Origin of the sequence: Photorhabdus sp. HUG-39 (assembly GCF_963878365.1) — a bacterium.
Lineage (GTDB): Bacteria > Pseudomonadota > Gammaproteobacteria > Enterobacterales > Enterobacteriaceae > Photorhabdus > Photorhabdus kayaii.
On record NZ_CAWNWY010000012.1, the window covers coordinates 57,672 to 115,342 of the forward strand.

46 protein-coding genes, 4 tRNA genes, 1 pseudogene and 1 CRISPR repeat array (2 of these 52 cut by a window edge) are annotated in these 57,671 nt (G+C 42.4%); of the genes and pseudogenes, 25 read left to right on the forward strand and 26 right to left on the reverse strand.

The features are described from left to right. The 4 genes in view from AAC155_RS10125 to AAC155_RS10140 are tightly spaced (at most 51 nt apart) and all read left to right on the forward strand, a layout consistent with a single transcriptional unit that may run on beyond the window. Positions 1–6,399, forward strand: the 3' portion of a protein-coding gene (locus AAC155_RS10125; protein WP_229015616.1) for a hybrid non-ribosomal peptide synthetase/type I polyketide synthase. 6,093 nt of this gene lie to the left of the window's left edge; the window shows 6,399 of its 12,492 coding nt (coding positions 6,094–12,492); the start codon falls outside the window, past its left edge; it ends in the stop codon at positions 6,397–6,399. Beyond that, on the forward strand, positions 6,396–7,661 hold the full coding sequence (locus AAC155_RS10130) for an MFS transporter (protein WP_113042031.1): 1,266 nt from the start codon (positions 6,396–6,398) through the stop codon (positions 7,659–7,661). The genes AAC155_RS10125 and AAC155_RS10130 overlap by 4 nt, the downstream gene beginning before the upstream one ends. A gap of 28 nt (positions 7,662–7,689) precedes the next feature. After that, positions 7,690–10,887: a non-ribosomal peptide synthetase gene (locus tag AAC155_RS10135; protein WP_113042032.1), complete on the forward strand. Its 3,198-nt coding sequence runs from the start codon at positions 7,690–7,692 to the stop codon at positions 10,885–10,887. Positions 10,888–10,938: 51 nt separating this feature from the next. Beyond that, entirely contained in the window at positions 10,939–11,298 is a 360-nt protein-coding gene (locus tag AAC155_RS10140) for a nuclear transport factor 2 family protein (protein ID WP_113042033.1), read from the forward strand. Between the two features lie 87 nt (positions 11,299–11,385). Here the strand turns inward: AAC155_RS10140 and AAC155_RS10145 are convergent. The 17 genes and pseudogenes from AAC155_RS10145 to cspE all read right to left on the reverse strand — a co-directional run. Then, positions 11,386–11,523 (reverse strand): annotated as a pseudogene (locus AAC155_RS10145) (IS630 family transposase); the annotation flags it as partial. 236 nt (positions 11,524–11,759) lie between these two features. Next, on the reverse strand, positions 11,760–12,545 hold the full coding sequence (locus tag AAC155_RS10150) for a class I SAM-dependent methyltransferase (protein WP_113042034.1): 786 nt from the start codon (positions 12,543–12,545) through the stop codon (positions 11,760–11,762). Positions 12,546–12,700: 155 nt separating this feature from the next. Further along, positions 12,701–13,351 carry a protein phosphatase CheZ gene (gene cheZ / locus AAC155_RS10155; RefSeq protein WP_113042035.1) on the reverse strand — a complete coding sequence of 217 codons (651 nt, stop codon included), beginning with the start codon at positions 13,349–13,351 and terminating at the stop codon, positions 12,701–12,703. 9 nt (positions 13,352–13,360) lie between these two features. Then, positions 13,361–13,750, reverse strand: coding sequence for a chemotaxis response regulator CheY (gene cheY / locus AAC155_RS10160; RefSeq protein WP_011146127.1), 390 nt, complete (start codon positions 13,748–13,750; stop codon positions 13,361–13,363). Positions 13,751–13,946: 196 nt separating this feature from the next. Next, the gene (locus AAC155_RS10165; RefSeq protein WP_113042036.1) at positions 13,947–14,999 is read right to left on the reverse strand and encodes a protein-glutamate methylesterase/protein-glutamine glutaminase; all 1,053 of its coding nucleotides are present in this window, start codon (positions 14,997–14,999) and stop codon (positions 13,947–13,949) included. Further along, entirely contained in the window at positions 14,992–15,879 is an 888-nt protein-coding gene (gene cheR / locus AAC155_RS10170) for a protein-glutamate O-methyltransferase CheR (protein ID WP_113042037.1), read from the reverse strand. Before cheR ends, AAC155_RS10165 begins: the two co-directional genes overlap by 8 nt. A 6-nt stretch (positions 15,880–15,885) precedes the next feature. Continuing rightward, on the reverse strand, positions 15,886–17,520 hold the full coding sequence (locus tag AAC155_RS10175; RefSeq protein ID WP_113042038.1) for a methyl-accepting chemotaxis protein: 1,635 nt from the start codon (positions 17,518–17,520) through the stop codon (positions 15,886–15,888). A 53-nt stretch (positions 17,521–17,573) separates the two neighbouring features. Next, positions 17,574–19,268, reverse strand: a complete 1,695-nt coding sequence (locus tag AAC155_RS10180; RefSeq protein ID WP_113042039.1) for a methyl-accepting chemotaxis protein — start codon at positions 19,266–19,268, stop codon at positions 17,574–17,576. Between the two features lie 170 nt (positions 19,269–19,438). Further along, positions 19,439–19,936, reverse strand: coding sequence for a chemotaxis protein CheW (gene cheW, locus AAC155_RS10185; protein ID WP_113042040.1), 498 nt, complete (start codon positions 19,934–19,936; stop codon positions 19,439–19,441). A gap of 57 nt (positions 19,937–19,993) precedes the next feature. Beyond that, positions 19,994–22,033 (reverse strand): chemotaxis protein CheA, encoded by a 2,040-nt coding sequence (gene cheA, locus AAC155_RS10190; protein ID WP_113042041.1) that lies wholly within the window; start codon positions 22,031–22,033, stop codon positions 19,994–19,996. A 2-nt stretch (positions 22,034–22,035) separates the two neighbouring features. Further along, positions 22,036–23,037 (reverse strand): flagellar motor protein MotB, encoded by a 1,002-nt coding sequence (gene motB / locus AAC155_RS10195; RefSeq protein WP_113042042.1) that lies wholly within the window; start codon positions 23,035–23,037, stop codon positions 22,036–22,038. Then, the gene (gene motA / locus AAC155_RS10200; protein ID WP_113042043.1) at positions 23,034–23,921 is read right to left on the reverse strand and encodes a flagellar motor stator protein MotA; all 888 of its coding nucleotides are present in this window, start codon (positions 23,919–23,921) and stop codon (positions 23,034–23,036) included. The genes motB and motA overlap by 4 nt, the downstream gene beginning before the upstream one ends. 136 nt (positions 23,922–24,057) lie before the next feature. Next, complete coding sequence (gene flhC / locus AAC155_RS10205) at positions 24,058–24,639, reverse strand: flagellar transcriptional regulator FlhC (protein ID WP_112895065.1); 582 nt, start codon at positions 24,637–24,639, stop codon at positions 24,058–24,060. 3 nt (positions 24,640–24,642) lie between these two features. After that, positions 24,643–24,993, reverse strand: a complete 351-nt coding sequence (gene flhD, locus AAC155_RS10210; RefSeq protein ID WP_112895064.1) for a flagellar transcriptional regulator FlhD — start codon at positions 24,991–24,993, stop codon at positions 24,643–24,645. 2,250 nt (positions 24,994–27,243) lie between these two features. Next, positions 27,244–27,477 carry a hypothetical protein gene (locus AAC155_RS10215; protein ID WP_113042044.1) on the reverse strand — a complete coding sequence of 78 codons (234 nt, stop codon included), beginning with the start codon at positions 27,475–27,477 and terminating at the stop codon, positions 27,244–27,246. Between the two features lie 901 nt (positions 27,478–28,378). Then, positions 28,379–29,077 carry an MgtC family protein gene (locus AAC155_RS10220; protein ID WP_191214824.1) on the reverse strand — a complete coding sequence of 233 codons (699 nt, stop codon included), beginning with the start codon at positions 29,075–29,077 and terminating at the stop codon, positions 28,379–28,381. A 454-nt stretch (positions 29,078–29,531) separates the two neighbouring features. Further along, positions 29,532–29,744, reverse strand: a complete 213-nt coding sequence (gene cspE / locus AAC155_RS10225; protein WP_011146114.1) for a transcription antiterminator/RNA stability regulator CspE — start codon at positions 29,742–29,744, stop codon at positions 29,532–29,534. A gap of 484 nt (positions 29,745–30,228) precedes the next feature. Between cspE and AAC155_RS10230 the strand changes: the two genes are divergently transcribed. Both AAC155_RS10230 and AAC155_RS10235 read left to right on the forward strand, forming a co-directional pair. Further along, positions 30,229–30,735: a YlaC family protein gene (locus tag AAC155_RS10230; protein ID WP_113042047.1), complete on the forward strand. Its 507-nt coding sequence runs from the start codon at positions 30,229–30,231 to the stop codon at positions 30,733–30,735. 144 nt (positions 30,736–30,879) lie between these two features. Next, a tRNA-Asn gene (locus AAC155_RS10235) sits at positions 30,880–30,955 on the forward strand. 146 nt (positions 30,956–31,101) lie between these two features. On the opposite strand, the gene AAC155_RS10240 is transcribed toward AAC155_RS10235, so the two are convergent. Continuing rightward, positions 31,102–32,178: a hypothetical protein gene (locus AAC155_RS10240; protein WP_113042048.1), complete on the reverse strand. Its 1,077-nt coding sequence runs from the start codon at positions 32,176–32,178 to the stop codon at positions 31,102–31,104. Positions 32,179–32,895: 717 nt separating this feature from the next. Between AAC155_RS10240 and AAC155_RS10245 the strand changes: the two genes are divergently transcribed. The 7 genes from AAC155_RS10245 (at position 32,896) to AAC155_RS10275 (ending at position 36,200) form a co-directional block, all read left to right on the forward strand. Continuing rightward, positions 32,896–32,971, forward strand: a tRNA-Asn gene (locus AAC155_RS10245). 137 nt (positions 32,972–33,108) lie between these two features. Further along, entirely contained in the window at positions 33,109–33,237 is a 129-nt protein-coding gene (locus AAC155_RS10250; protein ID WP_262405135.1) for a hypothetical protein, read from the forward strand. 23 nt (positions 33,238–33,260) lie between these two features. Continuing rightward, positions 33,261–33,336, forward strand: a tRNA-Asn gene (locus AAC155_RS10255). A gap of 258 nt (positions 33,337–33,594) precedes the next feature. Beyond that, a tRNA-Asn gene (locus AAC155_RS10260) sits at positions 33,595–33,670 on the forward strand. Positions 33,671–33,886: 216 nt separating this feature from the next. After that, positions 33,887–34,939: a dihydroorotase gene (gene pyrC, locus AAC155_RS10265; protein WP_113042050.1), complete on the forward strand. Its 1,053-nt coding sequence runs from the start codon at positions 33,887–33,889 to the stop codon at positions 34,937–34,939. A gap of 200 nt (positions 34,940–35,139) precedes the next feature. After that, the gene (gene bssS, locus AAC155_RS10270) at positions 35,140–35,394 is read left to right on the forward strand and encodes a biofilm formation regulator BssS (RefSeq protein WP_011146095.1); all 255 of its coding nucleotides are present in this window, start codon (positions 35,140–35,142) and stop codon (positions 35,392–35,394) included. A 203-nt stretch (positions 35,395–35,597) separates the two neighbouring features. After that, positions 35,598–36,200 carry a response regulator transcription factor gene (locus AAC155_RS10275; protein ID WP_113042051.1) on the forward strand — a complete coding sequence of 201 codons (603 nt, stop codon included), beginning with the start codon at positions 35,598–35,600 and terminating at the stop codon, positions 36,198–36,200. Between the two features lie 50 nt (positions 36,201–36,250). Here the strand turns inward: AAC155_RS10275 and trhO are convergent, their stop codons facing one another. Beyond that, positions 36,251–37,309 (reverse strand): oxygen-dependent tRNA uridine(34) hydroxylase TrhO, encoded by a 1,059-nt coding sequence (trhO, locus tag AAC155_RS10280; protein WP_113042052.1) that lies wholly within the window; start codon positions 37,307–37,309, stop codon positions 36,251–36,253. A 36-nt stretch (positions 37,310–37,345) separates the two neighbouring features. Here trhO and AAC155_RS10285 point away from each other — a divergent pair, with 36 nt between their 5' ends. After that, complete coding sequence (locus AAC155_RS10285; protein WP_158536539.1) at positions 37,346–37,504, forward strand: hypothetical protein; 159 nt, start codon at positions 37,346–37,348, stop codon at positions 37,502–37,504. 48 nt (positions 37,505–37,552) lie between these two features. On the opposite strand, the gene AAC155_RS10290 is transcribed toward AAC155_RS10285, so the two are convergent. Next, positions 37,553–37,789, reverse strand: a complete 237-nt coding sequence (locus tag AAC155_RS10290; RefSeq protein ID WP_011146092.1) for a DinI family protein — start codon at positions 37,787–37,789, stop codon at positions 37,553–37,555. Positions 37,790–38,051: 262 nt separating this feature from the next. Here AAC155_RS10290 and AAC155_RS10295 point away from each other — a divergent pair, with 262 nt between their 5' ends. Both AAC155_RS10295 and AAC155_RS10300 read left to right on the forward strand, forming a co-directional pair. Then, on the forward strand, positions 38,052–38,993 hold the full coding sequence (locus tag AAC155_RS10295) for a Kdo(2)-lipid IV(A) acyltransferase (RefSeq protein WP_113042053.1): 942 nt from the start codon (positions 38,052–38,054) through the stop codon (positions 38,991–38,993). 608 nt (positions 38,994–39,601) lie between these two features. Continuing rightward, the gene (locus tag AAC155_RS10300) at positions 39,602–41,140 is read left to right on the forward strand and encodes a peptide MFS transporter (protein ID WP_113042054.1); all 1,539 of its coding nucleotides are present in this window, start codon (positions 39,602–39,604) and stop codon (positions 41,138–41,140) included. Positions 41,141–41,293: 153 nt separating this feature from the next. On the opposite strand, the gene AAC155_RS10305 is transcribed toward AAC155_RS10300, so the two are convergent. The 4 genes from AAC155_RS10305 to AAC155_RS10320 form a co-directional block, all read right to left on the reverse strand. Continuing rightward, positions 41,294–41,506, reverse strand: coding sequence for a helix-turn-helix domain-containing protein (locus tag AAC155_RS10305; RefSeq protein WP_228902184.1), 213 nt, complete (start codon positions 41,504–41,506; stop codon positions 41,294–41,296). Between the two features lie 23 nt (positions 41,507–41,529). Further along, positions 41,530–41,679: a hypothetical protein gene (locus AAC155_RS10310; protein WP_229015651.1), complete on the reverse strand. Its 150-nt coding sequence runs from the start codon at positions 41,677–41,679 to the stop codon at positions 41,530–41,532. Further along, positions 41,666–42,022 carry a hypothetical protein gene (locus tag AAC155_RS10315; protein ID WP_229015649.1) on the reverse strand — a complete coding sequence of 119 codons (357 nt, stop codon included), beginning with the start codon at positions 42,020–42,022 and terminating at the stop codon, positions 41,666–41,668. The genes AAC155_RS10310 and AAC155_RS10315 overlap by 14 nt, the downstream gene beginning before the upstream one ends. Positions 42,023–42,234: 212 nt before the next feature. After that, positions 42,235–43,068: a MurR/RpiR family transcriptional regulator gene (locus AAC155_RS10320; protein WP_112877881.1), complete on the reverse strand. Its 834-nt coding sequence runs from the start codon at positions 43,066–43,068 to the stop codon at positions 42,235–42,237. Positions 43,069–43,371: 303 nt separating this feature from the next. On the opposite strand from AAC155_RS10320, the gene AAC155_RS10325 reads away from it, so the two are divergent. The 9 genes from AAC155_RS10325 (at position 43,372) to iolB (ending at position 55,442) form a co-directional block, all read left to right on the forward strand. Next, positions 43,372–44,883 (forward strand): CoA-acylating methylmalonate-semialdehyde dehydrogenase, encoded by a 1,512-nt coding sequence (locus AAC155_RS10325; RefSeq protein WP_113042056.1) that lies wholly within the window; start codon positions 43,372–43,374, stop codon positions 44,881–44,883. A 16-nt stretch (positions 44,884–44,899) separates the two neighbouring features. Then, the gene (gene iolD, locus AAC155_RS10330) at positions 44,900–46,834 is read left to right on the forward strand and encodes a 3D-(3,5/4)-trihydroxycyclohexane-1,2-dione acylhydrolase (decyclizing) (protein ID WP_205068545.1); all 1,935 of its coding nucleotides are present in this window, start codon (positions 44,900–44,902) and stop codon (positions 46,832–46,834) included. A gap of 365 nt (positions 46,835–47,199) precedes the next feature. Beyond that, positions 47,200–48,186: an inositol 2-dehydrogenase gene (gene iolG, locus AAC155_RS10335; RefSeq protein ID WP_113042058.1), complete on the forward strand. Its 987-nt coding sequence runs from the start codon at positions 47,200–47,202 to the stop codon at positions 48,184–48,186. A gap of 116 nt (positions 48,187–48,302) precedes the next feature. Beyond that, the gene (locus AAC155_RS10340) at positions 48,303–50,012 is read left to right on the forward strand and encodes a solute:sodium symporter family transporter (RefSeq protein ID WP_113042059.1); all 1,710 of its coding nucleotides are present in this window, start codon (positions 48,303–48,305) and stop codon (positions 50,010–50,012) included. A 130-nt stretch (positions 50,013–50,142) separates the two neighbouring features. Continuing rightward, positions 50,143–50,334, forward strand: coding sequence for a hypothetical protein (locus tag AAC155_RS10345; protein WP_146748082.1), 192 nt, complete (start codon positions 50,143–50,145; stop codon positions 50,332–50,334). A 199-nt stretch (positions 50,335–50,533) separates the two neighbouring features. After that, a complete protein-coding gene (locus AAC155_RS10350; protein WP_113042060.1) occupies positions 50,534–51,667 on the forward strand; it encodes a Gfo/Idh/MocA family protein in 1,134 nt (377 codons plus the stop codon). Positions 51,668–51,742: 75 nt separating this feature from the next. Beyond that, a complete protein-coding gene (locus AAC155_RS10355; protein ID WP_113042061.1) occupies positions 51,743–53,647 on the forward strand; it encodes a bifunctional 5-dehydro-2-deoxygluconokinase/5-dehydro-2-deoxyphosphogluconate aldolase in 1,905 nt (634 codons plus the stop codon). A 29-nt stretch (positions 53,648–53,676) separates the two neighbouring features. Then, positions 53,677–54,567, forward strand: a complete 891-nt coding sequence (gene iolE, locus AAC155_RS10360; protein WP_113042062.1) for a myo-inosose-2 dehydratase — start codon at positions 53,677–53,679, stop codon at positions 54,565–54,567. Positions 54,568–54,614: 47 nt separating this feature from the next. Next, a complete protein-coding gene (gene iolB / locus AAC155_RS10365; protein ID WP_113042063.1) occupies positions 54,615–55,442 on the forward strand; it encodes a 5-deoxy-glucuronate isomerase in 828 nt (275 codons plus the stop codon). Positions 55,443–55,489: 47 nt separating this feature from the next. Further along, positions 55,490–56,415: direct repeats of the CRISPR family, unit length 28 nt; unit sequence TTTCTAAGCTGCCTGTACGGCAGTGAAC. 129 nt (positions 56,416–56,544) lie between these two features. Here the strand turns inward: iolB and cas6f are convergent. Both cas6f and csy3 read right to left on the reverse strand, forming a co-directional pair. Beyond that, positions 56,545–57,099, reverse strand: coding sequence for a type I-F CRISPR-associated endoribonuclease Cas6/Csy4 (cas6f, locus tag AAC155_RS10370; RefSeq protein ID WP_113042064.1), 555 nt, complete (start codon positions 57,097–57,099; stop codon positions 56,545–56,547). A gap of 9 nt (positions 57,100–57,108) precedes the next feature. Beyond that, positions 57,109–57,671 carry the 3' portion of a type I-F CRISPR-associated protein Csy3 gene (gene csy3 / locus AAC155_RS10375; protein ID WP_113042065.1) on the reverse strand. It continues 451 nt past the right edge of the window, so 563 of the gene's 1,014 nt are visible here — the last part of the coding sequence; its start codon lies off the right edge, out of view; it ends in the stop codon at positions 57,109–57,111.

Sequence of the window (57,671 nt, forward strand, 5' to 3'; positions counted from 1 at the left end):
CTGACACGTGCCGGTCAGCATCAATCTTCTCCTTTGCCAGCCAAAGTTGTGTCATCACTCAGTCGCGTTGAAGCTATCTGGCGTGAACTGCTGGAGAGGGATGAGATCGGTTATGACGAAAACTTTTTCGATGCTGGCGGCCACTCACTACGGGTTATGGCGCTATTCCAGCAATTGAATGAGGCGTTTGGTGGAGGCTTGTCTGTGACCGATATTTTCGCTCATCCCACCATTCGACAACAGGCTCAACTACTGGATGCGCTGTCGCAGCAAAAAACACCTGTTGCAGCCACACCGCTGATAGTCACTGAAAAGAGAGCAAGACCAACGTTGGATGTTTCGACTCTGGATAGCAATGCTATTGCAATTATTGGTATGACGGGCCGCTTCCCACAAGCGCCAGATCTCGACACTTTTTGGCAGAGGTTGTTGGCGGGTTACGATGCTAGTGTGGAGTTGTCTGACGAGGAATTGTTACAACGTGGCGTCGATCCAGCGCTGTTAAGTCACCCACAGTTTGTCAGACGCGCACGTTTGCTGGAGAGGTGTGCGGAGTTTGATGCACGTTTCTTTGGTTATTCATCACGTGAAGCGCAGGTGATGGACCCGCAACAGCGGTTGTTTCTTGAAATGGCATGGGAAACGCTGGAACTATCTGGCTATGGCAATGATAGTACACCGCGTTCAGTGGGAGTCTTTGGTAGCAGTGGCTTCAATTATTACCTGCTGGAAAACGTCATGCCAAATAAAGACCGGATGCACCTCGACCCCGGTCAGTGGCAAATAGGTAATGACAAGGATTTTATCGCTACACGTACTGCTTACAAGCTGAACCTTAGCGGACCGGCTGTCAGTATTGGCACCGCCTGTTCGTCATCACTCACCGCTATTCACTTTGCCTGCGAAAGCCTACGGCGTGGTGAATGTGGTATGGCATTGGCAGGTGCTGTAGCGCTGGACCCGCAACAGGTTGGCTTTGTCCATGTCAGTGGTGGAATTATGTCTCCAGATGGCCTTTGCCGACCATTTGATGCGGCGGCCAACGGTACAGCCAGCGGCAGCGGCGGTGGGATGATATTACTAAAACGTCTGTCCGCTGCTTTGGAGGATGGCGATACCATCCATGCGGTAATTAAAGGTTCTGCTGTCAATAATGATGGTGCACAGAAGGTGAGTTACACGGCACCAAGTATTGACGGTCAATCTTCAGTGATCAAAGACGCGCTGCGTAATGCCGGGGTATCGCCTGCCAGCATCAGTTATATCGAAGCACATGGTACGGCGACCTCTTTAGGCGATCCAGTAGAAATACGTGCGCTGACTCAGGCTTTCCTGGAGCAATCTGATGGTGAAGTATTACCTGTAGGGAGTTGTGCAATAGGTTCTGTGAAAGGAAATATAGGACATATTGATGCGGCTGCCGGTATAGCCGGTGTAATCAAAACCGTGTTGGCGCTACGTCACCAGACTTTGCCGCCAAGTATTCACTATCATCAAACCAATCCTGCAATCCACTTCGAACAGACCCCGTTTTCTGTAATCAATACAGCATGCCCGTGGCCGCAAACAAGTAAGCCACGTCGTGCCGGTGTAAGTTCTTTCGGCATTGGTGGCACTAACGCGCACCTTATTCTGGAAGAAGCTCCGCGCCAGCAAGATGTCCGTATATTAGATGACGAGCTCTGGCATCTGCTGCCGATTTCAGCGAAAACGCCACAAGCGTTAATTCAGCAAGTGGAACGCTTGGCAGTCGCACTGACTACCGGTAATGAGCCATTGGCGGATATTGCCGGGACTTTGCAACAAGGACGCAGCGCTTTCAGTGAGCGTGCTTTTGTTGTGGGAAGAGATCGGGAGCAATTAATTAATCAACTACGCCGACTATCACCACAGACTAAGACTATGAGTCGCAAACAACAGCCTCGATCGGTGATTTTTATGTTTCCGGGACAAGGCAGTCAGTCTATTGAAATGGGTCAATCGCTCTATCTGCGTGATGGTGTATTCCGCCAGCAATTTGATCGCTGTGCCGAACTGCTACAGCCACACATCAAACTGGATATCAGGCAGTTAATTTATCCGCAATCGGAACGCGACAATGCTGTCAGCCGGTTAAATGCTACACGTTATACTCAGCCTGCGCTGTTCACTGTTGAGTATGCACTGGCCTGCCAGCTACAAGCTTGGGGTATTACCCCCCAAGCAATGATTGGTCATAGCCTCGGTGAACTGGTTGCGGCCTGTGTAGGGGGTATGCTTGAACTGGAAGATACACTGGCATTGGTAGCAAATCGAGCTGCAATCATGCAGCGCCAGCCCACAGGGGCAATGCTGGCGGTACAGGCATCATCTGAACGTATGGTTTCGCTGGCACCAGAGTGTGAATTTGCAGCGCTCAACGGGCCTGAACAGTGCGTGATAACTGGCAGCCATGACAATATTGCGATACTGGAAGAGCAATGCAACAAGGCAGGTATTTCTTGCCGGCGACTAACGACATCACATGCATTTCATAGTTCATTGATGGATGCTGCCGCACAACAGATGCGGGAATTCAGCGCAGGCTTCACGCTACAATCCAGTACCATTCCGATAATATCCAATATCAGTGGTAGTTGGTTCAGTGAACAAGATCGCGATAATTCTGGTTATTGGGGAGATCATCTGCGTCGGCCAGTACGCTTTTATGATGGTATTCTTACGTTGCTGAACCATTATGACAATCCAATCCTGCTTGAAGTCGGTCCAGGGCGTGCACTGAGCAGCATGCTGAAAGATCTACAGCAGAAAGGCCAGGCTCAGATACTAACCACGATGCGCCATACTCACCAGCAGAAACTGGATGAAGAGGTATTGTTCAATGCTGTCGGGCAGTTATGGCAGCAAGGTGTCGCTATCGATTGGGCTGCATTTAGTCATTCACACAAATTACATCGGGTTATGCTGCCAGTGCATCCCCTCCAACGCCAACATCTCTGGTTGGAACATCCTGTCACTACATCAGCCACGGTTATAAGTACACAACAGAGAAAACTACCGATTTTCACACAGTTATCGGATAGAGAGGGGGTCACACAATTTACTTGTAAGCTAGATGATAATGTCTGGTTTATTGATGAACATCGCATTTTCGCAGGGCAAGGTGTATTACCGGGCACAGGTTGTCTGGAATTAGTGCGTCGTACTTTTAACGAATTGCAACCCGGTGGCACAGCTACTTTCAGTGAAGTTTACTTCCCCTCACCATTGGTACTATCGTCAGGTGTTGAGCGTCAGATACGCATCAGCTTGACCGCCATTGATCGCAGCTTTGCCTTTACGCTGGAGTCTCGCGACGATGGTAATGACATGTGGCAACTCCATGCAAACGGCAATATTACTGCCATATGCTCTCCACCAGCAGAGATTGTTTCACCTTATGAGCTACGTCGGAATTTGCAGCTTGAAGAAGTTGCAGAGGCGCCGGAGCGTTTCAATCAGGCATTTGCTGACTATGGACCGCGTTGGCAATGCATTGCAGGTGTGTGGATGGGTGATCGCTGTGCGTTGGCGCAGTTGCGACTCAACCAGGCATTTATCGATGATTTGCCTGATATTGCATTACATCCGGCTTTACTCGACTTGGGCACGGTGTTCCTACATGCCTGTCTGTTGCCGGGTGATGCTTCAATACCATTCCATTACGGTTCGCTGACGCTGCACCAGCCATTATGTGCCGAATTTTACAGTCTGGCGGTTGAAACGGCTCCACGGACTTATGACATAACGCTATTTAGTTGGGACGAGAGCCAGAATTGCAAGCAGGTGCTGGTTGAAATCCACGGTTACAATTTACGCCAGTTCAATTCCTTACCATTCCAGCCAGCAAGTGAGTCGAATGTAGTACGGTGGTGTCGTTACCCTCGATGGTTACCGAAGCCTCTAGGTGAAGCAAAACAGAATCGTGCGCCGTGGTTGATTTTTGGTGCCCAAGCCGCTGAACTGAGTGATTTATGGCAAGCAGCAGCGCCCGGCAGTATCGTTGTTGAAGATGCTGATGAATTTCTGCAACAGAGTACCTACCGCTTTCGTTTGCGTAAGGATCAGCCCGAAGATTATCAACGGCTGATAGATTGCCTGATACAGCAACAAATGCTACCAGAACGTATCATCTGGTGCTGGACTGCGGCAGGGATTTCTCAACCAGAGGCCGCGTTTGAACAACTGGCGGCTGCAATTAAAGCGCTTACCGGTCATCACAGGGTTTTTAATATTACCCTAATTTCCCGTGGGTTACAGGCAGCCAGAGTGTTGGAAGCCTGTAATGCCGCACCCGCGCTTGGTTTGCTCGGAATATTGGCGGCCGAGTATCCGGGGTGTTCTGCACGTCATATCGATCTGGATGATGACACTTTTGCTACATATCAATCGCTGATTGCGGAACTGTATACGGATATGCAACCGGAAGAAGCAGCAGAAGGAATACCGGTTACCAGCATTACGCTTAAGCAAGGTGAGCGTGAATTGCAGACATTGACTGAACTTGATGAGATCCCGCACCAGCAAATTCTGCGTGATGGCGGTGTTTATCTAATTACTGGTGGGCTGGGAGGTATCGGTCAGTCACTGGCGCGTCACATCAGCAATAAATGCAGTAAGGTTAAACTCGGTATTTTGAGCCGCCGGGGAACTAATGCGGCAAGTGAAGCTTTACTCGATGTGTTACAGAAATCTGGTGCTGAAGTCATGATGTTGTGCGCTGATGTTGCTGACGGTGTGGCATTAAATGAAGCACTGGCACAGATGCGAGCAAGATTTGGTGCTATCAACGGTGTGATTCATTCAGCAGGTATTGAAGCCAGTGGATTGCTGGAGCATGGCACGTCGCAGGACTGGCGGCATGTGATGGCGGCAAAAGTCAGTGGTACACAGCAACTGATGACGGCGATGAGTCAGGACTCTGTCGACTTTGTTCTGTTGTGCTCTTCACTTGCCTCATTGGTAGGTGGAATGGGTCAGGCAGACTATGCGGCGGCGAACCGTTATCTTGATGCCGTGGCACACTACTGGCGACAGCAGGCTATACCGGTAACGTCAGTTAATTGGGATACCTGGGCAGAAGTGGGAATGGCCGTGGATTATGCTGCACGCCGTCAAGAAAGTGTGATTGGTCTCAGTAATCAAGAGGGCTGCGCTATTTTCGATCTGGCTATCGCCGGAATGGAAGCACAGATCGTTGTCAGTAAATTTACTCCTGTTCGGCGCACACAATTACAGGATTTATCAGTGATATCTGATTCCGCCAGCCCAGAGGAAGCAGTTCGTCAATTGTGGTATGAGTTACTAGGTGAAGAGACGATTAACCTGGAAGATGATTTCTTCGAACTGGGCGGTCATTCACTGTTGGCAACACAGATGATCTCCCGTTTGCGTGACCATTTCCAGTACTGTCTGACGCTGGCGGAGTTTCTCGAACAGCCGACAATGGCACGTGTTGTCCGTTCACTATCTGACGATAAAAAGAGCCTGGCTCCTGAGAATGCCCACATCCGCTACTGCCTGGTGCCAATTAATCACGGCGGTAATGGTAATTATTCACCCTTCTTTTGTGTGCCGGGTATGGGTGGCAATGTTACCCAATTTATGCCCCTGGCCGCGGCATTACCACGAGAACTGCCATTTATCGGTATGCAATATTTGGGACTTGATGGAAAAACTGCGCCGCACCAATCGGTGGCAGAGATAGCAACACATTATATTGCCTGTTTGCGATCGGTTCAGCAGCAGGGACCATATCATATCGGCGGTCATTCATTAGGTGGAAAAGTAGCTTATGAAATGGCACGGCAGCTTCATGCTGAAGGAGAAAGCATCGGTTCTCTAGTGCTACTCGACTCTGCCGCGCCACCCTATGCACCAGTTCCGTATCAGGAAGATGCTGATATTGCCAAAGTTATTCTTGGTATTTTTGCCTACTACACTGACCGACTGGAAATGATCGACAGCTTGGATGACGATGAAATGCGTGCATTACCCCGCGAGGCGTTACTAAGCTATATCAAAGAGCAGCTAAAACGTTTCTCGTTGATTCAGGCGCAGAATGATATGGGCTCAATTAACGGATTGTTCAATGTCTATCGGGCTGCGTCGGATATGTCACCGAAATATCGTCCAATACCCGTACAGTTGCCAATTCCTATGCTGTTAGTAAAAGCGGTAGAACCCTTACCGAAAGGGGTTGTTGTGCCGGAGATCCGGGAGACCAATGCCTGGGGTTGGGAGAAGTTCTCCAGCCTTCCCATTCGTATCGCAGAAGTGCCGGGGAATCATTATAGCTGTCTGATGGAAGAGCACGTAGCACATGTATCGCAGGCGATAATCCATCACTTTCCGTCAATAATAAAAGGAGGACAGGTATGAGTGATTCTTCCCCAACGGTTCACCTTCCTGAAAACCGCCAGCATAAACGCCGATTGGCCGTGATCCTAATGACATTGGCTGTGGATGCTTTGGGTATCGGGATTGTACTCCCGGTTTTACCCGATCTGTTGCGGGAGATTGCCCCTCAACCACCGGAAGCGGGTGTGCCGTTAATCGGGTTATTTGTCTCACTATATGCTTTTGCACAGTTCCTTTTCGCCCCGTTGTTAGGGGCGCTTAGCGACGCTTGGGGAAGGCGGCCGGTATTACTTTCAACACTGTTTGGCACAGCGCTGAGCTATACGCTGGTGGCGACAGCACCGTCATTAGGATGGCTGGTGGCCGGTATATTTCTTTCAGGCTCCACTGCCGCCAGTACTTCCGCTGCATCAGCTTACGTAGCAGATGTGACACCAGAAGCACAGCGGGCAGCGCGTTTCGGTCTGGTCAGCGGTGTTCTTGGCTTCGGCATGGTTGCCGGGCCAGCCTTCGGAGGGCTATTGGGCATGATTGCACCGCGCCTTCCGTTTGTGATTGCTGGCTCACTGGCAGCCGTGAACGCTATTGCCGCTATGTTCGTTCTGAACGAAAGTCTGACCAAGGAGAACCGGCGTTCGTTCGACTGGCGCCGTGCCAACCCTTTGGGCAGCCTGAAACTACTGGCGACGGATGGGGTACTGAGACGACTGGTTTATGCTTCGGCTCTTGGCATGGTGGCTTATGGCATTTTTCTGGCCTGTTTTGTCTTACTCAATGAAATGCGTTTGGGCTGGGGACCACGTGAAAACGGTCTGGCTCTCACCGGGCTCGGCGTCGGGATCATCATAACGCAAACTTGGTTGCTAAAAATGTTCGTGGCGCACTGTAACGAATACCGCACAGCGATCATCGGTTACGGACTCTATATGTTGGCGTTTATCGCTTATAGCCTGGCGGTATCACCACTTATTGTTGCTGGTGCAATTGCTTTACATGCACTGGCGTTGATCAGCGATTCAACGCTTCGTGCTTTGATTTCATTGCGTGCAGGCAATGAGCGACAAGGGGAATATCTGGGAGCACAGAACTGTATGTTGGGTCTGGCTATCACTGCTTCACCGCTGTTGGGGGCGTTATTGCTGCATTTTTCATCTCGCCAGGGACAATCTCTCTATTTTCAAGGGCTTCCCTTTGTTATTGCTGTCGTTGTTTGCTTCTGCGCCATATTGATTTTGCTGCGTGGTTCTCAGGCAGACATCACATTACGCAATTTATATAAATAAAAATATCACCAGCCTGTGAGGATTAATTATGAAACAACATCAAGGGAGCTATTACCCCCTGACCGCAGCACAGCAGGAAATTTGGCTGGCTGAACAATTAAATGTAAGCGCAGGAATTTATAACACTGGTTGTTATATTGATATTTCAGGCGCTATCGATATTGAGACACTTAACTCGGCATTGTCCCAATTGATAGATGAAGCTGAATGTTTACGAGTGGTGGTTGTACCGCACCCACAAGAACTACAACAACAGATTGTTACCAACCTGCAATGGAAATGTCCGCTTATTGATTTATCTAACCATGTGGATGCGGTAACAGAAGCTGAAATCTGGATGAAGGCTGAATTGGTGCAGCCGATGGAGTTAACACAGGGGCCGTTGTTTGGTTTTGCGCTGCTAAAAATCAGTGATGACCACTATTTTTTGTTTATCCGTGTCCATCATCTGGCTAGTGATGCTTTTGGCACTACACTGCTGATTCAGCGGCTTGCTGAACTGTATACCCAGAAATTGACTGGCGCTGCTGAGCTGGAAAATCCTTTCGGGCCTCTTAGTGATCTGTTGGCTTTTGATGAAGAGTACCGCCGCTCGGAAAATTTTCAACATGACCGTCAGTGGTGGTCACAGTATATGGCAGGCCGAAGTGAGCCACAGAGCCTTGCCGTAGGGGCGAAACCCGGTCAGTTTGCCGACTTGGGTTCGTTCAGTTGCACTCAGTGTGAAATCCCGGCAAAGGTCAATGATATTCTGCGTACTCTGAGTGAAGAGAGTGGAAGTAGTATGGCTCAAATTATTATTGCAATCGTTGCTTCCTGGATTTCTCGTATGACCGATAAGCAGGATATTACTTTGGGTATGCCAGTAACTGCGCGTTCAGGGCGTATGTTACGTAGTATTCCAGGTATGGTATCCAATGTATTACCTCTGCGTCTGACAATAGATCCTGCTCATTCCATAGGTGACATTAGTAAGCAGGTCAGCCAAGAAATCCGCCAGTTACTCAAACATCAGCAGTATCGTTCTGAAGATATCTATCGTGATTTACAGCGAAATGGTTCTGCCCCCCGCTTGTTTGCCCAGAATATCAATGTGATGCTGTTTAACAGCAATGTGAGCTTTGCGGGTAATTTTGGGCGTACCAAAAATTTGTCCAGTGGACCGGTAGAGGACCTCACTGTAACCATTTATTATCATGGCGAAGGCGACAGTTTGCAGTTTACGCTCGATACCAATGATAACCTCTACACTCCCCACGATATTAACCTTCAAAAATCTCTTTTTCAGCATTTCATCACTGAATTGCTGGCGGATATATCACGTCCCATTGGTGAACTAACATTGCCAGGTTGGCACATAGGAGGCAGCCTATTACCTGCACGGCGCACAGTATTAAATGAGGAAACTCTGACCTCGCGCTTTGAACAACAAACAATTGCAAAGCCAGATAGTGTGGCGCTGACTTATCGGCAGGAGAATATTAGTTATACGGTATTGAACCAACGTGCTAACCAACTGGCGCGCTATCTGGTATCACGGCAAATAGGCCCGGAACAACGTGTTATGGTCTGCTTACCTCGTTCTATTGAGATGATGGTGACACTGCTGGCTATCATCAAGGCTGGTGCTGCTTACGTGCCAGTGGAGGCGGATTATCCGCAAAGTCGTCTTGATTTTATGATTGACGATGCAGAACCTGCTTGTGTGATCACCACCAGTGAAATTGCGCAACGCCTGACAACCAATACCCCCATGGTATTGCTAGATGATCCCAAATTGATCACCCATCTGGAAATGCAAAGTGTTGCTGATCTGTCTGACAAAGAGCGCTTGCAACCGCTGATTTCAGCACATCCTGCCTATATCATTTACACTTCTGGCTCCACCGGTGTGCCCAAAGGCGTAGTAGTGACTCATCATAATGTGATGCGTTTGCTACAAAGTACTCAGCGCTGGTTTAATTTCTCTGAAACTGATTGTTGGACAATGTTTCACTCTTATGCTTTTGATTTTGCTGTCTGGGAGTGTTGGGGAGCATTGTTGAATGGCGGAAGATTGGTGATCGTTCCCTGGGAAGTCAGCCGTTCACCTACAGATTTTTTGCAGCTTTTGGTTAGCGAAAAAGTGACGGTGTTAAATCAGACACCTTCAGCGTTTCAGGCGCTGATCCATGCTGATCGCGAAGCCCCTGAGCTTGGGCAGAGTTTGGTGCTACGCACGGTGATTTTTGGCGGAGAAGCGCTGAATGCGCATATTCTGGAGGAGTGGTATCAAAGGCACGATGACAACGCACCTCAGTTGATCAACATGTATGGTATTACTGAAACCACTGTACATGTGACCTATTTCCCTCTTTCACGTGAAGTCGTTGCTCAGCCTGCTTCAAGTCTTATTGGTGAACCTATTGATGATCTCGGTATTTATATTCTTGATGAGGCTCAGTGCCCGGTTCCGGTAGGTTTTGTGGGTGAGATATATGTGGGCGGTGCAGGGGTAACGTGTGGTTATCTGAATCGTCCTGAACTCATTGCTGAACGCTTTATTGCTGATCCTTTTATCGGCACAGATGCGCGTATGTATCGCACGGGTGACCTGGCAAGATTGCGTCGGGATGGGGTATTGGACTTCCTTGGCCGTACTGATGATCAGGTTAAAATCCGCGGTTTCCGTATTGAATTGGGCGAGGTGGCGGCAGCGTTAAATGCGCACCCTGATATCGTGCAGTCTGAGGTCATTGTGCGTGAAGATGAAGGTCAACAGAAGCGGTTGGTGGGTTATGTCATTGCTCATAAAGGTATTACGCTTGAACCACAGTTAATACGGTCCAGTCTGACCACATGCTTGCCGGAAGCGATGATTCCAGCGGCAATAGTGCAGCTTGATCACTTCCCGTTGACCATTAACGGAAAGTTAGATCGTAAAGCGTTACCGAAACCCACGTGGAACAGTGTAGTAGTCAATGAAAGTGGTGCCTCCAGCCCACAAGAACTCTCGCTTTGTCGTCTGTTTGCCGAGTTATTGGGATTAGAAAATATCTCTCCAGAGGATAATTTCTTTGAGCTCGGCGGCGAATCTTTAGTTGCAATGCGGGTAATAGCAAGAGTGCGTAGTGACTTCGGCGTTGAAATAACGTTACGCGATCTATTTAACGCACCGAGGGTCCGTCAACTGGCGCAACGATTAAACGTTTTGCAGCAGGAAAATGAAGTCATCAGCCAGACCTAAATTTTTAACGCGATTATGCTGGCAAGTAAATAAAACAGAGGACAAAACATAATGAACCGAATAGATGAGTTAACCGCAGAACTTCTTAGCTCAATGAATCAGTATGACCTTAAACGACTGGATAATATTTTTTCTGAAGATATTTCACTTTATTATCCGGGCCTTCCACCAATGGTAGGTAAAAAGATGTCGATTATTTTTCTCAAGAAACTTTTCTCAAATTTTGAATATTTACATTTTAGGCAAACTGGTTTCATTGCTAGTAATAGCCAGGCTTGCGTTATTTGGGAAAATGAAGGGCGTCGTAAAAATAGTGATATTTATAGCAATATGGGCGTAACATTAATAGAAATTATGGACGACAAAATAGTTCTCCTCAGCGATTACTTTAAATTTGAAGTGCCTCATTAAGTAGGATATCGCTGTAATAAAAATTTGGAGCACTCTGGATATTGTATTTGGTTTAGATATTATCGCTACTCTCTTGTTTTATTAGTATTAGTCTGGCTTGCAAGGAGAAGGTGAAACAGCGGCTATAAGCTGTTTCACCTTTAGTAACAGTTGCCACATGTAATAACATGGATGATTGAGTGTAACCGTTTCATGCAAAGATAACCACAACCATTCTATTTTATTCCGTCAGAGAGAATAAGATTAATATCGATCAATACCGCTGCATCTTTGTATAATTATCATAAACATGTACATTTTCCCACTGATGTGTATCTTCAAGTTGATACTCATTAAGTTTTCGGCTTTGTGCATGAGTTAATAAATTCAATAACCAGGGGTGTTCCTGAAAAGCCTGCAAAATAATACTCCCTTGATATCTTCCTCAGTTGGTATAGAGAAGCTGATCGCTATTTCTGACATTATTCGTTTCCAGAATTAACCTGCTTAACAACCATAAACAGTTGGCTTTCATATAAAATTGCCAATTTCCCCTCAAATTGATATTTATCCACCAGCATTTTTAATCTTTCGATAAATAACTCACCGTGAACAGCTAAAGCACGTTGCACTTGAGTCGATGAACGACTCATCCCGATAAAAGCTTCGCTAGGAATAGGCATACTCCAATGGGTATTGAGTGTAATACGGAGGGCATTTTCATGCAGGAATACCGTATTCAATTCCTGCGCATAGTCAAAATCCCGATAGTGACGGCTATAGTTAGGGCTTAATTCTTCCAGCAGATTTTCATACTCATTCAGAAATTCACTATGCCGGTAATCTCGGTTATTTTGCAGGATCGCTATGATGCCATTATCCGCCAAACTGTTTCTGACCAGATTTAATACCGTTACCCGATCCATCCATTGAAAAGATTGTGCTGCCATGATCAGGTCAAGATTACCTACATTGGCGAGATGCTGTTCAGCACTGCCATGTAACCAACTGACCCATGGCAGTTTCTGTTTACCGGTGTCGATCATATCCTGCGAAATATCAATGGCAGTGTAGTGGTGTTGCTGACCAAGCAGATTTGCCAGCCCCCCGAGAGCAATGCCGGTTCCAGCACCAATATCGACAACAGACAGTGCCCTGTCTTTAGGCAGCCAGTGGCAAATTTCACGGAAAAGTGCCTGCGGGTAACGAGGGCGGTAGCGATCATAACCTTTAGCCAAACCATCAAATTTTTCTTTATGCTGTGTCATATTATCCTCTGCTCCTTCTCTTTGAGTGATGGAGTTTCGGGCAATTGATTAAAAATGTAATTGAGACAAACTCAGTAAACCGGTTTTCAAACAGATGAAGAGCCAGTTGAGCTGGCTCAGTGTACATGTATTCAGCGGCCTCTTGCCACGTTTATTCAGAAACCTAAGCTATCCAGTAGATCATCAACCTGAGCCTGATTAGCAATAACGCCCACGCCGTTTTGGTTCACCTGCGGACCATTTAGTAAGCTGTCAGCCTCTTTCTTAGTTTTCGCCATCTGGTCAGCCGGTATGTTTTCCATTAATACCATCACCAACTGTTTTTCTATTTCCTGAATAACATCCATCATCCGCTTGATAACTTGACCGGTAAGATCCTGAAAGTCTTGTGCCATCATGATCTCCAGCAGTTGAGCATTAGTGAAAGCAGTATGTTCAGGTACCGAATTGAGGTAATTCCGGGTATCCATAACCAACGAGCGTGCCACAGGCATCTCAACTGGGTTTTCAAACCACTCATCCCAACGTTTTTTCAGTAATATTGCCGATGACTCTAACTCATTCTGACGAGGTTGCGCCGCTTCAACGCAATTAAGCGCCCTTTCCGCCGCCTGCGCTGTCATCTGCACAACATAGTCCAGGCGTTCTCTCGCATCGGGTATTGCCTCAGCAGCTTGGGCAATGGTTTGATCCAATCCCAATTCACGTAAACTATCACGCAACATACGCGTAAGCTGGCCGATACGGCTGATAATTTCACTGGCACTAATGGTCTCATCCCTTGGCATGACTGGATTTACACTCATTATGTCTCCTTAGAGGCCCAGTTTTTCAAATATTTTGTTGAGCTTTTCTTCCAGAGTAGCTGCGGTAAAAGGTTTAACAACATAGCCACTGGCCCCGGCTTGTGCGGCTGCAATGATATTTTCTTTCTTCGCTTCTGCGGTCACCATCAAAACCGGTATCTTAGCCAATTGGGCATCTTCACGAATGATTTTTAGCAACTCTAAACCATCCATATTGGGCATATTCCAATCAGAGATGATAAAGTCAAATTGCGATGCACGAATCTTAGCCAGAGCTTCTGCCCCATCTTGAGCTTCTTCTACATTATTAAAGCCCAATTCTTTTAAAAGGTTACGAACGATGCGACGCATGGTTGAAAAATCATCAACCACCAAAAATCTCAGATCCTTATTCGCCATAAAAACTCCTTGAAATTATTTACCAGTCAGCACAGAGCCGCTTAAAAAATATTAAATTTATACCCGTTATCTTTCAAGTTGCCTCTTTGTTGGCTGCACTCGCTCACCCCAGTCACATAGTTTGCTATGCTCCCGGGGATTCACTCCCTTGCCGTCGCGATGCATCTTGAAATCTTTAGTGTATATCCGATAGCCGTTAAATACGGACAGCTTGCCCCGAGCTTATTTTTGCCAGCATTCTCTTGCTCATTTTGAGTATATCCATCACCTCATCTACCGCCCCCATTTGTATTGCCGCTCTTGGCATACCAAATACCACACAACTTGCTTCATCCTGCGCCAATGTGTACGCTCCCGCTTGCTTCATCTCTAGTAAACCCGCTGCGCCATCACTGCCCATGCCGGTCAGTAACACTCCGACAGCATTCTTCCCGGCAAATTTAGCAATTGATCGAAACAACACATCTACAGACGGACGATGACGATTAACAGCTGGTGCATCGGAGATCAGAACCTGGTAATCAGCACCATTACGACATAGTTCCATATGGCGATCACCCGGAGCAATGTAAGCATGCCCCGGCAAAATCCGTTCACCATTTTCAGCCTCTTTTACGGTAATTTGGCTAAGTTTATTCAGTCGTTCAGCAAAAGAACGGGTAAAACCAGGTGGCATATGTTGAGTAATAAGTAGTGCCGGGCTAGTGACAGGTAACGGTTGCAACAAATTCTTTATTGCTTCCGTTCCTCCAGTAGAAGCGCCTACTGCTATCAGTTTTTCACTGGATAACAAAGGTTTAAAACTTAAAGGAGCAGAACTTACGGGTGTGATTACTGGTACAGATAATTTAGCCTGTGCTGCTGTCCGTATTTTCTCCGCGATAAGTTCACTGTAAGCCAGCATGCCTTCACGAATACCCAATTGAGGTTTGGTTACAAAATCAACAGCACCAAGTTCCAATGCCCTTAATGTGATTTCAGAACCTTTGGCTGTTAGGGAAGAGATCATAACCACCGGCATTGGCCGTAAGCGCATTAATTTTTCCAGAAAATCAATACCATCCATGCGTGGCATTTCAACATCCAGTGTGAGTACTTGTGGATTATGCTTTTTAATTAGATCACGTGCTACCAGTGGATCTGGCGCACAAGCCACTACCTCCATATCCGGGTGACTATTGATGATCTCTCGCATGATTTGACGCATAAGCGCTGAATCATCGACACAAAGAACAGTTATTTTATTCATGACCTCTCCTTGCCCGGCCTACACCGTAAACGGTCTGTCCTTGCAAGTAGAATTCCCGGCTTATTTGAGTGACATTTTCAGAATGCCCTGCAAAGAGCAATCCATCGGGTTTTAACAAAGCAACAAAATGGCGCAGTATCCGTTCCTGCGTCTTTTTATCAAAATAAATCATAACATTACGGCAAAAGATGGCATCAAACTTCTCTTCAAATGGCCAATTGGGATCTAACAGGTTTAGATGCTGGAATGTCACCATGTCAGCAAGTTGGGGCCGGACACGAGCATAACCCTCATAAGATCCAATACCTTTAAAAAAGTAACGTTTTCTCTGTTGATCGGTCAGTTGACGCAACTCATCCAGTCGATAAACCCCTTTGCGTGCTTTTTCCAATACATGGGTATCAATATCACTGGCAATAATTTTTGCCCGGTGAAAGCGCTCCCCTAAGGCATCACTTAGCGTCATTGCAATCGAATATGGCTCTTCTCCTGTCGATGCCGCTGCACTCCATACCCGGTACGATCCATTTTTTTTACTTGCATGTTTAGCTAACAGAGGAAAATGATGAGCTTCCCTGAAAAACGCCGTCAGGTTAGTTGTCAATGCATTGATAAATTCCTGCCACTCCTCACTATTCATGTCATTTTCAAGAACGAACAGGTATTGCCCAAAATCACGTATTTCAAGGGTACGCAAACGCCGAATTAAACGGTTGTAAACCATCTCCCGTTTATGTGCAGCCAGCACAATACCCACACGTTGATATATGAGCTGGCAGATGCGCTCAAAATGCGCATCTGACATGGTGTAACGCTGAATCATGTGATGCAGTGGCGAAGATGGCAAACTTGTCACTGAAGCAATTAAATTTGATTTCATCTGGCCTCAGCGAGTCTGATTGACTGCCCCTTCACTATCCGCAGACTTCAGCGTCAGTGAAAGTTCATTTTCAAGCTTATTTTCTGAATTATTGGGTAACTCAAATTGTGCCACTATTTGCACCAAAATATCGGCCTGATCTTCAAGTGCCGCCGCCGCCGCCGCAGACTGTTCAACCAATGCCGCGTTCTGCTGAGTAACCTGATCCATCTGTGTAACAGCTTGTGCTACTTGATGAATTCCCCGGCTTTGTTCATCAGATGCCGCAGCAATTTCAGCCATCAGATCCGTGACCTGATTTACAGAAACGACCAATTCATTCATGGTCTTCCCTGCATGACTAACCAACTCGGAACCTTGGCTTACCCGCTGAACGGATTCACTAATTAATGTCTTAATCTCTTTCGCTGCTTCAGCACTTCGCTGAGCGAGATCCCTCACTTCACCAGCAACAACAGAGAAACCTCGGCCTTGTTCACCTGCCCGTGCGGCTTCTACTGCCGCATTCAATGCCAAGATGTTGGTCTGAAATGCAATACCATCAATGACGCTGATAATGGCACTGATTTTCTGTGAGCTATTGGCAATTGCATCCATTGTTTCCACAACATCCACTGTCAGTTCGCCCCCTTTAGAGGCTGTTTTCGATGCAGATACCGCCAATTCACTGGCCTGGCGAGCATTTTCCGCATTCTGACGCACAGTTGCAGTCAGTTGTTCCATACTGGCTGCCGTTTCTTCCAGTGATGCAGCTTGCTCTTCAGTGCGGGAAGAGAGATCGGTATTACCCTGAGTAATTTCCTGAATACCGTTATACATCAAGTTAGTATTCTCTTTTACCAAAGTAATGGAATTAACCAGTGAACGTTGCATTTCACGTAATTTTAGGAACACTTCACCAATTTCATCTTGAGTGAAAACAGAAACTTCTTTATTGAGTTTTCCTTCCGCAACATTCTGGAAGTGGCTACGCATATTGGCAAAAGGTCTGAGCAGATTCTTTTTCAACCACCAATGAGCCGCCCAGGCAACAACCAGTACCATTAATATCGCACCTGCAAACATGGCAACTGAAATTTGGTAATAAAGACGACCATCTTGAACGGCGGTTGTAATCTCCTCACCGATATATTGCATATAATGATTGAAATCAGATTCAAGTTGCTGCTGATACTTTTCTGTCGGCTGGTCTAAGAATGCATCATAATTACCACTTTCTAAAAAAACCGAGAGTTCTCTAAGGGCTTTGATATATTCCTTATAACTGGTTTCTACCGAGGCCAGCAATACACTACTACCATCCTCGTCATTCAATTTAGGCAGCGCAATAAACTCAGCAAAATGCATCTCAGCCCTATCTAAGGTCTCCTTAACATTAGCAACCATACTGCCAATATGATCCTCAGATTGTTGCAGCGTTTTCCCCACAGCGATTCGATTAAGTGTATTACGCGATTGCAGCAAAGCTGCCCAGCTCAACCCTAAGGTATCCCTCTTCTGTGTTCCCAGATCAATCCGTTCAATATAAGACTGATCTGCGCGAATGATTCCAAGTGATAAACCACTTGAGATTATCTGCATTACACAAAACATCATCAGTAACAGATATAAACTGGTTGATATACGAAGCCTGCCTAACATGTAATCACCTCTGTTAACGGCTGCATGTGCAGCCGTAGTTATCGCTTAGTGTTTTAAAATGTTTCCCAATTAGCTTGTTCTTCCACATTGTTGGCTTTCTTCAACACCAGTGGATTCGATTTAGCAGGAGAAGTCTTAGCCACAGGCAAATGCTCAATTTTCATTTCGGGTTGAGATTTATTGTCAAGATTCGGCAATTGGAACAGAGAAACTAGTTTCTTCAATCCAGCAGCTTGATCTTCCAGTGCAGCAGCAGCAGCCGCGGATTGCTCAACTAAAGCAGCATTTTGCTGTGTTACACGATCCATTTCGGAGATAGCCAGACCAACCTGAGTTATCCCTCTGCTTTGTTCATCGGATGCAGATGCAATTTCACCCATAATGTCAGTTACACGGGTGACCGAACTGACAATGTTATTCATTGTTTCACCGGCGCTTTCAACCAAGACAGAACCGGTATCTGCGCGGCTTACTGAATCTTCTATTAATGTTTTGATCTCTTTTGCTGCCTCGGCACTACGCTGTGCAAGGTTACGCACTTCTCCTGCCACAACAGCAAAACCTCGCCCATGTTCACCGGCACGTGCTGCTTCCACTGCGGCATTCAGCGCCAAAATGTTAGTCTGGAACGCAATAGCATCAATAACACTGGTAATATCGGAAATCTTCTGAGAACTACCGGCAATTTCACGCATTGTCTGTACAACATTCGCCACGACTTTTCCACCCTGGCGTGCAACTTCAGAAGCACTATCAGCTAAGTTACTTGCCTGACGAGCATTTTCCGCATTTTGGCGTACAGTTGCTGTCAATTGCTCCATACTGGCGGCGGTTTCTTCCAAAGAAGCAACCTGTTCCTCAGTGCGAGAAGAAAGATCATTATTTCCAGCAGCAATTTCGCTGGTTCCGTTATAAATACTTTCACTGCTTTGACGAACACTACTGACAGTAGTGATAAATTCTTTTTGCATATGCTTCAAGCCAACAGCCAGCGTACTCATCTCATTTCTGCCTGAAACAGTCACATTTTGTGTCAAATCACCGGTAGAAAGTGCCTTAATGTTCTCCAATAATTTGTTTAACGGATTCAGCAAACTATGTTTAATGCTAACCCAACTAAAAATCATGGCTGAAACCAGAATCAGCATGATAATACCCAACATAATCACCGCATTTCTGTAAGAGATACTTGCATCAAATACCACATCAGAATAGAGATGATCGTTTTGGGTCAAATAGAAGTTATATTCTTCCTCAAAAGCACTCTGATATTTGCCCGTTGGCTGGTTGAAAAATTCTACCGCCCGATCATGCTCAAGCAGAACAATAAGTTCATGAAGCGCTGAAATATAAACATCATAGGCTTTTTTAAGGCGATTAAGACTTTCTGATTCATGAATAGGCAATTTAGCGGTCTGTTCGTATTGTTCAAAACGCTGCTCTGCGATAGAGAGGTTACTTCTGGCATCTGTCAGTAACTGCTCCAATGTGTAGTAATTATCGACTCCCTCATCTTTTTTCATCATGTAACGAATGCCAGCACGGTTCAAGTTGTTACGGGCCTGTAACAAATTAACCCAAGTGTCATTCAAAAATGTCTGCTGTTCCCGCATTTTATCCAGTATTTCTAGATTTTCCTTGTTACTTTTCAACTCATGGAAGAAAAGCCCTCCAGATATAAATTGCAGAGCACCAAATAATATGATGACCGCCATCAGTCCGGTCACTATTTTCATTCGGTTAAACATGTTTTCCCTTTTTACAATAGATCAGCATGGCTCTGTTATCGGCATCATCAAAGGAAACTTTACTGGTCGTATAAAAGAAATTTGAATATTTTTTCTGATGAAATTAACGAGGGATAGACAAAAAGTAGCTGCCATCTGTCGATGTCGATGATGGCAGTGATATTTAATGATTAACTTTTAGCTACTGAATCTACCAGAGCCATCTCTTCACTGTTAAGCAGCTTCTCAATATCCACCAAAATCAGCATGCGATCATCAAGTGAACCCAATCCTGTTAGATATTCGGTAGATAATGTTACTGCAAATTCAGGTGCCGGACAGATTTGCTCAACTTTGAGCGATAAAACATCCGAAACACCATCAACTACAATACCCACCACCCGGTTTAACAGATTCAAAACAATAACAACGGTATTATCATTATAGGTTACCGTTTCCTGAGCAAATTTAATTCTCAGGTCAATAATAGGCACAATAACGCCACGCAGATTGGTTATCCCTTTAATGAATGCCGGCGTATTTGCAATACGGGTAACCTGATCATAGCCCCGTATCTCCTGTACTTTCAGTATTTCGATACCATACTCTTCATCACCTAGGGTAAAAACTAAATATCCTTCCCCGGCAGTTTCTCCTGACAATTTATTAAACGCTTCTATGGCCGACATGATCTTACCTTTTACTGTGAGATTGACGATTTTTCATGGGGCTCCCCCATTCAGTGCTTATTTTTTTGCTAATAACTCAGCTTTGTTGAATGCCAATTGGTCATGATTGAGTTGCTGCAAGGCAGAAACATCAATAATCAACGCCACACTGCCATCACCCATAATTGTGGCAGCGGAGATCCCGGGTACCTTGCGATAGTTACTTTCGATATTTTTCACAACCACCTGATGCTGCCCAACTAATTGATCAACCAGCAAGGCATAACGACGGCCAGCACTTTGTACAATCACAATAATCCCTTTCGTCGGATCTGTTTTTGCATCAGGAATATCAAAAACTCGATATAACTTAATGAGTGGCAAGTATTCTCCTCTGACATGCAATAATTTTTCATCTCCCGCCAAGGGATAAATATCTTCTTCCTGCGGTTGAAGAGAACTTACTACCACACTTAACGGCAAAATAAACACTTCGTCATTCACTTTCACTGACATACCATCAAGGATTGCCAGTGTCAGAGGTAACAAAATCCGCGTTACTGTCCCTTTACCTGCTTGGAAGTTAATCTGGATTTGCCCTCCCATTTCCTGAATATTTCGCTTAACTACGTCCATTCCTACACCGCGGCCAGATACATCTGTTACAACTTCAGCCGTGGAAAAACCAGGCGCGAAAATCAACATCGCAACCTCTTCGTTACTCATGTTTTCACTGACTGATAGCCCTTGTGATGTCGCTTTGGCCAGAATCTTTTCACGGTTCAACCCGGCGCCATCATCCACAACTTCAATACAAATATTCCCGCCCTGATGTTCAGCAGAAAGTGTCAAGTTGCCCGTTTCAGATTTGCCCACAGCAAGCCGAGCTTCTGGTTCTTCAATACCATGATCTAGACTGTTACGGACTAGATGAGTCAGCGGATCAATAATGCGCTCGATTAAACTCTTATCCAATTCAGTGGAATTGCCAACCAAAGTTAGATCCACTTTTTTATTCAGCTTGCTAGCAAGATCCCTGACTAAACGCGGGTAACGGCTGAACACATATTCCATCGGCATCATACGGATAGACATCACAGATTCTTGCAAATCTCTGGAATTTCTCTGTAACTGAACCATGCAATTTAGCAAATCGCCATGCAAAGTCGGTTCAAGAACGTTACAGTGCTGAGCCAACATAGATTGGGTAATAACCAATTCACCAACCAGGTTTATCAGTTGATCAACCTTCTCAACCGCAACCCGAATACTGGAAGATTCTGCCCGTTGACGTGGCGATCCAGCCGGTGGTATCGGCGCAGGACGCCCGGCAGGCGATGTGGAACCTTTCTCCGGCGTAGTTGTTTTAACGACTTTAGCTGTATCTTTATTTTTAACTTTGCCTTTGGGTTCAGCTACCGGCAAGAAAGTGATCTGTTCCGGTTCAATAACAAAACAGAGAACTGCCGTGATATCATCCTCTGTGGCTGATGTTACCAATGATGCTTCAACACTATCCCTAGTCTGTTCAGCATCATAAACCTCCCCCAGATTACTCAGCTCATCAAGCATCAGAGAAACTTCACGCTCTTTCAGACCAGAAAGATGAACCCGAACTCTACCTTGCTGATTTTCAGTCGCAACAGGCTCCGATTTTAATTCTGGTTCAGATTCAGTCACCTCTGGCATCACCGCATCTATGACAGACTCAACCTCGCCTTCATTCTCTCTCTGTACTTCCAATGCAAGCTGGCGCAAAGTCTCACAGATGTAGGTAAACGCACTTTCATCCGGCTCCTGAGAACTTTTATAGGCATCCAACTGTTGCTGCATAATATCTTTCGCTTCTAAAAACAGGTTGATAATATCAGTCGTCAGACTCATTTCATCTCGTCTGGCGCTGTCCAGCAAATTTTCCAGAACATGCGTAGTTTGCTGTAGTTTGATAAAACCAAAAGTCGCAGCGCCACCTTTTATTGAGTGAGCACTACGAAAAATAGCATTCAATTGCTCCTGATCTGGCGCATCAGGATCGAGCTGCAATAGATGCTGCTCCATATCCTCCAGCAATTCGTCTGCTTCATCAAAAAAAGTCTGATAAAACGCGGTAATATCCATCGTTACTTTGTCACCTTGGTCGGTACACGATTAGGCTCAGCACCCAGCGATGCTGGTGTTGGCTGGGCCAATACTGTGATTTCATTGGACTGTTGTGTTGGCCTACTTTCAGCCGAATCCTTTCCAATCACCTCGTGAATTTCCTTACTATCATTAATAATCAAGGAATCGCTGCCGGTGTTTTGCTGTTCAATCCGCTCTTCCGCTTGTTTATTGAGCACTAAAATACTGATGCGACGGTTAACCGGTGCACTGGCATCTTCCTGTTTCAGACGAACCGTTGAAGCCATACCAACCACCCGCAATATCTTTACTTCATCCAGCCCACCTATCAACAGCTCTCTCCTTGATGCATTCGCCCGATCTGCGGAGAGTTCCCAGTTACTGTAACCACGCTCACCATTAGCATATTTCAAGTCATCGGTATGACCTGATAGGCTGATTTTATTGGGAATATCGTTCAAGATTGGTGCAATAGCCCGCAAAATGTCACTCATGTAGCTTTCAACTTTTGCACTGCCAACCATAAACATTGGCCGGTTTTCCCGGTCAATAATCTGGATACATAACCCTTCATCCATCATGTCAATCAACAGATGTGGACGTAATGCTTTAAGGCGAGGATCCGTAATGATCAATTGATCAAGTTGCTCACGCAGCCTATTTAATTTGCGAGCCTCATCATTAGCTTCAACAACTTCAACCTGACGCAGAATATCGCCTTCCTGATGAAGCACATCTTCCCCTCCTCCTGGAATAGGATTCGAGCTATCACTGCTACGCTCCCCTTTATTAATTGCAACTTGTAACGGGGTACGGAAATATTCTGCAATTCGAGTCAATTCTTGTGGACTGGAAATTGCCAACAGCCACATAACCAGAAAAAATGCCATCATGGCGGTCATAAAATCAGCATAAGCAATTTTCCATGAACCACCATGATGTTTGATGCCATTCCTTTTACGTCTTTTTACCCTAATGACAGAGACGTTACGCGCCTTCATACCTGTTCTTCAGTTTCTTGTTGAACAGGTGATTTTACCCGGCGAACATGTTCTTCCAACTCAGTGAAAGAAGGGCGATCTGTGAGGTACAGTGTCTTACGGCCAAATTCAACCGCAATTTGTGGAGCATAACCATTCAGGCTGGATAATAATGTCACTTTAATGCATTGCATCATTTTAAGATGTTCACCGCTGCGCTGACGTAACAATGTTGCCAATGGCGAGATAAAACCATATGCCAGCAAAATACCGAGGAATGTCCCAACCATTGCATGAGCAATCAGCACGCCAAGTTCTCCTGCCGGGCGATCTGCCGAACCCAAAGCATTAACAACCCCCATAACAGCAGCGACAATACCAAAAGCAGGAAGAGAATCTCCAACCATCATCAAGCTGGTTGCCGGAATCTCGCTTTCCTGCTCATAAGTTTCAATTTCTTCATCCATCAAAGCTTCAATTTCATGGGGATTCATATTGCCACTCACAATCAATCGCATGTAGTCAGTGATAAAATCCATCAAATGCTTATCCTTAAGCAAACGCGGATACTGGGTGAAAATATCACTCTGCTGAGGATGTTCGATATCTCGCTCTAATGCTAAAAGACCATGCATGCGAGATTTTGCTAACAACCGAAAAAGCAACGCCATCAGATCCATATACATCACCTTGTTATATTTAGATCTACGCATTACCTTTGGCAAAACACGTAATGTTGCCTTAATCGCTTTTCCGTTGTTACCAACAATGAAAGCACCGATACCAGCACCAGTGATAATTAAAAATTCAGCGGGTTGATAAAGTGCGCCCAAATGACCACCTACAATCAGGTAACCACCGATTACCGCACCAAAAACTACGATATATCCTAAAAGTACTAACACGCGATATCCTTTAGCTAAGTTGGTGAGCGGATGGGAAGTTGAGCAGTTTGAATCCAGAATGGTTGTGGTTTCAATACAGGTTACAGGAGGAAAAAGTAAAATCTGTAACCTGTAGGAATAATTTTCCCATTTAAATTCACACTGCGTGCTGAGCAAGTCCATCCAGCAGTTGTGAATTAGTATCGGCAGACTCAAAGGAAAGTTTACGTTTTTTTACTGCACGTGATGGAGGTTGGCAAAGGCTACAAACAAAGCTATTCACAGGTTGATGAGCATGAGTAATAAAAGTTCCACCACAGGTCCGACATTGTGAAGGTTGCAACATGCCACTGTCCACAAAACGTACCAACGTCCAGGCACGAGTCAACGCCAAAACCGGTGCGTCCCCTTCAACAGGAGGACATTGTTCAAGATAGAGTCGATACGCTTTAACAACAGCCTCTACACCTCCACAATAACCACTCTTGAGTAAAAAACGATAGGCATTATAGAACATCGATGAATGAATATTCTGTTCCCACGTCATAAACCAATCTGTTGAAAAAGGCAGCATCCCTTTGGGCGGGGGACTCCCCCTCAATTCTTTATAAAGTTTAATTAGTCGCCCTCTGCTCAATTGTGTTTCACTTTCAAGCATTTGTAACCGTGCCCCCAAAGTGATGAGTTCCATCGCCAATTGTATATCCTTAGCTTCTTGAACTATACTTTTCTCGGCCATCTTTTATGCTCTTTTTTTCACTGACGTATCGTCTTTCGAAAATAACTTCTGAAACAAATGAGTAGATAACAAAATGCCTGTATGTATTTGTTGTAAATCATCCACTCGAGATTCCCTAGTAAGCTGCTGAATAGTTTCACTGTCTTCGAACCGGAAATTACAGACTAATTGATTAGTCTCAGCGAGCTTGACCAACTGAGGTAATGTCAATTCAGACAACGTATCAGCCATAGAATCGCTAATACCTAAACGGAACATCGCTGACGCTTTTTCATGGTTAATTAATCGCTGAGCTAAAAGCAAATACGATAAATTTATGTCATAAATATGTTTGAGCAATTCAACCGTACTCATTTCTCTATCCCGTCCGATTACATTAAAAAATCAGTTAAGTGTTCGAAAAACCACTCGTGACAAAATTCCTAAAATAGCTTAGGGATTAATAATCTCTTACATAACTAAAATATACAGGCTTAGTCAGAGCAGTAACCATCCTTTGTATTACTTTTGATTCATCTTACTTCAAAAATATTACGGTAGTGAGTTGAAAAAGTATTACTGCGTTACCTGATATAACATTTTTCATTAGCGATTAAGAATATTCTTAATGCAGAACAACTTTACTCCTGAATCATCAACTTATACAACGGAAAGAGGGCGCAATTTTAAATACTATGTGACATAACTCACAAAAACAAGGGCTTTTAATATGCATTTAATCGATGAATTGTTCATTAACTATTCAAACAATTAAATAAAATCCGAATTCTCAATTTTAATAAGTTAAATTATCTAAATAAAAATATTAGATATATTTTTTGATTTTATACGATCTATTAAACTTATAAATTTAAAATAACGATAAAAAATCCTATCCTGAGTCAAACTAACACTAAAAAAGACAGTTTTATCCCTGAGTAATAAGTGTAAACAATAATCTTATTCTGAGATTCAGCATCTCCGCTTGTACGATAAAACAGATTAAGTTTATGTAAAATTTGGTTGCAAAAAAGATACTGGTATGATCACTTTTCGTTTAGATTTGCACCTTTTTTAACCAAAAGGCTTAACTGAAAATACATACCACCATGCACAGATAACACTAACCATACAAAAATAGCATAAAATACAGTAAGATAATGAATAAAAAAACAACTATAACAACATTTTATTGATTATATAACAATCAATATCCAGCATAGAGATAGCCAGAAAAATTGGTCTATTTCGACTCCTGACAACCCAAATAGCAATAAAATTAATTAGAAAAACTTATCAAATGTTGTATCTCATAATATAATAATACGCAAAACCCCTCTATTGATTACTTTATCTTTTTCATCTTTAGTCTTCATACCTCAAATTAATCATTAATTAAATTCACACATTGGCAATATATATATTTTAAATATATTAGGTATTTTAAACTAATTGAATGTGATTTATTATCCTTACAATCTGCTTTAAAATTCTATAAGAGATACAATTCCAGAAATAAAACTTCCAACCCACATAAATATATAACTTTGTTAAATATCTATCATAAATTAAATTACCACTCTTTATATAATACAAGAAATGAATAGTTTACACATTAATATTTAAATAAAAACACACGCTATTTCCTAATTCATATTCTTATGATACAAATCAAGTGAAATATTAAAAGTTATTTTTTCCATTTTTCATTATTTCATGTAATATTTACGACCATCATCCCAAAAACATTATTTATACACATAAAAAACATAGCTAATAATGTCATTAACATATATCAAAAACGTCATTTTCTTAAATGATAAGAATAGATAAAACAATTAACTCTATAGGAACAAAATAATTAATTGAGATTTACCGCAGAAATAACTAATAGGAATAGAGATAAAAATCAATATCATTTCCTGCTAGAATAATGAAATCAATAATCATTGGTGATATAAATATCCTGATATTCCATAAAAAAGATGAAAAAAATAGGATTTTGATAAGAAATTTATTTTCTCATATAAATAATAGTGATAATTTTCCGAGTAATTATAACTATTCCTCAAATATGACAGTTAATGCAACAACAGATTACAACCTAACCTAATCACAGAAACACTCTCAGAACAAAGGCACTAAACCCAATAGTTCATCAAACAAGAAGGAATATAGCTATCGAGAATCATTATCAATTATGTAATCAATAACACTAGAAATGTATCTGTTTTTTGGACAAAACACATCCTTTATATGAACAATATATAAACAAAAGATACCTGAAAAAATAACAATTCAATACACTAATCTGGCTAAAATAAAACCTAATGAACAAAATTTTTCACTAAAAAATTATAAATATCAACATATATATCTATAAAATAAAAATGAAACAAACTAGCTCCACCAGTGCCATAGAATATCCAACATTTTTAATACCTCATTTATAATGATCTTCTCAGGAACGGTTTAATCCATTTTACCTCAATGTAAAAAAACCAAGAAATATCACATATCAGATCTTGTACTAGTAAATGAATATTTTGCGCCAAAAAGAATGGAATAAAGGCTCTGGTAACCAACATTGAAAAAACATTCCAAAATTCAAACTTGCCGTTATATTCAAGCAGTTGATAATACTCCCACTCGCCTCTCTTCTCTTAACGGCCCTTCATTTGACACCCCTAAATTCTTATCAAGCCTAGTAATATCTATCGCTTTTTTTGCACTATCTGTACCTTTGCTAACAAAAAATCCTACATCAGCGTATCTCAATACCACAGCACCATTAACGTTATCATCAAGAAACCAACTGTATGCCCGTTTCTTTTGCAATACAGGATTTTTACGATACACAATTTGTTAAATACCAATCTGATTTCATTTCTCAAGATTCAGTCACCATCAACTCTGTTTGTTAGAATGCTAAAATAACTTTGAATTCTAACCCTACATCATGACAAATCCTGACGGTAATAGCAGAATTATCCCCGGTAAGAACTCCTGCTGCTGTGTTACCCTTTCTTAATACAGAAATAATAGGGACCACACTCCCCTCCACTGGATCACGAAAAGTTAGCAACTCCTGTAATATCATCACTCTTTCATCACCATAAAGATGACAAACGTTTTTACTTTATCATCGGATAAATATCGAACTGTTAAATTAATACTCTAAAATTTTGTCTGATGGTAACCATCAGCCACTTCCATTATTTTTTCACGACATTCTCCATCAAGCAGAATTATTATCTATTTTACTCTTATATAAGAACAAACTTAGATCACTTCTTCTACTTAACCTTTGAAAATAATTGATATTTTCACTGAAAATTCTGAACAATAATGAACAACTGATGGAGAACCAAATTAAATATCAACTCATCAATTTTTCTGTACCCGCGTATGATACCTATATCAGGTTTACCACGGCTAAATTCTGATATGAGAATAGCAATGTTCAACAATCAGTCCAGTGACAAAACCAAGGCTAAAAATACCGCATCGAACGATTTTTACCTAGAGAAGCGTTAATCAGCAAGAACATCATCTCTCCTGGTACAAGATATTCGATCAGTCATTCTTAGTACCAGGATCTGCAAAATTACAACACAGTGCTAAATGATTTCTTAATTGACGTTGCCTAACCGAAAGAACACACCATAGGCAACGTTTTGTTTGTTTCTTATGACGAAACGCCATTCGTCAACGGTGATTCCTTATCAAACTAGTGATTGATGTTTTACACAAAAGATTTTCAGATCGGTAGTTCAGAAGCAATTTTCCAGTTTATTGAGCTAACGCTCTTTTCCAGACTTATACGACAAACAATTGCTTCTATCTCATTTTGCTTATCCAGTGTTGCTAACACTTCAACGCACACTTCAAATTTTCCAGATTGAACTCTATCAGCGAAACTCAGTGATTTTAACCTCACAGCTACTCCATTAAGAGCCTGTAATACCAAAGTTCTCACCAAAATTTCGTCATCATTGTCACACACTACGTGAATTTTATAACACTGTACTTGATCAATGGCCTGCTGCCTGGGTTGTAAATTAATACGTTGGGCTGCCTCACGTAACAATATATTTGCACAAAGAATAATGGCAGTTGCTATCGCAGCTAGCCAATATTGCCCAAGACCACACAGCACACCAATTCCAGCAGAACACCATAAGGTTGCTGCGGTATTTAATCCACGAATGTTCATACCTTCCCGCATAATGACACCCGCACCAAGGAAACCAATGCCTGAAACAACTTGTGCAGCAATACGACCAGCACTATCGGGTGAAGTTGTTATTGAACTGAGGATAAAAACTGCTGCACCGGTCGCAACTAATGCATTGGTTCTTAAACCTGCCATACGTTGACGCCATTGGCGCTCAGCACCAATTAATGCGCCAAAGCACATAGCCGATAATAAATGAAAGACAAAAGGAGTTATTAACATGACATTCTCCATACAACAGAATGGATAAATAATCATGTGCATTTATTTTGCACACAGAAACGTATGCTGAATGTTTAATTCAGCCCTACTTTCTGTCCATACCAGGAGGTAACAAAGCGTAAATATATAACAGCATAATAAAAACCCAATATACTATCCCGGCTACTTGACCAAGTACCGGATAACACCATTCTTTGAGTAAGTACAGCTCAGATATTTTGAGTGGTACTGCCCGCTTTATTTGGCAAGCAGCAAATCGAAAGGAAATAAATAGCTTGCCGTTTTATTGTCTATTTAGCTGAAAACTTTGACTATCCAATGGCTATCTCTCCAATAAAATTCGTACAAAGTATAATCAGGAGTAATTAATAAGTAAAGAAAGATATGACTTTAGCAAACAAAAAGCCCGCCACTATGGGGAAAATAGTGACGGGCTTCAAAATCATCCAAGCAATTAGATAGCCATTACGTTTGCTGCTGCTGGACCTTTAGCACCATTTTCAATGGTGAATTCTACGTTCTGGCCTTCTGCTAAAGTTTTGAAACCGTTACCCTGAATGGCAGAGAAGTGAACGAATACGTCTTTGCTACCGTCAGCTGGGGTGATGAAACCGAAGCCTTTAGACTCGTTGAACCACTTCACTTGACCTTTCATTTTGTCAGACATTGTGACTTTCCTATATATCAAAAAAATTTTGCCACCATTGGGCATGTATTGGCCAGTTATATCAGCTATTACTTATGGAGGCACTAAGAAGGAAACGCGTCAACAAAGGCTATCTGAGGATAACACTTACACATAACTCATTAACTCAAGATGTCGTACATAAAGTAGGTCTGTTTATCAGGCCGGCTGCATTAACTCATGATAGAAAAGGAATAGCAACCTTTTTATGCATTGGTGTTTTAAAAAAAATATTTATGCTCATTATTAATGCAATAATTTAACAAACAATGTCATTAGTTACAAATTTTTTTGATTTATTCAACCTTTATCTTAATGAAAGCATTAGAGTTAATCTTAATCAATAACAATTTTCAGATTAAAATAAAACAACTGATCTACGTAAGATCACCTCCCCCATGCTAACCTTAAGAGCAATATAGTTATGAAAATATTTCACTTTTCTTTTGCTTAATCAGGTCAATATATGAATATCATTAAACAGATACTGATTCAGGATCTTGAACGAATCAACATCGAAGAACAACGTGATGGTAAACCCCGTTTTAACAGCCAATTTATCAGCAACCATCCTTATCTCTGCCTGGCTATGCTTGTATCCTACCTGTTTCTCGCTGCACTTATCTGGTACGCCCCATATTTTAGTTTACTTTCACTGCTAGCTTTTACAGTACTCTTCATTATTATGTCGGCGGTTTTATTACTCGAAATCAAACCTGTGTATCGGTTTGACGATATCGGCGTACTTGATCTACGGGTATGTTACAACGGCGAATGGTTCGTCAGCGAAAAAATCTCAGACGGTGCAATCAAAGAGCTTTGTTCCCACCCTCATGTTCCATTGGTAATAAAAGATGAAATCAAGCGCATTATACAAATGAAAGGTGAAATTCATTTTTATGACGTTTATATCATGGTGTTTCCTGAACAATCACATATAGCAACATCGTTACCGATCATGAATAGCCGATAATGAACAAAAGTACTCAATTTCAGTGAAATAGCACAGTTATAAGACAATGCGCTCATATGGCAAGCAAATAATAAACTAGTAAGCTCTTTTGCGTTGACAGTGTTTCAATTGATCGCTAATATCCGCCCCGTTCTCAAGAACGATTCCTCCATAGTTCAGTCGGTAGAACGGCGGACTGTTAATCCGTATGTCACTGGTTCAAGTCCAGTTGGAGGAGCCAAATTCAAGCCTGGAGATACTAAAAAGAATCTCTAGTACGCATGGAATAGCTAGTATACAAAAATATGGCTAGCATGCAAAAAAGCCCAATAAGAATTGGGCTTTTTTTCTATGCAAGCAACAACACATTCGCCGACACCAAAATAATCAATCCAGAACTACCTTATAAATCTTCTCTTTAGATTTATGCAATATATTCACTTCACCAACAAATGATATTTCGTAGTGAATTCTTACCTGACCATTACCTATATAATTAAAGAAATCAACTCCACCCGGTTGACCATCTGCATTTTCTTCAGGCTTAATTACAGCTAACCGAAAAATATTATCTTCACTACCTTGTAAAGAATCTATCTTTAATACTAATTCCCCTGTATCTCGATTGTCAGCAGAATACCCTCTTATATGTACTGTACCTTTTTTCAACTCCTTATCTTTAAGTTTTACATCGTTGACCAAAATATTGATGTCATAATCAATAATACTCTCACCAATTGGTCGGCCCCTATTTTCATCATACTCTTCAATATAAGGCACTTCTAAATCACGACGGACCTGGACTGTTGCAGAATCTTTATCAAGCTCTACAAGTACACGTTGAATAGCAGAAAATCTAGCAGTACCGCTTTCGCTAATAGTATAATAAAGACTATCATGTTTACCTTCAGTAAGGAGATCATTTTTCACCGGCAAACTACGAATATCACCGCTATTTTGTACACCAGGAACAACTTCAACATTATCATTATCAAAAACAAATTTCAGTTCATATTTATCTAAAATATTAGAATCAGTAAAAAGTACTCTAACTCCTGCTTTTATATCATCACCGCTAATAACATTATCATAATGTGCCGGATATACAGGTGCTGCCAATCCTACTGACTTTAGTTTAAATCGACTTAGAGCGGCTTTCGCTACCACACCACCACTCGCATCCGTTACTTCAGCATCAAAACCAATTGTTGCATTAACTCTCTGATCTGTCTTGATTTTTACTAATATTTCAGATGCTCTACTAATGGGATCAAATATGCTATTGTTATTTACGATTTCATATTCGCCCTCATTCAAGCCATTCACCACGATTTTACTTTTGTAATTTTCTAATGATACAGAACCATCATCATCCTGTAGAACTACAAACAATCGTAATGGAACGTTAAACCAGTCTTTATGTGAAACCCAATTAGTTACATCAGTATTAATTAAAAACTTCATGACTTTTCCTCATCTATTTTATAAAAATCACCAGAAAATTAACCACTCTTTTCGGGGGAAATATTATCTGCTTATTTTATATTTAAAATTATTTCCACCTCCTTACCAATTATTTAATTTAAAATATTTTCTGAAATGGTTTTTATTCATTTCATTGCATTGCATTTTATATGCATATACAAATATATTATTAGATCGAGAATATCTTAGTATACTAGCAGAAAATGAGATTTCATTATTAATGGCAAACTCTTTATCATTCGCTTTGGCGTGGATTAATATCATGTTTGCCAAACCAGATATCAAATAACAAATTACTTTTTCAGTTAATAATTATAGACGAGTAAATCCGCTAATAAATATCAAAATATAATAAGTGATCTGTTAAAACAGATAAAATAGGAAAATTACCATAAAATATAAAAATGTCATAAGTAACACAAAGAAAAAATTATCTAATATATATTTAATTATATTTTTAATGCTCATGATTAATTATTTTCTAAATAAAAATATAGATGGTATTTTCACCATCTAATTATCATGGGTAAATATCAGTTAACTCTCGCGTTTCTTGAGCTGAAAAATTTAATTGATAAAAAATGGTAAAAAACATCATTATTGAACATCAGTTAACCAATCAAACTCAATTTTTACTTTTCCCCTTTGACAAGCCCAAAATACCAAGATATTATCCGCCTCGTTGTCAAGGACAATTCCTCCATAGTTCAGTCGGTAGAACGGCGGACTGTTAATCCGTATGTCACTGGTTCGAGTCCAGTTGGAGGAGCCAAATTCATAAGAAGCCCGCCAAATGCGGGCTTTTTGCATTCCTAATTCCACCAGTCACTTACAACGTAATATACCCTATGGATTTCAAGATGCATCGCGACGGCAAGGGAACGAATCCCCGGGAGCATAGATAACGATGTGACCGGGGTGAGAGAGTGCAGCAAACAAGCCTTATTCTGCATAAAAATAGATCAACAAGTTCGGTTTGACAGCAAACAGACCATTTTTGTTATTTTCTGCTTTGACAAAGCAAAAGCATATCGTTAATATTCACCCCGTTGTGAAGGAATTCCTCCATAGTTCAGTCGGTAGAACGGCGGACTGTTAATCCGTATGTCACTGGTTCAAGTCCAGTTGGAGGAGCCAAATTATGAAAATCCCGCTTAATGCGGGATTTTTGCTATTCTGACGTCTTTACTTAATTCTCCCAACTATTTACTCATAACATAAGCACGGTAGTTCTATTCAACTTACGTTAATGGAATAAAATTCCATCAAATCTCAAGTAATTAGCATAAAAATATAACAACACGTGCATTTTGCCAGCAAACAAACTTTTTTTATTGTTTTCTACTTTGACAAAGCCGAAACATATCACTAATATACGCCCCGTTGTGAAGGAGTTCCTCCATAGTTCAGTCGGTAGAACGGCGGACTGTTAATCCGTATGTCACTGGTTCAAGTCCAGTTGGAGGAGCCAACTTCATCTCTTTTTTACCCTCATGTTTCATTTTTCCTTTGTTGTAAGAAAATCCACCTCTGACTACCCTAATCTAGTTGATTTGGCTGAGTTTTTTTCTAAAAATTATATTCATTAATAGCTATTCAACCATTTTAGCTTTATCATCCATTCCCGGCCTGGATATGCTGAACTCAGCATCTTCGTTCCTATCATATATACTGGAGCCGGTTTCTCATGACCACTGAATCATACACAATAAAAATCCGCCGCCCTGATGACTGGCACATCCATTTTCGTGATGGTGAAATGCTAAAAACTGTCGTTCCCTACACCAGTCATTACTTTGGCCGAGCTATCGTCATGCCTAATCTGCTTACGCCGATTACAGAAGTGGTCAGAGCCAAGGCCTATAGAGACAGAATATTGGTAGCCATTCCCGAAGGGCATAACTTCCAGCCCCTGATGACCTGTTATCTTACTGACACTACTGAAAGCTCTCAGATAGAAATGGGTTATAAAGAAGGCATTTTTACCGCCTGTAAGCTCTACCCTGCCAATGCCACAACCAATTCAAGTCACGGCGTCTCTGATATAAAGAATATTTATCCACTATTAGCCGTGATGGAAAAACTGGGGATGCCTCTGCTCGTCCACGGTGAGGTTACTGCTTCTCATATTGATATTTTTGATCGAGAAGCCTGTTTTATTGAACAAGTTATGGAACCACTACGTAATCAGTTCCCTGCACTGAAAGTTGTGTTTGAGCACATAACTACTAAAGAAGCTGCACAATATGTGCTGGAAAGCGATGACAATCTGGCAGCGACATTAACTCCACAGCATCTCATGTTCAACCGCAACCATATGCTGGTTGGTGGGATTCGGCCACACCTATATTGTCTGCCTGTACTGAAACGCAATGTGCATCAAGAGGCTTTACGGGCAGCTGTCGCCAGTGGCTGTGATCGCTTCTTTCTAGGCACAGACTCAGCGCCACATGCACAACACAAGAAAGAATCCTCCTGTGGTTGTGCCGGCGTCTTTAACGCACCATCAGCGTTGCCTGCTTATGCAACAGTGTTTGAGGAGATGAATGCATTACCGCATTTTGAAGCGTTCTGTTCACTTAATGGCCCTAAATTTTACGGGCTACCTGTCAATGAAGACTTTATCGAACTGACTCGCAAACCTTCTACCGTAATTGAACACATTGATTGCAATAATGAAAAACTTATTCCATTTTTGGCTGGCGAAGATGCCCGCTGGGATGTGAAAGTAGTAGACTGATATAACATGGGGATGGTCATCATCCCCATTAATTTGCATAGTTATCAACACACCAACAAATTGACTTACAATTCCTAACAAAAAACCTTCTTACTTTCATTAAAAAGCATATACTAACTAATGACTCATTCAAGAATGAGGTAGTTTGCTCTTAGTCAATGATATTAATAAATAATGCAGTGATCTGATTAGGAGGTTTTATGGGCAGTAAAGATGAGGTTATTCAAACGCATCCTGTAGTAGGTTGGGATGTCAGTACCGTTGATACATATGATGCAGTGATGCTACGCCTTCACTATTTGTCCTCCCAAGATCAAACACCAGAACATGTCATGGTAGATCGAACCCTATGGTTGACAACTGACATTGCAAAGCAATTGATATACATCCTCCAAGCAGGAATTGAAAAGATCGAATCTTCAGAATACAGCGATCTAAACCATACAAAGCATTAATAATCTTAAGCCCGGACACCCGTATAAATGGGTGTCCGGTTAGGAGACACATCGATTCATCTCAAAGATTTTGTCTGAAATACCATATCACTATATAATAATTTCGGATTAAGCTAACTTAATCATCAAATTTGCCGAGTTGACTACTGATAGATAGGGCGTTTATTGTGAGTTTGGCCAAACAGGAACAGGGATGTGCAATAATGAAAATCTTGATTGTTGAAGAGTGCTATTATACCCGTTCAGGTATCAGAGAGTTTTTAAAGAAAAATGATAATGCCGAAGATCTTGAAATTGTTGACTCACCGTCAATTAATGAGGCTATAAATATTGTAACTCATTTTGCTCCTGATATCGTTTTAGCTAATTTGACACATTATTGTCATCATGCCAGTTACTGTTCCGATTTACAGAAATTTATAACTCTTATAGATAACACTCGTATTTATATATACCTTAATAGCGCCTATCCTTATTGTGACAATTATATTACATTGAAAGATAATGCTGTTATTCTGGCAAAGAGAAATCTTACCTATCTGCTTAATAAACTTAGCAAAACTACATTGAAAGAAATTCAGAGACACAGAGCAACATTCGACCAATGTTGTTCTATTTTCAGCCCTCAAGAGCATAAAGTTATCGATTACTGGATGAAAGAAATCCCTAATTACCAGATATCCCAAAAGTTAAAAATCAGTAATAGCACAGTCTATTCTCATAAAAGACACATTACTGAAAAAATCAATGTGCGTAATAGAATTGAACTCTGCTTTATTTACAATGTATTTAAATATCTCTATTAACTAAATCAAATAAACTGGCACATTGATTTCTGTGCCAGCGATTAATCTCGTTATTCAACAGACTGTAGTGAAGTACTGTTCAACCCATCCTGTAGACGATGCCGGGATTTATTAAATATTTTTGCTCCATTTTCACGACCGGTACGGCGAGCACGCTGCTCGGTTTCCGGTAACCTGACTTCTTCTCTGCACATTTCACTACAACAGCCTTCAAATTTAGTTGCACACTCTGGACACTGAATAAATAGCAAGTGGCAACCTTCGTTTTTACAATTAGTATGACTGTCGCAAGACACACCACATTGATGGCAATGAGCAATCACATCGTCTGAAATACGCTCTCCCATCCGCTCATCAAAGACAAAGTTTTTACCAATAAAACGTACCGGTAATCCCTGTTCTCTCGCTTTACGGGCATATTCGATAATACCGCCCTCTACGTGATAGACGTTTTTAAAGCCATTGTGCAGCATATAAGCACTGGCTTTTTCACAGCGAATACCACCGGTGCAGTACATTACAATATTTTTATCCTTATTATCCTGCAACATTTCCGCAGCCATTGGCAGCTGTTCACGGAATGTATCAGAAGGAATTTCGATTGCATTTTCAAAATGCCCGACTTCATATTCATAGTGATTGCGCATATCAACAAATAGCGTATCAGGATCATCCAGCATCTGGTTGACCTGCTCAGCTTTAAGGTACTCGCCGGTTTTTGATGGATCAAAAGTTTCATCTTCAATCCCATCAGCCACTACGCGGTCACGTACTTTCATACGCAAAACCCAGAAAGATTTCCCATCATCATCAAGCGCAATATTCAGCCTCAAATTATCCAATGCAGGATCAACGCTGTACAGCAAAGCTTTAAATGCTTCTAAATTATGAGTTGGTAAACTTATCTGAGCATTGATGCCCTCTTTAGCAATATAAACCCGGCCAAATACTGAAAGATCAGTAAATTGTTGATACAAGCTGTTGCGAAAAGCCAGAGGATCTAAGATGTTAAAATATTTGTAAAAAGAGATGGTCGTACGAGGTTGGGTCTCCGCCAACATACGTGCTTTCAGCTCTTTATTAGAAATGCGGTTGTGTAACACTGGCATGGTGTACTTTCCTGAATTTCAAGTCATAAAATAGGGATGTATACCCTATGGATTTCAAGATGCATCGCGACGGCAAGGGAGCGAATCCCCGGGAGCATAGCGAACTATGTGACCGGGGTAAGCGCGTGCAGCCAACAAAGAGGCAACTTGAAAGATAACGGGTATATAAGTGATAGCCTCCGCTATCAAGCGTAATATGATAACGAAAATGATTTTCAACGAGTAGTCATTTGTAACTCTCTATCAAGGCTGGAACCAATCATCAGCGCTTTCCCATGTTTCTTGTAGAATCTCTTCAACGGCTTTCCTGTCATCAGGAGTGCCACCACGAACAGATAGCCCATCATGACTTGCCAACTTCACATTGGTTTTAATATCAGGCCAGCGACGTTTAAGACGGTTATCCAGTTCTACAGCAAGCGCAGGGACAGCACCTTTTGGCAGTTTTTTAGATTTATCGATAGTGACTTCTACATGCATAATTTTTCCCTCCACAAACAATACTGTTCATATAAACAGTAATATTATCTACATGAATTGTAAATAGCGCTGTAAAACTATTTTAATTTTTATTTATCAGTAAATTATGAGCTATCATTCTTTACCAATGACAAAAGCTAAGTGCACTAAAATCGAGATCATAAACATTTCATACTTGAAAACTTCGATATCCCGTCAAAAAATGTCACAATAAGGAAATTGTTTTGTCCATCTTATTGGAACTATAAAAACCTGAGAATCCATGATACAAGCACCTTCTTTTCAACGTTCACTACTTCATCCCCGTTATTGGCCTACGTGGTTTGGTATCGGTCTGCTTTACTTACTGGTTCTGCTCCCCTACCCCATTATTTACCGGATAGGCACTCGTCTGGGCAGATTTTCTATGCGCTTTCTGAAAAAACGTGCCAAAGTTGCCGAAAGAAATCTTGAGCTATGTTTTCCTGATATGCCACAAGAGGAGCGCAACGCGCTATTAATAAAAAACTTTGAATCCGTCGGAATGGGAATATTTGAAACGGGTATGGCTTGGTTTTGGCCTGACTGGCGGATAGAACGCTGGTTTAAAGTTACTGGGCGAGAAAACATTCAGAAAATTCAAACTACCGGGCAAGGAATTATTGTTATTGGTATCCATTTCCTGACGCTGGAACTCGGTGCCCGCATTCTCGGTTTGCTCAATCCTGGAATTGGAGTCTACCGACCAAATGATAATCCAGCTATGGATTGGCTACAAACATGGGGACGACTGCGCTCCAACAAATATATGCTGGATAGAAAAGATGTCAAAGGCATGATCCGCTGTCTGAAAAATGGCGAAGTTGTCTGGTACGCCCCCGATCATGATTACGGCCCACGAAAAAGCGTATTTGCACCACTATTTGCTGTAGAACACGCTGCAACCACCACAGGCACATCGATACTTGTGCGCCTCGCTGATCCGGCAATGATCCCATTTACTCCCCGTCGTCTGCCTGATGGAAAAGGTTATGAACTGATTATTCAACCGGCAGTGGCAGGATTTCCAAAAGATGATGAAGTGAAAGCGGCTGCTTTCATGAATAGAGTTGTCGAACAGGAAATTTTACAGGCACCTGATCAATATATGTGGTTGCATCGTCGCTTTAAAACCCGGCCTAAGGGTATGCCTTCTCTGTACGGACAAGCTGATAAAGTCCATTAAATTTATTCATGGCTGTTTCTTCATCCAGGAAACAGCCATAATTGCTTTCGCATACAACCCAATAACTGACTATCTCATTTCAATGCTGAGATTATACTTTTTAATTTAATTTAATTTCTTTCCAATTTTTATATAAAAAACAAAGACTAATCTAGAATTTAAAAATAAACACCAAGTTGACAATCAAATCACGTTATTTTTCTTACCTTTCACTATCACCGTTAATATCTAGCCTTTGAAAAGATGTCTTATATATTATTATAGTTATTACTTAATTTATTATTTTAAAATATTTTCCCCATAAAAAGACATCGAATATAAATAGAAGTAAGTCAATAGGTCTTATCCTAATTTTAACCAATCAATGATGAGAAATGAGATTTATGTCGGATTTTGCTCTGAAAAATGAAATATAAAGTAAGAGATATCTTACTTGTTAATAAAATTGGCCGAAAAATATGTTAAAAACATATTAACAAAACAGGACATCATTTAATAAAAACGTGGCTTTTTTGTTTGCTCTAAACCTAAATTTGAAAGAGCTTGTTAAAAGCTTTATTTGTCAAACACACTGCACTCTTAGAGTGTAGTCTTATAGGAAAACTTAGATGCAATCTTCCATTAACAATACGAAAACCAGAACTTTCTTTGGGCATCCTTATCCATTAAGTTCTTTGTTCTTCACAGAAATGTGGGAACGTTTCTCTTACTACGGCATTCGTCCACTGCTGATCTTATTCATGGCTGCAACCATCTATGATGGTGGTATGGGTATTCCTCGTGAACAGGCCGCTGCCATTGTCGGCATCTTTGCAGGCAGTGTTTATCTGACCGCACTACCCGGTGGTTGGCTGGCGGATAATTGGTTAGGTCAACGTCAATCAGTCTGGTATGGTTCAATCATTATTGCACTAGGGCACTTGTCTATCGCTCTTTCCGCTTTCTTGAGTCATCACCTGTTTTTTATCGGTTTACTACTGATCGTATTAGGAACAGGACTATTTAAAACCTGTATCACCGTGATGGTCGGCACACTATATAAAAAAGATGATCCACGCCGTGATGGCGGTTTTTCCCTATTCTACATGGGGATTAATCTCGGCTCCTTTATCTCTCCATTAATTACCGGCTTATTAATTCAAGACTATGGCTGGCATTGGGGTTTTGGTATTGGTGGGCTAGGAATGCTAGTTGCTCTACTGATATTCCGCTTCTACGCGGTTCCCCTGATGCGCCGTTATGACAAAGAGGGTGGATTGGATTCAAACTGGGATCGCCCTACAGTCAAACGTAAAAATGTCGGCAAATGGGTTTTTACCGCTATTCTCGCTATGATGGCGATCATTGCCCTACTTGCCCTCGGTATCATTCCATTTAATCCAGTGGCCGTAGCCAGCACGATGGTCTATGTCATCTCATCCTGTGTAACACTTTACTTTATCTATCTGTTCCTGTTTGCTGGTTTGAGTAGTAGTGACCGTTCCCGCCTGTTAGTTTGTTTTATTCTGTTGGTATCTGCTGCTTTCTTTTGGTCTGCATTCGAGCAAAAACCAACCTCATTTAACCTGTTTGCCAATGATTATACTAATCGCTTAGTGATGGGATTTGAGATCCCAACAGTATGGTTCCAATCAATCAACGCACTATTTATTGTCCTACTGGCCCCCGTATTCAGTTGGCTCTGGCCTGCGTTGGCCAAAAGTAATATTAACCCAAGCAGTATCAGTAAATTCATTATTGGTATTCTGTTCGGTGCCGGTGGTTTTGGTCTAATGATCCTAGCGGCCCAGAATGTATTAGCAACAGGTGAAGCTGTTTCTCCACTCTGGCTGGTCGCAAGTATTCTGTTTCTGACACTCGGTGAGCTGTGCCTTAGCCCCATTGGGCTCGCAACGATGACGCTACTGGCCCCATCCCGAATGCGTGGTCAGGTCATGGGCTTGTGGTTTTGTGCAAGTGCTTTGGGTAATCTAGCTGCCGGCTTAATTGGTGGACATGTGCGCGCTGACCAACTGGACAACCTACCTGATCTATTCTCCCGTGTATCTTTTGCTCTGGTTATTTGTGCAGCCGTATTAATGGTATTAATTGTCCCTATTCGACGCCTGCTGAATAGTGCTGATAAATCAGAAGCGAAAGCTCAATAATATTTATACCCGTTATCTTTCAAGTTGCCTCTTTGTTGGCTGCACTCACTCACCCCGGTTACATAGTTCTCTATGCTCCCGGGGATTCGCTCCTTTGCCGTCGCGATGCATCTTGAAATCCATTGGGTATATCACTCACGTAAAGCCATCTCATCATAAGATGGCTTTACGTATTTCAACGCGTAAATTTCGTGTTCTTAGAAACACATACATTGCTGGAGTACAACCATAATGTTGACTAAATGCAAAGGTAAAAGCTGACTGGGAGGCATAACCAGACAGAAAAGCAATGTCAGCCAAAGTCCTATCACTGTAAGCCAACAAATTGTAGGCAAATTCCATCCGACACGTTTTCAAATAAGCCATTGGTCATCCCTGTTGCATTAAAATTATTCAGGTGTGTAATGCACAGTTATCTGGGCGCTTGAGCTTTTAACGCCCAACACGCCAAGATCAATTTGTAATTTATAGGCAGGCTTGCTAGCTTTAGGATTCAATTCACTGTCGAGTTGCTTTAAGTCACGGTTATTCCCGATCAAAAAAGTTACTTCTGGTCATACCGTTATTCTCTTTAATACGCGCAGTACGCTCAAGATCCTGACGGATTTTCTCATTGACACGATCATTAAACTCTCGGCTCTTCCGATTAAGTTCATCTTCTTTCATCTGTCTTGCCAGTTCCCGCTTCTCCACCGCATTATTATCCGTAATGAGTTTATCCACATCCCAATGCTTAGGTTGAAGATTTTCCCGTTTCTTCAAATATTCCGCAGATGGCTTATTATCAGCAGGAATATCACTTTTGTAGTCAAAATTTGAGGCAAATGCCTGGAAAGAAATTGCAGATAGAATGACAAAAATATAACGCGATCCTTTACTCATCATATTGATCCCTTTTCAAAACCATAACTCAGAATAATTATTAAATAATTATCACCAATAAGAATCAACAACATTTATGTCTAACAAACCAGTTATCAATATCAGGTTTACACTCTATTTAAATTATGTGCTTTCTACTGACCTGATAAAGCATTAACCCGCCGTAATTTGCGGGTCAATAGTCATTAGAGGTTCATCGGGAATATACACAATTAAATCAAGTTTCCTTGCCGATAAGCCAGAGAAACCGCCAAAGATTGCACTAAACACAAAGTAGCAGACTGAGAACGGAATGCTTCCACCTGTGCTTCTTTAACCACAAAACAAACATCACTAAAACTGGCAAGCGGGCTAATCTGGCTATCTGTAATCACAATCTGTTTTGCCCCGGCTTTTGCCGCCCGTTCACTGACCATCAGTGTCTCTTCTGCATAAGGGGTAAAACTGATTGAAACAACAACATCTTCTTCCCCAATTAAATTAATCTGTTCCCTGAACATTCCCCCCAAACCATCCACGAGTAGAGGGCGACATTCCAGGTGATTCAATGTATAAGAAAGATAAGCCGCCACACTAAAAGAACGACGCAGCCCAATAATGTAAATATTCTTAGCTTGAGCCAATAAGTCTACCGCATTCCTTAAATCTTCGGGGGCTGTTCTGGCAGCTAACTGTTGCATAGCCTGCACATTTGAACGAGCAAATTCCTGCAAAATATGCTGAGGGTCTTCTGGCAGTTCCTGTTCGCCATCCAGTTCTCTAAATAATCTGGCCCGGTCTGCATAACTGGCGGTTTCTTCCACCATATGCATACGAAATAGCTGTTTCATTTCATTAAAACCACTGAAATCAAACGCATTAGCAAAACGAATTAATGTTGATGGAGGAACATCAGCTTCTCTGGCAATCACAGCAACAGTATCAAAAGCGACACTATTGGTATTATCCAGCACATATCGAGCTACTTGTTGCAGGCGTTTACTCAATTCACTATAGCGTGAACGGACTTGTTCTTGAAATTCATTCAGATTCGATGCGACAGACATAAATCCCCCATAAAATTTATCGCCCGCAATTGTAATCGTTTTACCGTATAAGCTGAATCATATTTCATTTTTATAGTTAAAAATGAAATACATAATCCATTCATTGTAATAATTTATTATTACCACTATATTGATTAACATCTAATTAGTCATCTAATTATCGGTAATTCATAAAAACTTTACTCCGATCACATTAATTGCCTTTTGTTCCAAATCACATTGAAAATAAAACATATATTTCATATATCTATTATCAAAGTTTCCGATTCAGTACTAACATCAAATCCGCAAAAGAGGCTCAGAATGGAACAGGTACAGAATTATGTTAATGGGCAACTTATTCCCAGTTATAGCACCCGTTTTTCGCCGGTTTTCAATCCAGCAACAGGAAAACAGATACGTCAGGTAGCACTAAGCACAGCCCATGAAGTTGAACAGGCAATTGAAATCGCTCATCAAGCTTACAGAGAATGGTCTAAAGTATCACCACTGAAACGTGCTCGTGTCATGTTCCAGTTCAAAACATTACTGGAAGCTAATATAGACAAACTGGCACGATTGATTTCAGAAGAACACGGAAAAATCTATTCAGATGCTATCGGTGAATTAACTCGTGGCCTGGAAGTCGTTGAGTTTGCCTGTGGCATCCCTCATCTACAAAAAGGTGAACATTCCGCGAATACCGGGACAGGAGTGGACAGCCATTCATTAATGCAGCCTTTAGGCGTTTGTGTTGGCATTACCCCTTTCAACTTCCCGGCAATGGTTCCTATGTGGATGTTTCCTATTGCATTAGCGACAGGGAATACTTTCGTATTGAAACCTTCAGAAAAAGATCCCTCTCTCGCGCTTGAATTAGCATCACTACTTAAACAATCCGGTTTACCCAATGGCGTATTTAATGTTATCAACGGCGATAAAGAAGCCGTCGATATACTACTAACAGATCCACACGTGCAAGCTGTCAGCTTTGTGGGTTCAACGCCTGTCGCTGAATATATCTACACTACCGCCTCAGCTCACGGGAAACGCTGTCAGGCGTTGGGAGGCGCAAAAAATCACTGTATTCTGATGCCAGATGCCGATCTCGATATGGCTAGCAGTGCTATTGCAGGTGCAGCATTTGGTGCAGCAGGTGAACGTTGCATGGCACTGTCTGTTGTATTAGCGGTTGGGGATGAAACGGCAAATGCATTAATTGAAAAATTACGTCAACAGATCAACAAAATATCTGTCGGTCCCGGTATTGTCGCAACTACAGAAAACGATATGGGTCCCGTTATCTCCGCCCAACACCAAGCTAAAATCTGTGATTACATCGATAGTGGCGAAAAACAGGGGGCCAGCTTGTTAATTGATGGCCGTCAACTCAAGGTTCCCGGTTATGAAAATGGCTATTTTATTGGCCCGACGCTGTTCGATAATGTCACGCCAGAGATGAAAATCTATCAAGAAGAGATCTTCGGTCCTGTTCTGTCAATTGTCCGTGTACCCGATTATGCCACCGCGCTAACATTAATTAACTGCCATCAATATGGTAATGGTACCGCGATATTCACCCGCGACGGAGAAACAGCTCGCCAGTTTAGCGAAGATGTACAAGCGGGTATGGTAGGCATCAATATTCCCATTCCGGTACCAATGGCCTTCCACAGCTTCGGGGGCTGGAAACGCTCAATTTTTGGCCCACTTAACGTTCACGGTAATGATAGCGTTCGCTTCTACACCCGCATGAAAACTGTTACCAGCCGCTGGCCAGCAAGTATCAGGCTAGAACATCATTCCAGCAATTTTGTGATGCCAACAATGGAATAAAATGGAGTCCTGTAACATGAACAAATCAACAATGACAGCAGCTCAAGCATTGGTGAAATTCCTGAACCAGCAATATGTGGAAGCAGACGGAGAGCAATACCCATTCATCAGAGGAATCTTTACCATTTTTGGTCACGGTAATGTTGTTGGATTGGGGCAAGCACTGGAGCAAGATCCTGGTCACTTGACCGTTTACCAAGGATGCAATGAGCAAGGTATGGCCCATATCGCCACAGGTTTTGCTAAACAGAAAAAGCGCAAACAGATTTTTGCCGTAACCTCCTCTGTTGGCCCTGGCTCCGCCAATATGGTAACCGCTGCGGCAACTGCCACAGCTAATCGCATTCCTCTGCTGTTATTACCCGGTGATCTCTTCGCCTGCCGTCAACCTGATCCAGTCTTACAACAGGTTGAACAGTTCCACGACCATACTATCAGCACCAATGACTGTTTCCGCCCTGTTTCTCGTTATTGGGATCGTATCTCCAGACCAGAACAGCTAATGAGCGCTATGATTAATGCGATGCGAGTTCTGACCGATCCAGCCGATACTGGTGCCGTCACAATTTGCCTACCACAAGACGTTCAAGGCGAGATTTGGGATTTTCCTGACTATTTCTTCCAAAAACGAATTCACCGCATTGAACGCCGTCCTGCTTCTGTCGCCATGATTAACGATGCGGTGGCACTCATAAACCGCAAGAAAAAACCTTTACTTATCTGTGGTGGTGGAGTGCGCTATTCAGAAGCTCATAACGCTTTTCGTCAGTTCGCAGAACACTTCAATATTCCTTTTGCTGAAACACAAGCAGGTAAAAGCGCCGTAATTGCCGACCATCCCCTTAATTGTGGTGGCTTAGGCACAACAGGCTGTCTTGCGGCCAACCTGATCGCCAAAGAGGCCGATTTGATTATTGGCGTTGGCACCCGGTTTACTGATTTCACCACTGCATCCAAATCGCTATTTCAGCACCCAGAAGTTGAATTTCTCACTATCAATGTAGCGGAATTCGACGCCTGCAAACTGGATGCAATACCCGTTGTATCAGACGCCCAAGCAGGGTTAAACGCTATTGCAGAACAACTTATTCAATTGAATTATCGCAGTGGTTATCAAGATGAGATTCATCAGGCACGGGAAACATGGAGAAAAGAGTTAAATCGTCTGTTCAACATTGAGTATCAGGTAGATTTCACACCAGAAATTCCCGGTCATCTCGATGATAAATTGGAAGAGTACAGCCAAACATTACAAACCCGCCTGACACAAACCAGCGTATTGGGATTATTAGACAAATATCTTGAGCCCGAAGCGATTATTGTTGGCGCATCAGGTTCCCTCCCTGGCGATTTACAGCGATTATGGCAACCCAAACAACCGGATACCTATCATCTTGAGTATGGCTATTCCTGTATGGGCTATGAAATAGCCGCTGCTATTGGCGCTAAACTAGCCTGCCCCAACCAACCGGTTTATGCCATAGTCGGTGATGGCGCTTATATGATGCTTCATTCAGAGCTGCAAACCGCAGTACAGGAAAATATCAAAATCACCGTGTTGCTATTTGATAACGCGGGATTTGGCTGCATCAATAATCTGCAAATGAGCCAAGGGATGGGCAGTTTCGGAACAGAAAATCGTTATCGTAACCCAGAAAGCGGCAACATGGATGGTAAACTGATTAAAGTCGACTTCGCCAAAAATGCAGAAAGCTACGGCTGCAAAAGTTACCGAGTCCACGATGAGCAACAACTGCTTTGTGCGTTACAGGAAGCCCAAAAACAGACGGTACCAGTACTCATAGATATCAAAGTGTTACCTAAAACAATGACGCATGATTATGAATCATGGTGGCGAGTAGGCACAGCACAAGTCGCGGAAAACCCAGCTATAGAATCTGCCGCAAAGAAAATAAAGGAGATGGTTGCAACCAAAGTACGTCAGTACTAGAAATTGGTGGCCTGTTATCTTGCAGGCCATTTTCCCTTTCCTCATCGTTTTCAATGCCATTTTTGAAATTTTTATTCTGAAAATAAGTGACTCTTTTCCTTTCATTAATCTCTATCACTAAGCGTAACCATATACTGAGTCGAGTGCATATTATAATTTGTTTTTAAAGGACAAATATTCCATTCCATCCAGTATCAATCTTACTTTACGTGATCTAATTAACACAAATTTAATATTGTTATTAACAAAATGCTACGCCGCACTCAAAAACATAATTTCCAAATATTGATAATTTGAAATAAATATTTTATTTGATATATTTTAAAGTATCTCATAAGCAGATACTTAGGTATCAAGGAGCATCCATGTTCAATATTGCATTATTTGGCGCGGGACGAATTGGGCAAGTACACGCAGTGAATATCTCTCATCATAAAAAAACTTGTCTTTATTCGGTTGTCGATCCCGATCAGAAAAGTGCTGAACTTTTAGTACAGCAATACCAAACAAAAAGACAAACTATTGAACAGGCAATGTCTGACCCTGAAATAGATGGTGTTCTTATTGCCTCAGCAACAGACACTCATGCAGACCTAATTGAACTCGCAGCAAAACATCATAAAAAAATCTTCTGTGAAAAACCGGTTCATCTTGATATTGAACGTATTCGTCATTGCCTTGAAACCGTTAAACAATATCAGGTGCCTCTATTTGTTGGCTTTAACCGTCGTTATGATCCGCAATTCCGTCGAGTAAAAACCCTATTTGATGCTGGTACGATAGGAAAAGCTGAATCTTTGCTGATTATTTCCCGCGATCCCTCTCCTCCCCCCACTGAATACGTCAAAGTTTCTGGTGGTATGTTCCGGGATATGACAATACATGACTTCGATATGGCGCGTTTTATTATCGGTGAGGAACCCTGCTCGATCTACGCCCAAGGCAGTAACCTGGTTGATCCAGCTATCGGGCAAGCAGGTGATATCGATACTGCCTTTATTGTTATGAAATTCCCATCAGGCGCAATGGCAACCATTACCAACAGCCGCCGTTCCGGGTATGGCTATGACCAACGGATTGAATTACATGGTGAAAAAGGGCTGCTTAGCGCCGGTAACATCAAAGAAAACAGCGTTGAGCTTTGGGAAAACAGCGGTTGTTTAACCGCCAAGCCAGAGCATTTCTTCCTGCAACGTTACCGGGAAGCCTACATTGCTGAATGGGATCATTTTGTCGATGTCATGGCTGGTCGCGCCACACCAGAATGCAGTGGCGCTGATGGCGAACAGGCACTTTATCTGGCCGATAAAGCTCTCGAATCCCTACATTCAGGTAAAGAAATCAGATTATAAAGCAGCCCTATTATCTCTAACTAACTCACATTTATTTTCACCCTAAAAACGGGAAAGGCCACTTTCCCGTCAGCATATTGCTGCCTGAAAACAGTCAATCAGGCTTGGAGGATAGTATGTTAGCTTTTCTCTCATTTATTGGTTTTACCCTATTAGTGGCTGGCTTCGCTTATTACAAAACCCATAATGCTCGTCTGACAGAATCTACTGAAGGCTATTTTCTTGGCGGACGATCTCTCACAGGTGTTTATATTGGTAGCTCTATGTTATTGATGAACCTGTCCACAGAACATTTAATCGGTTTGAATGGATTAGCATTCCGAACCGGATTTATCGTTATGGCTTGGGAAGTAATAGCCGCTGTGACAATCGTTCTATTCGCTATTTATTTCCTGCCTAAATATCTGAGACTTGGTATTTCAACCATCCCGGAATATCTTGAACGCCGATTTGATAAAAATACGCTGCTCATTACCTCAATTCTTTTCCTGGCTATGTATATCATTTCACTACTCCCCATTGTGCTGTATACCGGTGCAATTGCATTGGAAAGTCTATTCCAGGTTTCCAATGTATTCAGTATTGATAAAACTACAGCGCTATGGGTTATGGTTTGGGGCGTTGGTGGATTAGGTGCGGTCTATGCCATCTTTGGCGGTATTAAAGCCATTGCCGCCGCGGATACTATTAACGGCATTGGCTTAATCGTTGGCGGATTAATGGTAACTATTTTTGCCCTACTCTATGTTGGCAATGGCAATGCCTGGCAAGGATTAGTTGAAGTTTATCAATCTAATCCTGATAAATTTAACTCCATCGGCAGTGAAGATTCTCTGGTTCCTTTCTCTACGCTATTTACCGGCCTAATTGTTTCCAATATGTTTTTTTGGTGTACCAACCAATCCATTGTTCAGAAAGCCCTTGGTGCGAAAAATCTAGCAGAAGGACAAAAAGGCGTCATGTTGTGTGCTTTACTTAAACTCATCATGCCGTCTATTATTATTCTACCGGGCATTATTGCTTTCCATATTTTCAAAGGACAAATAGATAATCCAGATAACGCTTACCCAGAATTAGTACATTTAATTCTACCGGAAGTATTGGTTGGTTTCTTTGCCGCTGTGGTCGTTGGTGCGGTATTTTCCACATTCAGCGGCGGACTTAATTCATCTGTAACACTGTTTATCGTCAATATTTACAAACAGCGAATCAACCAAAATGCCACCGAAACGCAAACAGTCGCTATGAGTAAATATTTGGGGATCGGGCTAGCGTTAATCACTATGATCGTCGCACCGTTAGTCGCTAATGCACCGGATGGTCTGTTCTATCTCATTCAACAATTACAGGGGATTTTTAACGCGCCAATTCTCAGCGTGGTATTAGTTGGTCTGATGACTAAACGAGTGCCGCCTATTGCCGCTAAACTTGGCCTATTATTTGGTATGTCCGCCTACATTATCTGTAATTTCATTTTAAAAATTGACCTGCACTTTTTTCATCTGGTTGGTATTTTATTTGTTCTCAATGTTATTTTCATGTTGACTATTGGCTACTTTTTTCCAGCTAAACCATTTACAGATGTTTATACCGAACAGGTAAATATTACGCCGTGGTCTATGGTGAAGCCGGTTGCATGGTTAATTACATTATGTTCAATTTCCATATACATATTTCTCGCACATAATGTTCCCAAGGTAATTATGATTATTTATTACCTATTTGCTGCACTAATACTATCTTATGCGCTATACCAGATAGGTAAAATGCTATTCAGGAAACTTGTAATAAATAGTACGCAAAAAAAACCTAATAAAGATAACTAACTGACTTTATTACTCCAACATTATTATCAGAATAACCTACTACCAGGATTTCCCTGCTCCCTATACCCAATGGATTTCAAGATGGATCGCGACGGCAAGGGAGCGAATCCCCGGGAGCATAGATAACTATGTGACCGGGGTGAGCGAGTGCAGCCAACAAAGAGGCAACTTGAAAGATAACAGGTATATATTCGAAAGAGGAAATCCTGGAGATATAACCGCTCCCTTTGCTAACCAACACACTTCATATATACCAAACCATAAATGGAACAAAAATTCTAATATTCTACTTTTTCTGCTCTTACCTCTGAATAGTACCTAATTCATTAGAAAATTAACCCTATATAACGAGATGTTACCTAAAAATCCTTATCAGATCACAACTTGGAACTAATGTTTTTATTTAAGTTGAAAATGAAACAAATATTTCCTATAACAGGTATACGACAACAACCAAGGCCAACTAACAAACACTAAAGAACTTACTGCAACAACACGCTTCTATTCGGAGAAATAGCTATATGGAAGAGATTCGTATCGGCCTAATCGGTACTGGTTACATCGGACGGACGCATGCCATTGCTTACACACAAGCGCCGACTGTTTTCCCTCTGGCAGGCAAACTAGTTTGTGAAATGGTAGCGGAAGTTTCTGCTGAACTCGCCGCAAAACGGTCTGAGCAATTAGGTTTCCGGCGTTTTACTGATAATTGGCGCAAATTAGTATCAGATCCCGATATTCATGTTGTTGATATCTGCTCACCAAATTTCCTTCATAAAGAGATGGCTCTCGAAGCGATCAAACATGGCAAGCATGTTTATTGTGAAAAACCACTGGCACTAAACTCACATGATGCAAAATTAATGGTCGAAGCCGCCAAAAAAGCCAGAGTGAAAACATTAGTCGGTTTTAACTATATGAAAAACCCTACCGCACAACTGGCTAAAGAGATCATTTCGAATGGTGAAATAGGTGAGGTTATTCACTTCTACGGCACTCATAACGAAGATTATATGGCCGATCCATTCACTCCTATCCACTGGCACTGTTTCAAAGATAAAGCTGGATTAGGTGCATTAGGCGATCTTGCTGCTCATATCATCAATATGGCGCAGTACCTGGTTGGGGATATCCAAACTGTTTGCGCAGACATGACCACTGTTATCAAACAACGCCCGGAAAAAACCGGCTCTAGCATTATGGTTGCGGTAGAAAACGAAGATCAAGCACATGCTATGGTACGTTTCAACAGCGGAGCAAGGGGTATTATTGAAACCTCCCGTATTGCTTGCGGTCGCAAAATGGGTTTGAGCTACACCATTACAGGAACAAAAGGTGCTTTGAGCTTTACACAAGAAAGAATGGCCGAACTAAAACTTTATCGTCACGATGAACCAGCAAACCGCCAAGGCTTTAAAACTATTCTTATTGGACCAGAACATCCTGACTATGCGCCATTCTGTCTCGGTGCAGGTCACGGCATCGGCTTCAATGATCAAAAAACAGTGGAAATCAGAGACTTGATCAATGGCATCGCCAGCAATAAAGCGATATGGCCAGATTTCACCGAAGGTTGGAAAGTCTCACGTATTCTGGATGCCATTGCTCATTCTTATCAAGAGCAACGTTGGGTGAATGTCACTGAAATTAATTAATTATTTTTATCAATCTTCCACTGTCGGAGCTCATCATAGCAACGCTTGATGTTGTACTTAATAAGGAATTGTTCAATGGAGCAGCAAAAAAAATTTGATGTCATCTGCATGGGACGAATCGCCGTTGACCTTTACGGCCAACAAATCGGAGCACGTCTGGAAGACATGGGAAGTTTTGCAAAATATCTTGGGGGTTCTTCCGGTAATGTCGCCTATGGTACCGCTCGTCAGGGGCTTAAATCCTCCATGCTAGCCAGAGTCGGTGATGAGCATATGGGACGTTTCCTTAGGGAAGAGTTGCAAAGTGTTGGCTGTGATACCAGCCATCTAACCACGGATAAAGAACGCCTTACGGCACTGGGGCTGCTAGGAATCAAAGATAAAACCACTTTTCCCCTGATCTTCTATCGTGATAACTGCGCCGATATGGCAATTACCGGTGATGATTTCAGTGAAGAATACATTGCATCCGCTCGTTGTCTGGCTATCACCGGAACACATCTTTCTCATCCTAACACTCGCGATGCGGTGCTGACGGCCCTCAACTACGCCCGCCGTAACCGTGTGAAAACGGTCATGGATATTGATTATCGCCCGGTACTTTGGGGGTTAACTTCTTTGGGAGATGGTGAAACACGTTATATCGCATCGGAACAGGTAACAGCTCAGCTACAGGAAGTATTATCGCTATTTGACCTCATTGTTGGCACAGAAGAAGAGTTCCATATTGCTGGTGGTTCCACAGATACTATCGAAGCACTACGCAACATTCGTAAACTCACATCTGCTGCATTGGTTTGCAAACGGGGATCACTGGGATGCTCTATTTTTACCGCTGAAATCCCTAATGATCTGAATGACAGCATCACTATACAGGGCGTTTCTGTCGATGTGCTTAACGTTCTCGGCGCCGGGGATGCTTTTATGTCCGGCCTGCTACGCGGCTATCTAAATAACGAAGGTTGGGAAAAAGCCTGTACTTACGCTAATGCCTGTGGCGCATTAGTTGTTTCTCGTCATGGCTGCGCACCGGCAATGCCAGATAAAACAGAGCTTGATAACTATCTATCACGCGCCAATCAAATACTACGCCCTGATTTGGATGAAACACTTAATCACCTTCACCGTATCAGCGCCCGTAAAAATCAATGGGACGAACTGTGCGTCATGGCATTTGATCATCGTATTCAATTTATCGAATTAGCCCGACAAGCAAATGCCAGTATCAAACGTATTTCATCATTAAAACAACTTCTATTACGCGCCAGCCGGGAAGTTGCCACAGAAGCAGGGTTACAAGGAAAAATAGGCCTGTTATGTGACAGCACGTTTGGTCAGGATGTTTTAAACGAAATTACCGGTCAAGGTTGGTGGATAGGCCGCCCAATTGAGCTACCCGGCTCTCGCCCACTTTGTCTGGAACATGGCAACATAGGTTCCCAACTTATTGACTGGCCACTGGAACACATCGTCAAATGCCTTGTGTTTTTCCATCCAGAAGATGCTCACCCACTCCGCCTGGAGCAAGAGAAAAAAATTCGGGAAATTTATGCCGCATGCTGTAAATCTGGTCACGAACTTTTACTGGAAGTGATTCTACCTGCGGAAATGAAACACTCAGATGAATTCTATATTCGCGCACTTAGACGATTTTATAACCTTGGCGTTAAACCGGATTGGTGGAAACTCCCACCTCTCAGTTCTGAAAGTTGGGACAACATTAACTCTCTCATCGAGCAGCGAGACCCCTATTGCCGTGGCGTCGTTATTCTTGGCCTTGATGCTCCACAAGAAGAGCTGGAAATGGGCTTTAATGCCGCAGCCGGCAAGTCTATCGTCAAAGGTTTTGCTGTCGGAAGAACCCTATTTGGTCAACCATCCCTAAAATGGCTAAAAAATGAGATTGATGATAACCGTTTGATCCAGAAAATAAAAACCAACTATCACAACCTGATTAGCCTGTGGCGTCAGCGCGGATAGCATTATTTTATTCAACTAGGAGCACCATCATGGCTGTTCAACTTGGTATCAACCCTCTGACCTGGACTAATGATGATTTACCCACTCTCGGCGCAGATACACCTATGGAAACCTGCTTAACCGAGGGCCGCCAGGCAGGTTTTACCGGTTTTGAATTGGGCAACAAATTCCCTCGTCAGGCTAACGTATTGGGTCCCATACTTGCCGCCCACAATCTCGTACTGGTATCTGGCTGGTACTCTGGCGAATTACTCACCCGTTCAGTAGCAGAAGAGATTAAAGCGGTACAATCTCACCTGACCCTGCTACGCGAATTGGGAGCTAATGTCATGGTATTTGCGGAAGTGACAAACTGCATTCACGGCGATCAAAATAAACCAGTCCATCTTCGTCCTCAATTTCCAGCTAACCGCTGGCAAGAATACGGTGAAAAATTGACTGAATTTGCCCGTTACACCCAAGAACAAGGTGTTCAGATTGCTTATCACCACCATATGGGAACGGTTATTGAAACTGAGAAAGATGTTGATCATCTGATGGAAAATACCGGAGATGAAGTTGGATTGTTGCTGGATACCGGTCATTTAACCTTTGCCGGCGCTGATCCATTGGCTGTTGCAGAACGCTGGGCAAAACGCATTAATCATGTTCACTGTAAAGACATCCGTCCTGACGTACTCAACGATATAAAAAACCGTAAAACCAGTTTCCTTGATGCTGTGCTGAGTGGTGTATTCACAGTACCGGGAGATGGTTGTGTTGATTATCCGGCAATTTTTCAAGTGTTGAAAAAACAAAATTATAAAGGCTGGCTGGTAGTTGAAGCAGAACAAGATCCTGCTGTTGCTCACCCACTGACCTACGCCACGATGGGTTATAACAATTTACGCAAATTTGCCAGAGATGCCGGATTGTTTTAATTAATCACAATCTGATTCATGCAAAAATAGTACTGAGGGTAGATAATATGTCCAAATTATTATCAAAATATCATGCACCGGATCAAAACAAACGAACTCAACATATCACGCCGGAATCAGCAAACTGGAAGTATGTCCACTTCGATGTTTATGAGTTGGCTTCGGGTGAAAAAATCACCTTGCCCGCATCAGAAAATGAAACCTGTCTGGTTTTAGTGGCAGGCAAAGCCACAGTGACTACGCCACATCAACGGTTTGAGCATATTGGCGATCGCATGCAGCCATTTGAACGCAAAAAACCTTATGCTGTTTACATCACTGCGGGGGAATCTGTTGAAATTATTGCCGATACCGCTCTTGAACTCGCGGTATGCCAAGCACCGGGTAAAGGAAGCTACCCGACTCGACTGATTACGCCACAGGATATTGATGCAGAACAACGTGGCAATGGCTACAACCGACGCTATGTTCACAACATTCTACCGGATAACAAACCTGCTGATAGCTTGTTGGTGGTTGAAGTCTTTACCGACGAAGGCTGTACCAGTTCCTACCCTAGCCATAAACACGATACCGACAATGCGCCACAGGAAACCTATTTGGAAGAAACCTATTACCATCGCCTGAACCCTTCTCAAGGATTCTGCATGCAACGGGTCTATACCGATGACCGTTCACTGGATGAATCAATGGCTGTTTACAACAAAGATGTGGTCATGGTCCCCAAAGGCTACCACCCAGTGGCAACCCTTGCCGGTTACGACAACTATTATCTCAACGTAATGGCCGGACCAACCCGCAAGTGGCTATTTACCTGGGAAAAAGACCATCAATGGGTTAATAGTGGAGAATATGCACAAAAGCATAACAATTGATGCATATTGAGAAGAAAATAGGTTGCTTTTTTAGCGCACTCAATCGAGTGCGCTGCTGCCTGTACGGCAGTGAACCATTATGTTAAGGCATTTCCTCTCAGGGCAATTTTCTAAGCTGCCTGTGCGGCAGTGAACATCGAGGACGCGAAAATGTATTGCTTCCCTCATTTCTAAGCTGCCTGTACGGCAGTGAACATTCAACACAGCTTCAACAACGCCTTGAGTGCTTTCTAAGCTGCCTGTACGGCAGTGAACTCCCAGACTTTACTACCGTCAATATCCTCGCTTTCTAAGCTGCCTGTACGGCAGTGAACCTGAAACACCAGGATTATCCCCGCACGCGCCATTTCTAAGCTGCCTGTACGGCAGTGAACTGAAATCCGTTTTTGAATGTCAAGTTTTGACATTTCTAAGCTGCCTGTACGGCAGTGAACTTCGTTCTCTCTGCAAACAAATGCTAAGAGAATTTCTAAGCTGCCTGTACGGCAGTGAACTGGAAATGGATGGCCTCATGAACCTTCACGGTTTCTAAGCTGCCTGTACGGCAGTGAACATCGTGAACTAGAAATTCCCGACGAATTTAACTTTCTAAGCTGCCTGTACGGCAGTGAACAGTCATTGGATGCCATTGCCAAGCCCACCGAATTTCTAAGCTGCCTGTACGGCAGTGAACTATCATTTCGTTCTCAATGTGCTTTCTCATCATTTCTAAGCTGCCTGTACGGCAGTGAACGGAGAGATGAAAGATTTACAGTATCTCAAGGCTTTCTAAGCTGCCTGTACGGCAGTGAACATGGGGCGCGGCTTTTGTTTTTGGCGCTTGGCTTTCTAAGCTGCCTGTACGGCAGTGAACATGGGGCGCGGCTTTTGTTTTTGGCGCTTGGCTTTCTAAGCTGCCTGTACGGCAGTGAACATGGGCGGGGAAGAATAACTATCTCTGAATATTTTCTAAGCTGCCTGTACGGCAGTGAACTGTTAGATACTACCTTTAATTTACTGATTATTAAAGAACATAATGATAAAAAGCAGAAAAACCCTTTTTATTAGCAGCGGCTAATCCCTTAAATAAATCAATAAGTTATAATTAGCCGCTAAAAAAGGGTCAAAACCAAGGGATGGTAGCTGATGAACTTAATCCATACGAGCTAAAAGCTCCTGACGTCGGTTTGTCTTGTATTGGCCCTTGTTTGACAAACAACAGAAAACTTTGACCTGATGACAAACTTTTGAGAAACAAGAACGGTAAATGAGTACGTTGTTCTTTGCTGATAGGAATACGCTGCCGAGCTTGTTCCCCCGTTAACCATCCCTTTTTAATAGCACGACGACGAAGTCGTTCCGCACTGCTTTTAACCTGCACTCGGCTGACACAGCGGTACTTAGTTTCTTGGGGAATTGGCTGGATATCAATCACCTCAGTATAATCCCTGAGCCCTTTTAACCACGGTAATGCTTGTAAGTCATTCAGCGCTTCGCTTGAACCGTGAATTCTCAGCGTATCCCCCAGTGTTTTTCTCGCACACGGAAAACTGACACCAACCTGCCCATTACTTAACTGCCCCAAAGCCCGATGCAGTTTAGCAAATAACGCTTCGAACAGGCTTTGCTGACTGAATTCAAGATCAGGAAGAACGCGAATTTCAAGGTAATAATCCATCTGATCCCCTTATTCACCTTTTTCACCAAAAACACCGCCACGAATTAACGTCGCTATAACATAGTGTTGCTGCTCTACTTCTTCTGGCGCTTTTCCTTTAACGACCCAGTTATCTAACAAAGTATAAAAATCCATTTTTGCTTTAGGCTGACGATAAGCCTTACCACGACTAGTTACAGAACCATAGGGCTCAACCGCTATTGGGCCAAGACCCAATTCCGTAGCGTCTGGATACCACGTATCAATAGTGCGGAGCGCATTACCCACTTTTTGCGAATGCAATGCAGCGATCTCATTGACCTGATACAACACTTTGCTTTTTTTACTGTTACTGTCGAGAACCAATTCTTGAGAAGGGAAAATTTCCTGCCCATGCCCTAAACGAACAAATGCCTCAACATTGAATAATGTTGATCCGTTACCTGACAATCCTTCCTCAATTTCAGCAGCAAGTTTAGCTAAGTTACCTTCTACCTTACCAAATTCACGTAAGCTGAAATCTTCACAATCAAACTCCCACCATTTGCCACTCTTACCACTTACGCGAACTTTAATTTCTTCTGCTCCAACCC

Bases quoted from the DNA above. Each gene is read 5' to 3' on its own strand.
- AAC155_RS10300 (WP_113042054.1), top strand. From the start codon at position 39,602: ATGCAATCTTCCATTAACAATACGAAAACCAGAACTTTCTTTGGGCAT.
- AAC155_RS10305 (WP_228902184.1), bottom strand. From the start codon at position 41,506: ATGGCTTATTTGAAAACGTGTCGGATGGAATTTGCCTACAATTTGTTG.
- AAC155_RS10355 (WP_113042061.1), top strand. From the start codon at position 51,743: ATGGAGCAGCAAAAAAAATTTGATGTCATCTGCATGGGACGAATCGCC.
- iolB (WP_113042063.1), top strand. From the start codon at position 54,615: ATGTCCAAATTATTATCAAAATATCATGCACCGGATCAAAACAAACGA.
- AAC155_RS10295 (WP_113042053.1), top strand. From the start codon at position 38,052: ATGATACAAGCACCTTCTTTTCAACGTTCACTACTTCATCCCCGTTAT.
- AAC155_RS10240 (WP_113042048.1), bottom strand. From the start codon at position 32,178: ATGAAGTTTTTAATTAATACTGATGTAACTAATTGGGTTTCACATAAA.
- AAC155_RS10165 (WP_113042036.1), bottom strand. From the start codon at position 14,999: ATGAATAAAATAACTGTTCTTTGTGTCGATGATTCAGCGCTTATGCGT.
- flhC (WP_112895065.1), bottom strand. From the start codon at position 24,639: ATGGCCGAGAAAAGTATAGTTCAAGAAGCTAAGGATATACAATTGGCG.
- AAC155_RS10130 (WP_113042031.1), top strand. From the start codon at position 6,396: ATGAGTGATTCTTCCCCAACGGTTCACCTTCCTGAAAACCGCCAGCAT.
- AAC155_RS10180 (WP_113042039.1), bottom strand. From the start codon at position 19,268: ATGTTTAACCGAATGAAAATAGTGACCGGACTGATGGCGGTCATCATA.
- pyrC (WP_113042050.1), top strand. From the start codon at position 33,887: ATGACCACTGAATCATACACAATAAAAATCCGCCGCCCTGATGACTGG.
- cheR (WP_113042037.1), bottom strand. From the start codon at position 15,879: ATGAAATCAAATTTAATTGCTTCAGTGACAAGTTTGCCATCTTCGCCA.
- AAC155_RS10220 (WP_191214824.1), bottom strand. From the start codon at position 29,077: ATGTTAATAACTCCTTTTGTCTTTCATTTATTATCGGCTATGTGCTTT.
- AAC155_RS10325 (WP_113042056.1), top strand. From the start codon at position 43,372: ATGGAACAGGTACAGAATTATGTTAATGGGCAACTTATTCCCAGTTAT.
- bssS (WP_011146095.1), top strand. From the start codon at position 35,140: ATGGGCAGTAAAGATGAGGTTATTCAAACGCATCCTGTAGTAGGTTGG.
- AAC155_RS10340 (WP_113042059.1), top strand. From the start codon at position 48,303: ATGTTAGCTTTTCTCTCATTTATTGGTTTTACCCTATTAGTGGCTGGC.
- AAC155_RS10175 (WP_113042038.1), bottom strand. From the start codon at position 17,520: ATGTTAGGCAGGCTTCGTATATCAACCAGTTTATATCTGTTACTGATG.
- trhO (WP_113042052.1), bottom strand. From the start codon at position 37,309: ATGCCAGTGTTACACAACCGCATTTCTAATAAAGAGCTGAAAGCACGT.
- iolE (WP_113042062.1), top strand. From the start codon at position 53,677: ATGGCTGTTCAACTTGGTATCAACCCTCTGACCTGGACTAATGATGAT.
- AAC155_RS10140 (WP_113042033.1), top strand. From the start codon at position 10,939: ATGAACCGAATAGATGAGTTAACCGCAGAACTTCTTAGCTCAATGAAT.
- AAC155_RS10150 (WP_113042034.1), bottom strand. From the start codon at position 12,545: ATGACACAGCATAAAGAAAAATTTGATGGTTTGGCTAAAGGTTATGAT.
- cheZ (WP_113042035.1), bottom strand. From the start codon at position 13,351: ATGAGTGTAAATCCAGTCATGCCAAGGGATGAGACCATTAGTGCCAGT.
- AAC155_RS10320 (WP_112877881.1), bottom strand. From the start codon at position 43,068: ATGTCTGTCGCATCGAATCTGAATGAATTTCAAGAACAAGTCCGTTCA.
- AAC155_RS10275 (WP_113042051.1), top strand. From the start codon at position 35,598: ATGAAAATCTTGATTGTTGAAGAGTGCTATTATACCCGTTCAGGTATC.
- AAC155_RS10135 (WP_113042032.1), top strand. From the start codon at position 7,690: ATGAAACAACATCAAGGGAGCTATTACCCCCTGACCGCAGCACAGCAG.
- iolD (WP_205068545.1), top strand. From the start codon at position 44,900: ATGAACAAATCAACAATGACAGCAGCTCAAGCATTGGTGAAATTCCTG.
- iolG (WP_113042058.1), top strand. From the start codon at position 47,200: ATGTTCAATATTGCATTATTTGGCGCGGGACGAATTGGGCAAGTACAC.
- AAC155_RS10230 (WP_113042047.1), top strand. From the start codon at position 30,229: ATGAATATCATTAAACAGATACTGATTCAGGATCTTGAACGAATCAAC.
- AAC155_RS10315 (WP_229015649.1), bottom strand. From the start codon at position 42,022: ATGAGTAAAGGATCGCGTTATATTTTTGTCATTCTATCTGCAATTTCT.
- motB (WP_113042042.1), bottom strand. From the start codon at position 23,037: ATGAAGGCGCGTAACGTCTCTGTCATTAGGGTAAAAAGACGTAAAAGG.
- cheY (WP_011146127.1), bottom strand. From the start codon at position 13,750: ATGGCGAATAAGGATCTGAGATTTTTGGTGGTTGATGATTTTTCAACC.
- AAC155_RS10350 (WP_113042060.1), top strand. From the start codon at position 50,534: ATGGAAGAGATTCGTATCGGCCTAATCGGTACTGGTTACATCGGACGG.
- AAC155_RS10285 (WP_158536539.1), top strand. From the start codon at position 37,346: ATGTATACCCTATGGATTTCAAGATGCATCGCGACGGCAAGGGAGCGA.
- cheA (WP_113042041.1), bottom strand. From the start codon at position 22,033: ATGGATATTACCGCGTTTTATCAGACTTTTTTTGATGAAGCAGACGAA.
- flhD (WP_112895064.1), bottom strand. From the start codon at position 24,993: ATGAGTACGGTTGAATTGCTCAAACATATTTATGACATAAATTTATCG.
- cspE (WP_011146114.1), bottom strand. From the start codon at position 29,744: ATGTCTGACAAAATGAAAGGTCAAGTGAAGTGGTTCAACGAGTCTAAA.
- cas6f (WP_113042064.1), bottom strand. From the start codon at position 57,099: ATGGATTATTACCTTGAAATTCGCGTTCTTCCTGATCTTGAATTCAGT.
- cheW (WP_113042040.1), bottom strand. From the start codon at position 19,936: ATGTCGGCCATAGAAGCGTTTAATAAATTGTCAGGAGAAACTGCCGGG.
- AAC155_RS10290 (WP_011146092.1), bottom strand. From the start codon at position 37,789: ATGCATGTAGAAGTCACTATCGATAAATCTAAAAAACTGCCAAAAGGT.